Annotated in this window: 54 protein-coding genes, 1 pseudogene and 1 riboswitch (2 of these 56 only partly in view); of the genes and pseudogenes, 25 read left to right on the top strand and 30 right to left on the bottom strand. The window is 73.3% G+C overall.

Going from position 1 to position 54,719, the window contains the following annotated elements:
* The 3 genes in view from ACLQ2R_RS27085 to ACLQ2R_RS27075 are tightly spaced (each overlapping or abutting the next) and all read right to left on the bottom strand, a layout consistent with a single transcriptional unit that may run on beyond the window.
* A protein-coding gene (locus ACLQ2R_RS27085; RefSeq protein ID WP_425963471.1) for a hypothetical protein crosses the window boundary here: on the bottom strand, window positions 1-1,226 show its 5' portion. The gene continues 136 nt to the left of window position 1, outside the view; only the first 1,226 of its 1,362 coding nucleotides appear in the window; the start codon lies at window positions 1,224-1,226; the stop codon falls past the left edge of the window.
* Window positions 1,223-1,885, bottom strand: coding sequence for an ABC transporter ATP-binding protein (locus tag ACLQ2R_RS27080; RefSeq protein ID WP_425963470.1), 663 nt, complete (start codon window positions 1,883-1,885; stop codon window positions 1,223-1,225). Before ACLQ2R_RS27080 ends, ACLQ2R_RS27085 begins: the two co-directional genes overlap by 4 nt.
* A complete protein-coding gene (locus ACLQ2R_RS27075) occupies window positions 1,878-2,402 on the bottom strand; it encodes a PadR family transcriptional regulator (RefSeq protein ID WP_425963469.1) in 525 nt (174 codons plus the stop codon). The genes ACLQ2R_RS27080 and ACLQ2R_RS27075 overlap by 8 nt, the downstream gene beginning before the upstream one ends.
* Before the next feature lie 159 nt (window positions 2,403-2,561).
* Here ACLQ2R_RS27075 and ACLQ2R_RS27070 point away from each other — a divergent pair, with 159 nt between their 5' ends.
* The 3 genes and pseudogenes from ACLQ2R_RS27070 to helR form a co-directional block, all read left to right on the top strand.
* Window positions 2,562-3,002, top strand: a complete 441-nt coding sequence (locus ACLQ2R_RS27070) for a helix-turn-helix domain-containing protein (protein WP_425963468.1) — start codon at window positions 2,562-2,564, stop codon at window positions 3,000-3,002.
* The gene (locus tag ACLQ2R_RS27065) at window positions 2,999-3,916 is read left to right on the top strand and encodes an alpha/beta fold hydrolase (protein ID WP_425963467.1); all 918 of its coding nucleotides are present in this window, start codon (window positions 2,999-3,001) and stop codon (window positions 3,914-3,916) included. Before ACLQ2R_RS27070 ends, ACLQ2R_RS27065 begins: the two co-directional genes overlap by 4 nt.
* Before the next feature lie 22 nt (window positions 3,917-3,938).
* A pseudogene (gene helR / locus ACLQ2R_RS27060) lies at window positions 3,939-5,953 on the top strand (RNA polymerase recycling motor ATPase HelR); the annotation flags it as partial.
* Here helR and ACLQ2R_RS27055 read toward each other — a convergent pair.
* Together ACLQ2R_RS27055 and ACLQ2R_RS27050 are read right to left on the bottom strand one after the other, a co-directional pair.
* Window positions 5,940-6,614, bottom strand: coding sequence for a response regulator (locus ACLQ2R_RS27055; protein ID WP_425963465.1), 675 nt, complete (start codon window positions 6,612-6,614; stop codon window positions 5,940-5,942). The pseudogene helR and the gene ACLQ2R_RS27055 overlap by 14 nt on opposite strands.
* Entirely contained in the window at window positions 6,611-7,756 is a 1,146-nt protein-coding gene (locus ACLQ2R_RS27050; RefSeq protein WP_425963464.1) for a sensor histidine kinase, read from the bottom strand. The genes ACLQ2R_RS27055 and ACLQ2R_RS27050 overlap by 4 nt, the downstream gene beginning before the upstream one ends.
* 223 nt (window positions 7,757-7,979) lie before the next feature.
* Between ACLQ2R_RS27050 and ACLQ2R_RS27045 the strand changes: the two genes are divergently transcribed.
* Window positions 7,980-8,465 (top strand): DUF6223 family protein, encoded by a 486-nt coding sequence (locus ACLQ2R_RS27045; RefSeq protein WP_425963463.1) that lies wholly within the window; start codon window positions 7,980-7,982, stop codon window positions 8,463-8,465.
* Between the two features lie 38 nt (window positions 8,466-8,503).
* Here ACLQ2R_RS27045 and ACLQ2R_RS27040 read toward each other — a convergent pair whose 3' ends face one another.
* Entirely contained in the window at window positions 8,504-8,740 is a 237-nt protein-coding gene (locus tag ACLQ2R_RS27040; protein WP_425963462.1) for a hypothetical protein, read from the bottom strand.
* A gap of 800 nt (window positions 8,741-9,540) precedes the next feature.
* On the opposite strand from ACLQ2R_RS27040, the gene ACLQ2R_RS27035 reads away from it, so the two are divergent.
* The gene (locus ACLQ2R_RS27035) at window positions 9,541-10,077 is read left to right on the top strand and encodes a GNAT family N-acetyltransferase (protein ID WP_425963642.1); all 537 of its coding nucleotides are present in this window, start codon (window positions 9,541-9,543) and stop codon (window positions 10,075-10,077) included.
* 17 nt (window positions 10,078-10,094) lie between these two features.
* Here the strand turns inward: ACLQ2R_RS27035 and ACLQ2R_RS27030 are convergent, their stop codons facing one another.
* On the bottom strand, window positions 10,095-10,721 hold the full coding sequence (locus ACLQ2R_RS27030) for a TetR/AcrR family transcriptional regulator (RefSeq protein WP_425963461.1): 627 nt from the start codon (window positions 10,719-10,721) through the stop codon (window positions 10,095-10,097).
* A 95-nt stretch (window positions 10,722-10,816) separates the two neighbouring features.
* On the opposite strand from ACLQ2R_RS27030, the gene ACLQ2R_RS27025 reads away from it, so the two are divergent.
* A complete protein-coding gene (locus ACLQ2R_RS27025) occupies window positions 10,817-11,221 on the top strand; it encodes a RidA family protein (RefSeq protein ID WP_425963460.1) in 405 nt (134 codons plus the stop codon).
* A 46-nt stretch (window positions 11,222-11,267) separates the two neighbouring features.
* On the opposite strand, the gene ACLQ2R_RS27020 is transcribed toward ACLQ2R_RS27025, so the two are convergent.
* From ACLQ2R_RS27020 to ACLQ2R_RS27010, 3 genes are all read right to left on the bottom strand, one after another.
* Window positions 11,268-11,696, bottom strand: a complete 429-nt coding sequence (locus tag ACLQ2R_RS27020; protein ID WP_425963458.1) for an SRPBCC family protein — start codon at window positions 11,694-11,696, stop codon at window positions 11,268-11,270.
* 185 nt (window positions 11,697-11,881) lie between these two features.
* The gene (locus ACLQ2R_RS27015; RefSeq protein WP_425963457.1) at window positions 11,882-12,199 is read right to left on the bottom strand and encodes a hypothetical protein; all 318 of its coding nucleotides are present in this window, start codon (window positions 12,197-12,199) and stop codon (window positions 11,882-11,884) included.
* A gap of 92 nt (window positions 12,200-12,291) precedes the next feature.
* Window positions 12,292-13,332, bottom strand: coding sequence for an NAD(P)-dependent alcohol dehydrogenase (locus ACLQ2R_RS27010; protein WP_425963456.1), 1,041 nt, complete (start codon window positions 13,330-13,332; stop codon window positions 12,292-12,294).
* A 96-nt stretch (window positions 13,333-13,428) separates the two neighbouring features.
* Here ACLQ2R_RS27010 and ACLQ2R_RS27005 point away from each other — a divergent pair, with 96 nt between their 5' ends.
* Window positions 13,429-14,034 carry a TetR family transcriptional regulator gene (locus ACLQ2R_RS27005; protein WP_425963455.1) on the top strand — a complete coding sequence of 202 codons (606 nt, stop codon included), beginning with the start codon at window positions 13,429-13,431 and terminating at the stop codon, window positions 14,032-14,034.
* A gap of 115 nt (window positions 14,035-14,149) precedes the next feature.
* Here the strand turns inward: ACLQ2R_RS27005 and ACLQ2R_RS27000 are convergent, their stop codons facing one another.
* The 3 genes from ACLQ2R_RS27000 to ACLQ2R_RS26990 form a co-directional block, all read right to left on the bottom strand.
* Window positions 14,150-15,352, bottom strand: a complete 1,203-nt coding sequence (locus tag ACLQ2R_RS27000) for an MFS transporter (protein ID WP_425963454.1) — start codon at window positions 15,350-15,352, stop codon at window positions 14,150-14,152.
* 80 nt (window positions 15,353-15,432) lie between these two features.
* On the bottom strand, window positions 15,433-16,206 hold the full coding sequence (locus ACLQ2R_RS26995) for an SDR family NAD(P)-dependent oxidoreductase (protein ID WP_425963453.1): 774 nt from the start codon (window positions 16,204-16,206) through the stop codon (window positions 15,433-15,435).
* A gap of 14 nt (window positions 16,207-16,220) precedes the next feature.
* Window positions 16,221-16,700: a MarR family winged helix-turn-helix transcriptional regulator gene (locus tag ACLQ2R_RS26990; RefSeq protein ID WP_425963452.1), complete on the bottom strand. Its 480-nt coding sequence runs from the start codon at window positions 16,698-16,700 to the stop codon at window positions 16,221-16,223.
* A 114-nt stretch (window positions 16,701-16,814) separates the two neighbouring features.
* On the opposite strand from ACLQ2R_RS26990, the gene ACLQ2R_RS26985 reads away from it, so the two are divergent.
* The 5 genes from ACLQ2R_RS26985 (at window position 16,815) to ACLQ2R_RS26965 (ending at window position 25,903) form a co-directional block, all read left to right on the top strand.
* The gene (locus ACLQ2R_RS26985) at window positions 16,815-20,090 is read left to right on the top strand and encodes an efflux RND transporter permease subunit (RefSeq protein WP_425963451.1); all 3,276 of its coding nucleotides are present in this window, start codon (window positions 16,815-16,817) and stop codon (window positions 20,088-20,090) included.
* Between the two features lie 147 nt (window positions 20,091-20,237).
* Window positions 20,238-21,668 carry an adenylosuccinate lyase gene (purB, locus tag ACLQ2R_RS26980; RefSeq protein WP_425963449.1) on the top strand — a complete coding sequence of 477 codons (1,431 nt, stop codon included), beginning with the start codon at window positions 20,238-20,240 and terminating at the stop codon, window positions 21,666-21,668.
* A gap of 98 nt (window positions 21,669-21,766) precedes the next feature.
* Window positions 21,767-22,483, top strand: a complete 717-nt coding sequence (locus tag ACLQ2R_RS26975; protein ID WP_425963448.1) for a GNAT family N-acetyltransferase — start codon at window positions 21,767-21,769, stop codon at window positions 22,481-22,483.
* An 81-nt stretch (window positions 22,484-22,564) separates the two neighbouring features.
* A complete protein-coding gene (locus ACLQ2R_RS26970) occupies window positions 22,565-23,620 on the top strand; it encodes a DUF4037 domain-containing protein (RefSeq protein ID WP_425963447.1) in 1,056 nt (351 codons plus the stop codon).
* A 312-nt stretch (window positions 23,621-23,932) separates the two neighbouring features.
* The gene (locus ACLQ2R_RS26965; protein WP_425963446.1) at window positions 23,933-25,903 is read left to right on the top strand and encodes an ABC transporter ATP-binding protein; all 1,971 of its coding nucleotides are present in this window, start codon (window positions 23,933-23,935) and stop codon (window positions 25,901-25,903) included.
* 46 nt (window positions 25,904-25,949) lie between these two features.
* Here the strand turns inward: ACLQ2R_RS26965 and ACLQ2R_RS26960 are convergent, their stop codons facing one another.
* Window positions 25,950-27,116: a tyrosine-type recombinase/integrase gene (locus ACLQ2R_RS26960; RefSeq protein WP_425963445.1), complete on the bottom strand. Its 1,167-nt coding sequence runs from the start codon at window positions 27,114-27,116 to the stop codon at window positions 25,950-25,952.
* A 176-nt stretch (window positions 27,117-27,292) separates the two neighbouring features.
* Window positions 27,293-27,862 (bottom strand): HIT family protein, encoded by a 570-nt coding sequence (locus ACLQ2R_RS26955; protein ID WP_425963444.1) that lies wholly within the window; start codon window positions 27,860-27,862, stop codon window positions 27,293-27,295.
* A gap of 251 nt (window positions 27,863-28,113) precedes the next feature.
* Here ACLQ2R_RS26955 and ACLQ2R_RS26950 point away from each other — a divergent pair, with 251 nt between their 5' ends.
* On the top strand, window positions 28,114-28,326 hold the full coding sequence (locus tag ACLQ2R_RS26950) for a hypothetical protein (RefSeq protein ID WP_425963443.1): 213 nt from the start codon (window positions 28,114-28,116) through the stop codon (window positions 28,324-28,326).
* A 916-nt stretch (window positions 28,327-29,242) separates the two neighbouring features.
* Here the strand turns inward: ACLQ2R_RS26950 and ACLQ2R_RS26945 are convergent.
* The 3 genes from ACLQ2R_RS26945 to ACLQ2R_RS26935 form a co-directional block, all read right to left on the bottom strand.
* The gene (locus ACLQ2R_RS26945) at window positions 29,243-29,629 is read right to left on the bottom strand and encodes a hypothetical protein (protein WP_425963442.1); all 387 of its coding nucleotides are present in this window, start codon (window positions 29,627-29,629) and stop codon (window positions 29,243-29,245) included.
* Window positions 29,630-29,803: 174 nt separating this feature from the next.
* Window positions 29,804-30,001, bottom strand: a riboswitch (cobalamin riboswitch).
* Between the two features lie 53 nt (window positions 30,002-30,054).
* A complete protein-coding gene (locus ACLQ2R_RS26940) occupies window positions 30,055-30,321 on the bottom strand; it encodes a hypothetical protein (protein WP_425963441.1) in 267 nt (88 codons plus the stop codon).
* Between the two features lie 74 nt (window positions 30,322-30,395).
* Window positions 30,396-30,731 (bottom strand): DUF952 domain-containing protein, encoded by a 336-nt coding sequence (locus ACLQ2R_RS26935; protein WP_425963440.1) that lies wholly within the window; start codon window positions 30,729-30,731, stop codon window positions 30,396-30,398.
* A 60-nt stretch (window positions 30,732-30,791) separates the two neighbouring features.
* Here ACLQ2R_RS26935 and ACLQ2R_RS26930 point away from each other — a divergent pair, with 60 nt between their 5' ends.
* On the top strand, window positions 30,792-30,941 hold the full coding sequence (locus ACLQ2R_RS26930) for a hypothetical protein (RefSeq protein WP_425963439.1): 150 nt from the start codon (window positions 30,792-30,794) through the stop codon (window positions 30,939-30,941).
* 26 nt (window positions 30,942-30,967) lie between these two features.
* Here the strand turns inward: ACLQ2R_RS26930 and ACLQ2R_RS26925 are convergent, their stop codons facing one another.
* A complete protein-coding gene (locus ACLQ2R_RS26925; RefSeq protein ID WP_425963438.1) occupies window positions 30,968-31,528 on the bottom strand; it encodes a GNAT family N-acetyltransferase in 561 nt (186 codons plus the stop codon).
* A 167-nt stretch (window positions 31,529-31,695) separates the two neighbouring features.
* On the opposite strand from ACLQ2R_RS26925, the gene ACLQ2R_RS26920 reads away from it, so the two are divergent.
* Entirely contained in the window at window positions 31,696-32,658 is a 963-nt protein-coding gene (locus tag ACLQ2R_RS26920) for a radical SAM protein (protein WP_425963436.1), read from the top strand.
* 27 nt (window positions 32,659-32,685) lie between these two features.
* On the opposite strand, the gene ACLQ2R_RS26915 is transcribed toward ACLQ2R_RS26920, so the two are convergent.
* Window positions 32,686-33,927: an Ig-like domain-containing protein gene (locus tag ACLQ2R_RS26915; protein WP_425963434.1), complete on the bottom strand. Its 1,242-nt coding sequence runs from the start codon at window positions 33,925-33,927 to the stop codon at window positions 32,686-32,688.
* Between the two features lie 513 nt (window positions 33,928-34,440).
* Between ACLQ2R_RS26915 and ACLQ2R_RS26910 the strand changes: the two genes are divergently transcribed.
* From ACLQ2R_RS26910 to ACLQ2R_RS26895, 4 genes are read left to right on the top strand one after another with little or no spacing between them, the layout of a single operon-like run.
* Window positions 34,441-36,348 carry a PP2C family protein-serine/threonine phosphatase gene (locus ACLQ2R_RS26910; RefSeq protein ID WP_425963432.1) on the top strand — a complete coding sequence of 636 codons (1,908 nt, stop codon included), beginning with the start codon at window positions 34,441-34,443 and terminating at the stop codon, window positions 36,346-36,348.
* Window positions 36,345-37,448, top strand: coding sequence for a cobalamin B12-binding domain-containing protein (locus tag ACLQ2R_RS26905; RefSeq protein WP_425963430.1), 1,104 nt, complete (start codon window positions 36,345-36,347; stop codon window positions 37,446-37,448). The genes ACLQ2R_RS26910 and ACLQ2R_RS26905 overlap by 4 nt, the downstream gene beginning before the upstream one ends.
* A 6-nt stretch (window positions 37,449-37,454) precedes the next feature.
* A complete protein-coding gene (locus ACLQ2R_RS26900; RefSeq protein WP_425963429.1) occupies window positions 37,455-37,811 on the top strand; it encodes an STAS domain-containing protein in 357 nt (118 codons plus the stop codon).
* A 42-nt stretch (window positions 37,812-37,853) separates the two neighbouring features.
* Window positions 37,854-38,696: an ArsR/SmtB family transcription factor gene (locus ACLQ2R_RS26895; RefSeq protein WP_425963427.1), complete on the top strand. Its 843-nt coding sequence runs from the start codon at window positions 37,854-37,856 to the stop codon at window positions 38,694-38,696.
* Between the two features lie 117 nt (window positions 38,697-38,813).
* Here ACLQ2R_RS26895 and ACLQ2R_RS26890 read toward each other — a convergent pair whose 3' ends face one another.
* Together ACLQ2R_RS26890 and ACLQ2R_RS26885 are read right to left on the bottom strand one after the other, a co-directional pair.
* The gene (locus ACLQ2R_RS26890; RefSeq protein ID WP_425963425.1) at window positions 38,814-39,458 is read right to left on the bottom strand and encodes a response regulator; all 645 of its coding nucleotides are present in this window, start codon (window positions 39,456-39,458) and stop codon (window positions 38,814-38,816) included.
* 13 nt (window positions 39,459-39,471) lie between these two features.
* Window positions 39,472-40,800 (bottom strand): sensor domain-containing protein, encoded by a 1,329-nt coding sequence (locus tag ACLQ2R_RS26885; RefSeq protein ID WP_425963423.1) that lies wholly within the window; start codon window positions 40,798-40,800, stop codon window positions 39,472-39,474.
* 149 nt (window positions 40,801-40,949) lie between these two features.
* Between ACLQ2R_RS26885 and ACLQ2R_RS26880 the strand changes: the two genes are divergently transcribed.
* From ACLQ2R_RS26880 to ACLQ2R_RS26870, 3 genes are all read left to right on the top strand, one after another.
* Window positions 40,950-41,078, top strand: a complete 129-nt coding sequence (locus tag ACLQ2R_RS26880; protein ID WP_425963422.1) for a hypothetical protein — start codon at window positions 40,950-40,952, stop codon at window positions 41,076-41,078.
* 184 nt (window positions 41,079-41,262) lie between these two features.
* Window positions 41,263-41,787: a hypothetical protein gene (locus ACLQ2R_RS26875; protein WP_425963421.1), complete on the top strand. Its 525-nt coding sequence runs from the start codon at window positions 41,263-41,265 to the stop codon at window positions 41,785-41,787.
* 31 nt (window positions 41,788-41,818) lie between these two features.
* Window positions 41,819-42,826, top strand: a complete 1,008-nt coding sequence (locus ACLQ2R_RS26870) for an RNA polymerase subunit sigma-70 (RefSeq protein ID WP_425963420.1) — start codon at window positions 41,819-41,821, stop codon at window positions 42,824-42,826.
* A gap of 45 nt (window positions 42,827-42,871) precedes the next feature.
* Here the strand turns inward: ACLQ2R_RS26870 and ACLQ2R_RS26865 are convergent, their stop codons facing one another.
* The 4 genes from ACLQ2R_RS26865 to ACLQ2R_RS26850 all read right to left on the bottom strand — a co-directional run bounded on the left by ACLQ2R_RS26865 (window position 42,872) and on the right by ACLQ2R_RS26850 (window position 47,624).
* Window positions 42,872-43,456 carry a dihydrofolate reductase family protein gene (locus ACLQ2R_RS26865; RefSeq protein ID WP_425963419.1) on the bottom strand — a complete coding sequence of 195 codons (585 nt, stop codon included), beginning with the start codon at window positions 43,454-43,456 and terminating at the stop codon, window positions 42,872-42,874.
* Between the two features lie 202 nt (window positions 43,457-43,658).
* Entirely contained in the window at window positions 43,659-45,872 is a 2,214-nt protein-coding gene (gene recD2, locus ACLQ2R_RS26860) for an SF1B family DNA helicase RecD2 (protein ID WP_425963418.1), read from the bottom strand.
* Window positions 45,873-46,058: 186 nt separating this feature from the next.
* Complete coding sequence (locus ACLQ2R_RS26855) at window positions 46,059-46,928, bottom strand: SDR family NAD(P)-dependent oxidoreductase (protein WP_425963417.1); 870 nt, start codon at window positions 46,926-46,928, stop codon at window positions 46,059-46,061.
* 495 nt (window positions 46,929-47,423) lie between these two features.
* The gene (locus ACLQ2R_RS26850) at window positions 47,424-47,624 is read right to left on the bottom strand and encodes a hypothetical protein (RefSeq protein ID WP_425963416.1); all 201 of its coding nucleotides are present in this window, start codon (window positions 47,622-47,624) and stop codon (window positions 47,424-47,426) included.
* A 264-nt stretch (window positions 47,625-47,888) separates the two neighbouring features.
* Here ACLQ2R_RS26850 and ACLQ2R_RS26845 point away from each other — a divergent pair, with 264 nt between their 5' ends.
* Window positions 47,889-48,965 carry a DUF4394 domain-containing protein gene (locus ACLQ2R_RS26845; RefSeq protein WP_425963414.1) on the top strand — a complete coding sequence of 359 codons (1,077 nt, stop codon included), beginning with the start codon at window positions 47,889-47,891 and terminating at the stop codon, window positions 48,963-48,965.
* Between the two features lie 295 nt (window positions 48,966-49,260).
* Here ACLQ2R_RS26845 and ACLQ2R_RS26840 read toward each other — a convergent pair whose 3' ends face one another.
* Entirely contained in the window at window positions 49,261-49,935 is a 675-nt protein-coding gene (locus ACLQ2R_RS26840; protein WP_425963413.1) for a hypothetical protein, read from the bottom strand.
* 153 nt (window positions 49,936-50,088) lie between these two features.
* Here ACLQ2R_RS26840 and ACLQ2R_RS26835 point away from each other — a divergent pair, with 153 nt between their 5' ends.
* Both ACLQ2R_RS26835 and ACLQ2R_RS26830 read left to right on the top strand, forming a co-directional pair.
* Window positions 50,089-50,622, top strand: a complete 534-nt coding sequence (locus ACLQ2R_RS26835; protein WP_425963411.1) for a 2'-5' RNA ligase family protein — start codon at window positions 50,089-50,091, stop codon at window positions 50,620-50,622.
* Between the two features lie 394 nt (window positions 50,623-51,016).
* Window positions 51,017-51,796 (top strand): S1 family peptidase, encoded by a 780-nt coding sequence (locus ACLQ2R_RS26830; RefSeq protein WP_425963409.1) that lies wholly within the window; start codon window positions 51,017-51,019, stop codon window positions 51,794-51,796.
* Here the strand turns inward: ACLQ2R_RS26830 and ACLQ2R_RS26825 are convergent.
* The 3 genes from ACLQ2R_RS26825 to ACLQ2R_RS26815 form a co-directional block, all read right to left on the bottom strand.
* Window positions 51,771-52,532: a class I SAM-dependent methyltransferase gene (locus ACLQ2R_RS26825; protein ID WP_425963407.1), complete on the bottom strand. Its 762-nt coding sequence runs from the start codon at window positions 52,530-52,532 to the stop codon at window positions 51,771-51,773. The genes ACLQ2R_RS26830 and ACLQ2R_RS26825 overlap by 26 nt on opposite strands.
* A 293-nt stretch (window positions 52,533-52,825) precedes the next feature.
* Entirely contained in the window at window positions 52,826-53,836 is a 1,011-nt protein-coding gene (locus ACLQ2R_RS26820) for a LacI family DNA-binding transcriptional regulator (protein ID WP_425963405.1), read from the bottom strand.
* A gap of 278 nt (window positions 53,837-54,114) precedes the next feature.
* Window positions 54,115-54,719, bottom strand: partial view of an SDR family oxidoreductase gene (locus ACLQ2R_RS26815; RefSeq protein WP_425963403.1) — the 3' portion only. The gene runs 280 nt beyond the window's last position; only the last 605 of its 885 coding nucleotides appear in the window; the start codon falls outside the window, past its right edge; the stop codon is at window positions 54,115-54,117.

The raw sequence follows: 54,719 nt of genomic DNA, 5'->3' as shown, positions 1-54,719 counted from the left end.
GGTGCCTGGCCGTAGAGGTCCGCCAGCGTCAGGACGACGACCCCCACCCCGGCGACGGCGGCCACGGCGCACACCGGCAGCGCCGCGATGAGCGCCTGGCGGGTGAGGACCCGGCCCAGCGCGGGGACGGGCGTCCCGGAGGCGGCCAGGGCCGCGAACGAGTGCCGATGATCCAGCAGGTCCTCCGCCTGGCGCACCACGAGGGCGGCGGCCGAGGTGACCAGCGCGACCAGCAGGGCGAGGTCCACGAGCAGATAGGCGTGGAGGGAGTGGGGGAGACCTCCCCGCAGGATGGCGAGCCCCTGATTGGCGCCGACGGCGGAGCCGAAGAACACCGTCAGTCCCACCACCGACAGCGCGCGGGCCCACCCGCGGGGATCGGCCTCGATCATCCGGGCGGCCAGCAGGGTCTCCGCCGCCCCGCTGCGGTCGCCGACCCGCCGGGCGGCCGCCCTGATCAGCCAGGAGGCGCCGAGGACCAGGCCGAACAGCAGGAGCACCAGGCCCGCCGTCACGGACAGCGCCATGGCGTAGATCCCGCCGGGGAATCTGCCCCTGGCGGTGAATCCGGCGAGGACCATCCCGGCGCCCACCGCGACCAGCACCGCGTCGAGCGCCCTGGGACCGGCCGGTCGTGCCCGCCGGACCACACCCAGCGGGGAGGTCACCACGTGCCGTCCCGCCGTCAGCCCGGACAACGTCCCGCCGAGCGTCACCGCGGCGAGGATCACCAGCACCCACACCGGCGGGACGAGGGGTACCGCGCCTCCCAGCGACCACGACAGCGCCCGGTTGACCACCAGGTACAGCACGACGCCGGACGATCCGCCCCACAGTGCCCGCCGGCCGCTCTCGTAGGCCCCGAGCAGGCGCACCTCGCGTGGCGTGGCCCCGGCCAGCCGGAGCGCGGCCAGCCGCCGCTCCCTCGTCGCGGTGGCCAGGCGGCTCACCTGGTGGGCGAAGACCGTCACGGGCACGACCAGCAGCGCCAGTGTCAGCGCGCCGAGCAGCCGTGCCTCCTGCCGGGAGAAGACGCCCAGGTGGTCGAGCGGTACCTCGACCATGAACATCGGATCTTCGCGCCGCATGACACGCCCGAACACCAGCAGGTTCACCGCCACGCACAGCAGGAACGTCGCGAGCGCCGCCCCCGTGACCATCAGGCGCCCTCGCACCCGCTCGCGCCGCGACCTGTCCCCGGAGAGCATCCGCATCACGGTGATCACACGCTCACCCCGGCCGGCGTGCCGTCGCGCAGCGGGATCTCGCGGTCGGCGTAGGCGGCCACCCGGTTGTCGTGGGTGACGATCACCAGCGTGGTCCCGGTCGCGCGCGCCGTGCCGACGAGCTCGCCCATCACCCGTTCCCCGGCCAGGGAGTCGAGCGCGCCGGTCGGTTCGTCGGCGAAGACCACGCGGGGTCCGGTCACCAGCGCGCGGGCCACGGCGACCCGCTGTGACTGGCCGCCGGACAGCTCGCCGGGCCGCCGGCCGGCGCAGTCGGCCACGTCCAGCCGCTCCAGCCAGGTCCGGGCGGCCAGCAGCGACTCCCCTCTGCCGTGCCGGTTGAACAGCAGCGGCAGCGCGACGTTCTCCTCCGCGGTCAGTTCCGGGACCAGCCGGCCGGACTGGAAGACGACGCCGAAGTTCTCCCTGCGCAGTTTCGTCCGATCGGTCTCGTCGAGGGTGTCGACGCGCCGCCCGTCGAGGCGGACCTCCCCCGACTCGGGGCGGATGATCCCGGCCAGGCAGTGCAGCAGGGTGGACTTGCCCGATCCGCTCGCGCCGGTGATCGCGACGATCTCCCCGTCGCCGATCTCCGCGGTCACGCCGTCCAGTGCGACGGTCCGGCCGTAGCTCTTGCGCAGCGCACGTGCCTCAAGCACCGATCTCCTCCTTGAGTTCAGTGAGTCGTTTCATGGTCGTCTCGATCCAGCGCAGGTCGGCGTCGAGGTGCTGGAGCGCGTAGTCGGCGGCCAGCGCCTGCGCGGGTGAGCCCGACGACCTCTGCGCGGTGAGTTCGCGCATCCGCGCCAGATGGGCGGCGCGCTGCCTGAGCAGGTAGTCGCCGGCCGCGCCACCGGCCATGGTCGCGACCACCACGTGTGAGACGAGCGTGCTGGAGACGTGCGGCGCGGGTGCCTCCACCTGTTCCAGCCATCGGGTCAGCTCGGCCCGCCCCCCCTCGGTGATCGCGTAGACCGTGCGTTCGGGGCCGCCCTCCCGGACGGTCTCGGCCACCTCGGCGAACCCGTCCCGTTGCAGGCGCTGCAGTGTCGCGTACACCTGCCCGTAGGCCAGGGGTCTGGCGCCCGGCAGGTGGAGGTCGTGTTCGCGTTTGAGCTCGTATCCGTGCTTGGGCCGCTCCGCGAGGAGTCCCAGCACGACATGCCCGGTTGACATGATCACGACTATACACTCAATGCATACATTGAGAGAATAGATGTGCCCGGCATCCCTTCGAGACCGCTGAGTTCCGGCTCGTTCTTCATTTGGAATTCCCTATACTTACCTAAGATTCCTTCAAGGAAGTACGATGAGGAATCATAGGGAAGGAGGGTGATGTCTCAGCAGCCCTACTCGGTCGAGCAGGTGGCGCATCTGCTGGGCCTGCACGTCAAGACGGTGCGCGGCTACGTACGCGACGGGCGGCTGAAGGCCACCCGTATCGGCAAGCAGTACCGCATCGCGCGCCAGGACCTGGAGGTCTTCACCGGCCGTCCGGCGACACCGCCGGCCGACGGGACGGCCCGGCCCCGCCGGCACGCCGAGGTGTCGGCCATCGTGCAGGTCGACGCGATCGGGACCGAGGAGATGAGCCGGTTGAGCAACCTGCTGATGGCGCTGGCCGCCGGGGGGGCTCCCGGCGGCGGACGGCTGCGCGTCGAGACCGTCCACGACGAGGAGAGAGCCAGTATGAAGATCATCGTGCTGGGCGGCCTGGAGGACACCGCGGAGCTGCTGAGGATCGTCGGCACGCTCGTCGCAGAGGAGGGATCGTGACGGACCTCTACACCGGCGCCGGCGGCGCCCACGCCGTGCAGCGCGGCTACCGCGAGCTGCTGGACGCCTGGCCGGTGCCGGCCGAGCGGCTGCGGGTGCCCACCGGCCAGGGCGAGACGTTCGTGCTGGCCTGCGGGCCGCCGCAGGCGCCCCCGGTGCTGCTGCTGCACGGTTCGGGGACCAACAGCGCGATGTGGGCCGGGGAGGTGGCCGACTGGGCGCGGCACTTCCGCCTGTACGCGGTCGACATGATCGGCGAGCCCGGTCTGAGCGCCCCCTCGCGTCCCTCCCTGGCCTCGGGCGCCTACGCGGACTGGCTGGACGACGTGCTGGCCGGGCTCGGCGTGCGCGACCCCCACCTGGTGGGGGTCTCACTCGGCGGGTGGCTGGCGCTGGAGCACGCCACGCGCCGCCCCGGGCGCACCGGCGCGCTGGCCCTGCTGTGCCCCGGCGGCATCGGCCGGCAGAGGTACGCGGTGCTGGTGGCCGCGCTGCTGCTGATGCCCTTCGGCCGGTGGGGCAGACGCACCACGATGGGACTCGTCCTGGGTCCCGGCGCCGCACCCGGGCCCGCGCCCACCCCCGAGGAGGCGGCGCGGGAGCGCGCCTTCGGCGAGCACGCGATGCTGATCCACGAGCACTTCCGGCCGCGGCGCGAGAAGCTGCCGGTGTTCACCGACGAGGCCCTGCGGGGCCTGCGCCGGCCCCTGATGGTGACGGTCGGCGGGCGGGACGCGCTACTGGACTCCCACGACACCGCCCGGCGCCTGCGGGAGACGGTGCCGCACGCCACGGTGCGGCTCCTGCCCGAGGCCGGGCACCTGATCCGCGACCAGCGGCGGCCGATCCTGGAGTTCCTGCTGTCGGCCCGGCAGGACGGCACGGCCACCGATCCGGAGGCGGCGTCGCGATGAGGGCGGGGCCCGTGCCGGCGTGCTGACCACGCGCCTGCGCACGCTGCGCCGCTTCGGCCTGGACCTGTGCCTGGGCACATGATCGGCGCGGACGACCCCGAGCCCGTGTACGTCGGGCGGCTCGGCCTCACCGACGGCGCGGGCCGGCGGCTGCTGATCGACTGGCGCTCCGCGGCGGCCGAGCCGTTCTTCGGAGCCACCCACGCCAACCCGATGGGGCTGGCGAGCCGCCGCAGGTACCGCTGGGACCGCGGCCGGATCAGCGACTACTGGGACGAGGTGTTCGCCCCGGACGGGTTCGAGGGGCACGCCGCGCTCGACGACCAGTCCGCCTTCATCGCCGGCCTGGGCGCCGACCGCTCACCCCGGATGCGCGACGTGCTCGCCACCGTCCAGGCCGACCAGGACGCCGTCATCCGCGCGGGATCGCGCGGCGCCCTCGTCGTCGACGGCGGGCCGGGCACGGGCAAGACCGTGGTGGCCCTGCACCGCTCGGCCTACCTGCTCTACTCCGACCCCCGCCTGGGTCACGACCGGGGCGGCGTGCTGTTCGTGGGCCCGCACCGGCCCTACCTGGCCTACGTCGCCGACGTCCTTCCCAGCCTCGGGGAGGAGGGGGTGCAGACCTGCACCCTGCGCGACCTCGTCGCCGAGGGGGGCACGGCGGGGGCCGAGACCGATCCGCGGGTGGCCCGGCTGAAGGCGTCGGCGAACCTGGTCGAGGCGATCGAGCCGGCCGTCGGGTTCTACGAGAACCCGCCCACCACGGGGATGACGGTCACGACCCCGTGGTCCGACATCCGGCTGAGCGCCGAGGACTGGGCCGAGGCGTTCGAGGCGGCCGAACCGGGCATCCCGCACAACGAGGCGCGCGACCGGATCTGGGAGGAACTGCTCAGGATCCTGACGGACAAGCACAACGACGGCGACGACGGCGACGGCGACGGCGACGGCGATTACGGCGGCGCCGGCGGTGGCGGGGTCTCGGCCGCACTGCTGCGCAAGGCGCTGCTGCGGGACACGGAGCTGCTCACGACCTTCAACCGCGCGTGGCCGCTGCTGGAGGCGTCCGACCTCGTCGCGGACCTGTGGACGGTACCGGCCTACCTGCGACTGTGCGCTCCCTGGCTCACGCCCGGCGAGGTCAGGGCGCTGCGGCGCGAGGAGCCCCTGGCCTGGACGGTGTCGGACCTGCCGCTGCTGGACGTGGCACGCCGCAGGCTCGGCGATCCCGGGGCGTCACGGCGCAGGCGCCGCCACGAGGCCGCCGTCGCCGCCGAACACGAGCGCATGGCCACGGTCGTCGAGGCCCTGCTGGAGGCCGACGACGACGGTGAGGGCGCGGTGACGATGCTGCGCGGGCAGGACCTGAAAGACGCCCTGGTCGACGAGAGCGCGCTGCCCGGCGCCGACCCCGACCCGCTCGCCGGCCCGTTCGCGCACATCGTCGTGGACGAGGCCCAGGAACTGACCGACGCCGAATGGCGCATGCTGCTGTCGCGCTGCCCGTCGCGGAGCTTCACCGTCGTCGGGGACCGCGCCCAGGCCAGGCGCGGGTTCGCGGAGTCGTGGCGGGAACGGCTGGAGCGGGTCGGGTTCGACCGGATCACCCTGGCCGCCCTGAGCGTCAACTACCGGACGCCGCGGGAGATCATGGCCGAGGCCGAGCCGGTCATCCGGGCCGCGCTCCCCGACGCCAACGTGCCGGTCTCCATCCGCGGCGTCGGCGTCGGCGGTGGCGGTGGCGATGGCGGCGGTGGCGGTGTCGTGCACGGGCGGGTCGCGGAGCTGGGCCCTATCCTCGGCGCCTGGCTCGCCGGGAACGCCGGGGGGACCGCCTGTGTCATCGGCGACCCCGCCTTCCGGGAGACGCCGCGCGTCCGGTCGCTGACCCCGGAGCTGGCCAAGGGACTGGAGTTCGACCTGGTCGTCCTGGTCGACCCCGGCTCCTTCGGCGAGGGCCTCGAGGGAGCCGTCGACCGCTATGTCGCGATGACCCGCGCGACCCGGCGGCTGGTCGTCCTCACGAGCCACTGAGGAGGGTGCGCGGGGTCACCAGGCCGGACTCGTAGGCGAGGATCACGAGCTGGGCGCGGTCGCGGGCACCGAGCTTGGTCATGGCCCGGTTGACATGGGTCTTCGCGGTCAGCGAGCTGATCGTCATGTGGCCGGCGATCTGGTCGTTGGACAGGCCCCGCGCGACCAGGGCGACGGCCTCGCGCTCACGGTTGGTCAGCTCCCTCAGCGCCGTACCGGTGTCGGGGCGGGGCGGCTGGCTGACGTAGCGGTCGATCAGCCTGCGGGTGATCGACGGGGCGAGCAGGACGTCGCCGCGCGCGGCGACGCGGACGGCGTGCAGGAGGTCCTCGGGCACGATGTCCTTGACGAGGAATCCGGCCGCGCCGGCGCGCAGCGCGTCCAGGACGTGCTCGTCCAGGCCGTAGTTGGTCAGGATGACGACGCGCACCCCGGCCAGGGCCGGGTCGGCGGCGATGCGCCGGGTCGTCTCGATGCCGTCGAGGACCGGCATCGAGATGTCGACGAGCGCCACGTCGGGCAGGTGCCGCCCGGCCAGGGCCAGCGCGCGCATCCCGTCGCCGGCCTCGGCCACCACCTCGATGTCGTCCTCGAGGTCGAGGAGCGCGCGAAAACCGCTGCGGATGAGGGGCTGGTCGTCGACCAGCAGGACACGGATCACGACGCCGGCTCCACGGGAAGTTCGGCGTGGACGCTGAAGCCGCCCTCGCCGCGCGGCTCCGCCCGCAGCCGGCCGCCCAGGGCGGTGACCCGTTCGCGCATCCCCAGCAGCCCGACGCCGGGAGCCGGCGCGGCCTGCGGCGTGGCCGTGCCGTCGTCGTCGACCCGTACGACCAGGGCGCCGGGACGATAGTCGATCCGGACCGACGCCGTCGCGGCGGCGGCGTGACGGGTGACGTTGGTCAGTGACTCCTGGACGATCCGGTAGACGGTCCGGTCCACCGCGGCCGGTACGTCGGGCCGCTGTCCCCGGACCGTCAGCGTCGCGTCCAGGCCGCCCGTGCGCGCCCGCCGCACCAGCTCCCCGACGTGGTCGAGGCCACGCGCCGGGGCCGTGTCGTCGTCGCGCAACGCCTCCAGGGTCGCGCGCAGCTCCCGGGTCGCCTCACGACCGGCCTGCCGGATCGCCAGCAGGGCCTCCGGTACCGGCTCGCCACGCCTGCGGGCCACGTGGACGGCCACCTCGGCCTGCACCGTGATGACCGAGATCTGGTGGGTGAGCGAGTCGTGCAGTTCCCGGGCGATGTGCAGCCGCTCCTCGTCGGCGCGGCGCCGCGCGGTCTCCTCGCGCGTGCGCTCGGCCTCCTCCGCCCGCCGCTCGGCCTGCCGCAGCGCCTCACCCGCCGCGCCGGCCGCGATCAGCCAGGCCAGCTCCAGGGCGCCCCGGGCCTGCGCGAACGCCTCCGCGGTGTCGTGCGGGCCCGAGACCAGGGCCGCGAGGGGGAGCGCGGCCAGCATGACCACGCTCGCCACCACCGTGACGGTGCGGTGCCCCGCCCGCACGGCCGCGTACACCGCGACCAGGTACGCGACCGCGGGCACGTCGAACCCGGCGGCCTGGTACCCCACCGCGCACAGTCCGGTGACGGCCAGGACGGCGACCGGCGCGCGGCGGCGCGCCGCCAGCGCCAGGCCGCCGGCCGCCGGCAGCACGTGGCCGAGCAGGGCGACGGCGGTGGGCGGGGGGTGCTGGGACAGGCCGGTGACCAGCAGCGCCGCCGCCACGCCGGCGGCGACCGCCCAGTCGGTGACACGGGACCGGATCCTCGCCGTCCTCGCCGTCCTCGCCCGTCCTGTGCTCATGGGCGCACCCTAACCGGATGCCGGCGCGAGCGAATCCTGCGCGCGGACGACCGGCGCCTACCGCGGCCGCGGTAGGCGCCGCGGTGCCTGCGGCGCGCGCGGTGCCCGGGTGCGCCGCCCGCGGCAGCGCGAAGTGCCCGCGTGCGCGGGACGACCGGCGGCGGGTCCGGCGGACATGATCGGGTCACGCCCGGCCGCGGGCGTCATAGGAGAAGGAGCGCCCATGCCCGCCCGCCCGTCCAGCCGTACGCCCGCCCGCATGCCCGTCCGCGGGTTCGCCCGCCGCCCGCTCGCCACCGCCGCGGCCGCCCTGCGCGGGGGGATGACGCTCGCCGCGCCGGGGGCCGCGCACGTCGTGCTCCAGGTGGCCGTGCCCGATCCCGTGGGCGCCTCCGCCCTGAGCGCCGGGCGCCTGTGGTCCCTGGTGGCCGCGCTGCTGGGGCTGGCCGGTGTGATCGCCGGAGTCCTGGCCCTGACCCGCTCCGCGGGCCGTGCCGGGAGGAGGGGAGCTGTCCCTGCCCTGGCCGCCCTGGTGGCGGGGGCCGCCGGTGCCGCCGTCGGCGCCCTGGTCGTGGCCGCCGCGAAGGGAGGTCCCGGCACCGGCTACGGAATCGTCGGGGGGTACGCGGCCCTGGCGGTGGGGGCGGCCGCCGTCGCCCTCGGCCTCCTGGCCCTGAACCGCTCCCGCCGCTCCCGGCGAGCCGGCTGATCGGCGGGCCCGCTCGCCGGGAATCGCGGTCACGGCCCTCACCCCGCGCGGAGCCGCTCCAGGTGGTAGTCGAGCAGCGCCGTGACCTGATCGGGCGTGTAGTGCCCGACCAGGGTGGCGTTCACGATGCCCTGCGCGAAGGCGTAGCACGAACCGTACGCGCGGCTGGTGACCGATGCGGGCCTGGAGCACCTGCCGCTTCCCGGAAACCCGGTCCTCGCGCTGACCGGCGGCTTCTCCGTCGGCGCGTTCAGGGAGTACGGCGAGCAGCTCATGGACGGCCTGACCCGGATCGCCGAGCAGGAGGCGGACCTGCTCCTGCTCGGCGTGGCGGGCGCGATGGGCTGTCACGTCGCCGAGGCGATGGGTGTGCCGAGCATGGGGCGTCGACCCCACGGGGGACTTCCCGCCGGTCCTGAGCCTGTTGCGACGGTCGCTCGGACGGTGGGGGAACCGCAGGGCGGCCCGGCTCGCGTTCGAGTCGCCCGCCGCCGGCCCGATGCTCGCCGGGATGAGCGTGAGGATGCGGGCCCGGCTCGGGCTGCCCCCGATGACCCCGCGCGCCCTCTACCGGCGCCGGGAGAGCACGCGCTGGCCGGTCTTCCACGGGGTCAGCCCGCTGGTGCTGCCCCGCCCGGCCGACTGGCGGCCGGGACTGGAGGTCACGGGTTACTGGTGGCCGCTCCCGCCACGGGACCTGGGGCCGGATCCGGTGCTGCGCGACTTCCTGGCGTCGGGGCCCCCTCCGGTCTTCGTCGGCTTCGGCAGCCTGGCGGGCGCACGGGCCGAGCGGTACACGGAACTGGCCGTGGGGGCGCTGCGGCGAGCCGGACTGCGCGGGGTGCTGCAGACCGGTGCGCGGGGACTCGTCTCGGACGACGTGCTGGCGGTCGGCGACGTACCGCACGACTGGCTGTTCCCCCGTACGGCCGCCGTCGCCCACCACTGCGGCAGCGGCACCACCGGGGCCGGGGTGCGGGCGGGCGTGCGCGCCGTCGGCCGGGGTATCTTCCCTTCTGCTCCTCCTGGCCTCTCCCGGTTCTTCGCCGGCACGGAAGGGAAACCGCGCACGGTCATGACCACCACCCCGGGCGCCGCCCCGAACACGGCCTGGATCACCCGCGCCGAGACCGGCGCCGACCTGGCCGCGATCCGCGCGGTGAACCTCGCCGCCTTTCCCACCCCCGAGGAGGCCGACCTGGTCGAGGCCCTGCGGGCCGATTCGTCGGCCTGGATTCCCGGCCTGTCCTGGCTGGCCCTGACCCCCGGCGGGACCGCCGCCGGATTCGCGCTGCTCACCCGGTGCCACGTCGGCGACGTCCCCGCTCTGACGCTGGGCCCGTGCGCGGTCCTGCCGGACCACCAGAGGCGGGGCGCCGGGTCGGCGGCCGTCCGCGCCGCCCTGCACGCCGCCCGCGAACAGGGGGAGAGCCTCGTGCTCGTCCTCGGCCACGCCGCGTACTACCCCCGCTTCGGGTTCGTCCCGGCCTCCGGTCACGGTATCCGGCCACCGTTCGACGTCTCCGACGAGCACATGATGGCGCTCGTCCTCGACGCCGCGCGGCCCGTACCCTCCGGGGTCATCCGCTACCCGGCCGCGTTCGGCGTCTGACCGCACCCGGACGGCCGTCAGGTGGTGTCGGCGGGGTAGGGCCAGTGCCAGCCGAGCTCGACCGACCGCCGGCACCTGACCGGGTCGTCCCCGGCACCGACGAACAACCCGGTCAGCAGGGGGACGGCCTGGGCGAGCATGGAGGGGGGCAGCGGGCCGGTGGCCACGAGGGAGGCCAGTCCGTGGCCGATGATCCAGCTCTGTGCCGCCAGCTCCGGCGGGTCGACGTCGTCGCGGAAGCGGCCGGCGCTCCGGGCGCGTTCGGCGGCGCGGACCAGGTGGTGCAGGCTCTCGTCGCCGGCCCGGGAGTCCTCCAGGTCGAAGCTCGCGTCGAACATGACCCGGTACAGGTCGGGGTTGTCCAGGGCGTTGGACAGGTAGGCCGAGCCCAGACAGGCCAGATCCCGCACCGGGTCCGGGGACGTCGTGACCGTGGCGAGCCTGACCGCCAGGCGGGCGAAGCCCTCCTGGCGCACCGCCCTCCACAGTCCGTCCATGCCCCCGAAGTAGGTGTAGACGGCCATCGTCGACACGCCGGTCCCGGCCACCAGGGAGCGCAAGGTGACGGGCTCGCGGGCCCGCAGCATCTGCGCGGCGCGATCGATGAGCAGCGAGCGGGCCGCGGGGTTCCTCGTTCTCGCCATGACACCACAATACATAACATCGCTATGGTTTCTCATGTATAGCAGTGTTATGGTTTGGGAAACGCACCACTTCCCCCGAGGACGAAGGAGCAGTGATGGCCGTCACCCTGGTCAACCCCGATGGACTTCCCAAGCCAGAGATGTACCGGCAGATGGCGGTCGCCACCGGGTCGAAGCTGGTGTTCCTCGCCGGCCAGGTCGCCCGCGACGCCGACGGGAACAGGGTCGGCGAGGGCGATCTCGCCGCCCAGGTCGAGCAGGCCTACCTCAACATCGCCACCGCGCTGGCCGCGATCGGCGCCTCCTTCGACGACGTGGCGAAGCTGACCGTCTACGTCGTCGACTGGAGCGCCGACAAGCTGCCCCTGCTGGGGGAGGGGGTCGCCCGTGCGGCGGCGAGACTGGGGGTGGACCCGGTCAAGCCGATCACGCTGCTGGGGGTCGCCGCGCTGGGGGAGCCCGACCTGCTGGTCGAGGTCGAGGCCACCGCGGTCGTCTAGCTCCGGCGGCGGGCCGGGGCCGGCCGCGACACGGGTTTTCAGGGGGCTACCCGGGCGGGTGGCTCGCGGGTGCCGCGGCCTCGATCGCCTGCTTCATCTCCCGCGCGCCGTGTTCGACGCGAACGCGGACGTCGGCGGCTCGCGTGTGGGGCAGCACGTTGGTGGTCCAGATCAGCCGGCCCGCTCCGTCGCCCTCCGGGCGGACCTCGAACGAGGCGTGGTGGTGCTCCAGCGGGGGTCTCGCGCCTTCGACGACGGAATAGGTCAGGCAGCGGGAGTCGTCGTCGATCGTGACGATCAGCTCGCGGACGACGTGTCCGTCGGGAAAGGTCAGGAACCGCTGGTCGCCCTCCAGCCGGGTGCCGACGACACGGCCCGGCAGCAGGCGCTCGTGCACGGCTCCGACGTCGCGCAGCACATCCCAGATGTGCTCGGGGGAGGCGTCGATGACGATCTCGTGGCGGATGGAGGCCATGGCGCCGGGAACTCCTTGTCGGGATAGGGGGCGGCTGCCCGGTCCGGCGCAGATGGCCGGCGAGGTGATGCCGGCCGCAGGCACGGGCCGCGCAGGACGACCAGCCCAGGGATCGACAAGAGCCGTGTCTCCGACGAGGCCGTCCGCGTTGATCTACATTGTAAAGGATGTGGATGATTTCATCATCATTCACAGGCACCACGCCAAACCACGGACCGACGGCTTGGGGCGGACCTCGTTCCACCCCCGCGGGGGCCGGCGGCCAGGCCGGTGAACTCGCGGACCTCCTGCGGCGCGTCCGGGGTCTGAGAGTCGACCACGTACACGGCGTCGGCGCCGTCCAGGGCCGGCCTCCAGGTCGAGCGGTCGCGCCAGTCGAAGCGGACCGGGCCTCGGCGCGAGGCCACGGCGGGGCCGGCGTTGCGGTGGCGCAGCGCGGCGGCGACGCGGCGGCCGGTCTTGCCGGTCCCGCCCAGGACGAGGACACGGGGGGAATCGTTCATGACAGGCCTCACTTCGTCGGCGTGGGTCATGCCCGTGAGGGCGGGAGACCGTCCGGTCGTGCGCGGACGGGGTGGGGTTCACCGGTCGGGTGTCACTCCAGGTCGGACAGGTCGAGCACGAAGCGGTAGCGGACGTCGTTGCGGCCGAGGCGTTCGAGCGCCGTGTGCACCTGTGAGGAGGGGAGCACCTCGACGTCGGCGGCGATGCCGTTGTCGGCGCAGAACCGCAGCATCCCGGCGGTCGCGGGGCGGCCCGCGCTGCCCGAGGAGCTGAGCCTCTTGCGGCCCACGAGCAGGTCCATGGCCTCGACGGTGACCGGGCCCAGGTAGCCCAGGAGGCTGAGGGTGCCGTCCATCGCCACCGTCCTCAGGTAGGGGGCGAGGTCGTGGGACGCGGAGACGGTGTCGACGACGACGTCGAAGGTGTCGCGTGCCGCGTCCATCTGCCGGGTGTCGGTGGAGACGACGAGGTCGTGGGCGCCGAGCCGCTGGGCGTCCTCGCGCTTGCCGGGGGTGCGGCTGATGACGGTCGTGGTGGCGCCGAGCGCCACGGCCATCTTGACCGCGAGGTGGCCCAGGCCGCCGAGCCCGGCCACGGCGACGCGGCTGCCGGGGCCGACGCCCAGGGAGCGCAGGGGCTCCCACACGGTGACGCCGGCACACAGCAGGGGGGCGGCGGCGGCCGGGTCGAGGCCGGGGGGGAGGGGGTAGGCGAAGGCGTCGCGCACGACGTACTCGCGACAGTAGCCGCCCAGGGTGGTCGACCCGTCCTGGCGGTCGGTGCCGCCGTAGGTCAGGGTGGGGAAGGAGTGGCAGAAGTTCTCCTGCCCGGCCTCGCACATGGCGCACGCGCCGCAGGAGTCGACGATGTTGCCCACCGCGACGGGGTCGCCGACCGAGAAGGCGGTCACCTGGGGGCCGGTCTCGGTCACCACGCCGGTGAACTCGTGGCCGGGCACCAGGGGTGTCTTCGCGTGCCGGTCGTACCCGCGCAGGGCGTGCAGGTCGGTGTGGCACACGCCGCAGTGGTCGACCCGTACCGCGATGTCGTCCGGGCGCAGGTCGCGGCGCTGCAGTGTCGTGCGCCGTAGTTCCGCCGGGCCGGTGGCCCGCCATCCGGTGGTCGTTCGCACAGCCGAGCTCCTTAAACAGACTGTTCGGTCTGTTGGAGGCTACGCGCGGCCGTACGACAAAGCAAACCAACTGGTCTGTTTTGATAGGGTGTGCCCATGCCGGAACACCCCCAGACCGCGCGAGGCGCCGCGACCTACCGGCGCATCCTGGACGCCGCCACCGAGGAGTTCGCCCGGCACGGCATCGCCGGGGCGCGCATCGAGCGCATCGTGACGGCGGCGCGCACCAACAAGGCGCAGCTCTACGCCTACTTCGGCGACAAGGAACGGCTCTTCGACGCGATCTTCCTCGGCTCGCTGGAGCGCATCACCGACGTCGTCCCCATCGACGCCGACGACCTCGCGGGCTGGGCGGTGCGTCTCTACGACGAGTACCTGCGCCGCCCCGACCTCATCCGGCTGGCGACCTGGACACGGCTGGAGCGCCGGCCGGCCGGGCACCTCGTCGAGACCCACGGGCACTACGAGGACCGCAAGCTCACGGCCATCGCCGGGGCCCAGGCCGCCGGACGGGTCCGTGCGGGTGACCCCTTCGACATCATGGCCATGGTCATCGCCATGTCCATGGCCTGGTCGCCGGTCAGCAACGTGTACGCGGCCGACGACCGGGAGCCCGGGGAGGTGCACGACCGGCGCCGTGCCCTGCTGCGCGACTGTGTCCGCAGGGCCACCGCGGCCGACGGCGGCGACGCGTCCCCCTGACGGCCGGGAACCCCTCTTGAAGGGAGCAGCTTTATTGATCTACATCGTAAAGGCGGTCCAGAGGTTCAAGATCATTTACAGTGGACTGAAGACTCAACAACCAAAGAGAGCCCGGTCATGAGGGTGCCGGAGAGCGCAGGGCTCCCGCCGAGGCGGCCATGAACAGGGCGAGCAGCGCCGGGATGGCGAGGGCGGCCGGCAGGCCGACGAGTTCGGCGGCCGCGCCGATGATGGCGGGCCCGGCCAGGAGTCCGGCGTAGCCGACGGTGGCGACCTGGGCGATGGCCTGGCCGGCGCGGGCGGGGTCGTGGTTTCCGGCGGCGGAGAAGACCTGGGGGACGATGGGGGCCAGGCCGAGGCCGAACAGGGCGAAGCCGGCGAAGGCGACGGGGATCTGGGCGAAGAGCAGTGCGGCGCCGAGGCCGAGGGCGGCGACGAGGCCGGAGTAGCGGACCAGGCGGGTGGGGCCGAGGCGCTGGGCGAGGTGGTCTCCGGCGAAGCGGCCGATGGTCATGGTGGTGGCGAAGACGGCGAAGGCGGCGGCGGCGACGGATTCGGAGGCGTGGAGGTTCTGGAAGAGGTAGACGGCCGTCCAGTCGTTGGCGGCGCCTTCGCCGACGAGTCCGGCGAAGGAGACGACTCCCATGAGGACGATCCATCTGCTCCACGGGGCGCGGCGGGTGGTGGTGGCGGGGGAGCCGGGGCCGGTTTCGGGACCGGTTTCGTGGGTGGGGGTGGGGGTGGGGGGCAGGAGGTGGCGGCGTACGTGGAGGGTGGTCAGGGCGAGGGGGATGCCGACGGCGGTGAGGGTGGCGGCGGCGTCGAGGTCGAGCCAGGCGAACAGGCCGCCGGCGGCGGCGCCGGCGAGGACGCCGAGGCTGAACATGCCGTGGAAGGAGGACATCAGGGGGCGGCCGTAGGCGCGTTCGACGTCGACGCCGTGGGCGTTCATGGAGACGTCGAGGCTCGCGCTGATGAGGCCGAACAGGAAGAGGGCGGCGATGAGGGCGGGCAGGGTGGGGGCGTAGCCGGGGAGGGTGATGACGAGTGCGGTGGCGATGGCGGCGGGTGGCAGGAGGCGGGCGCTGCCGAGGCGGTCGCTGAGGTGTCCGGCGAAGCGCATGCCGAGGACGAGGCCGAGGGCGGAGGCGAGGAGGGCGTAGCTGATCTGGCCGTCGGTGAGGTGGAGGGTGTGTTTGACGTCGGGGATGCGGGCGGCCCAGGCTCCTGAGACGGCGCCCAGGAGGATGAAGAAGTAGCAGACGGCGCGGCGGGCGTTGGTGTGTTCGCGGGTGGGGGTGGTGGAGGTGGTGGTCACGGGTGTGGGTCGTCTCTGCTGTGGTGGGGGCGGTGTGGGGGCGTGCACGGCAGGGGCGGGGCTGGGGGTGGGGGCGCGGGTCAGTGGACGGAGAGGCCTCCGTCGACGCAGATGGCCTGGCCGGTGATGTAGGCGGCGGCGTCGCCGGCGAGGAGGACGGCGATGCCGGCGAAGTCGGCGGGGAGGGCGTTGCGGCCGATCATGGTGCGGGCGGCGAGGGCTTCGACGCGTCCGGGGATGGCCTGGACGGGTTCGGTGAGGGGGGTGAGGACGAAGCCGGGGATGATGGTGTTGGCGCAGACGCCGTGGGGGGACCAGGCTTCGGCCTGGGAGCGGGTGAGGCCGGCGAGGGCGGCTTTGGAGACGCCGTAGGCGCCGCTGTTGCCGAAGGCTCTGTGGCTTTGCTGGGAGCCGATGTTGATGATGCGTCCCCAGCCGCGTCGGGCCATGCGGGGGCCGAAGTGCTGGCCGAGGAGGTAGGGGGTGGTGAGGTTGAGGTTGATGGTCTGTTCGTAGTCGTGGGGGGTGAGGTCGTTCATGTGGGGGCGGATGTTGTTGGCGGCGTTGTTGACGAGGATGTCGATGTCGCCGAAGGGGGTGGGGGCTTGTTCGATGACGCGGGTGAGGTCGTCGGGGTCGGCGAGGTCGGCGGTGATGGAGGCGGCCTGGATGCCGTGGTGGTGGAGTTCGGCGACGGTGTCGGCCAGGGGGGTGGGGCGGCGGGCGGTGATGACGATGCGGGCGCCGGCGTGGCCGAGGGCGTGGGCGATGGCGTGTCCGATGCCGGAGCTGCCGCCGGTGACGAGGGCGGTGCGTCCGGTGAGGGAGAAGGGGTCGGTGGAGGGTGTGCTCACAGCCGCGGAACCTATCATCCCATGTTTGGGTGGGGGGTGGTTTGGTGCAGGGCGAGGGCTGCGCTTTGGAGTTTGTCCATGACGGTGGACAGGTCGCGCAGGGTGGGGGTGTCGAGGTGGCTCAGGACGCGGCGGAACTCGTTGAGGCCTGCGTCGGCGATCTGCTCGATGAGGGTGCGTCCGGCGGGGGTGAGTTCGATGCGGCGGATGCGCCGGTCGTGGGGGTCTTCGTAGCGGGCGACGAGGCCGTGGGCGACGAGGCGGTCGACGATGCCGGTGACGGTGCCGAGGCCGACGTCGAGGTGGTGGGCGAGTTCCTGGCCGGAGGCCGAGTGGCGTAGCGACAGCAGCATGATGACGTTGAGCTGGCGCATGGTGAGGTTGGAGTCGAACAGGGGGGAGGAGGGGCGTTGTTGGGCGAACAGTCGTCCCAGGTCGCGTTGGATGGCGCCGATCTGGTGGATCAGTTGTTCGCGGTCGTCGTTCACGCTCACCTCTCGCTTCCTGAGAAGGTTATCAGGATGGTTTGCTTCGTTAAATATTCGTATCAGGCGAAGTGTTAGTCTGGGGCAAATCTTGTCGTGACATCCCTTTAGGAGTCCGCCCCCATGACCTCCCTGGCCAGGTTGAGCCTCGCCAACCGCAGCCTCGTCATAATGATCGCGTTGGTGTTGAGCGTGTTCGGCATCTTCGCGATCCCGTCGCTGAAACAGCAGCTGCTGCCGTCGCTGTCGTTTCCGGGGGCGTTCGTGATCGCTCCTTACAGCGGCGCCTCTCCCGAGATCGTCGAGGAGCAGGTGACCGAGCCGATCGAGAACAGCTTCCAGGGGCTGGAGGGCATGGCGGAGATGACCTCGACGTCCCGGGAGGGGATGTCGCAGGTCCAGGTGTCGTTCGAGTTCGGCACCGACATCGACGCGTCGGTGTCGGACATGCAGCAGGCGTTGTCGCGGATCGAGGCGCAGCTTCCGGCGGGGGTGGATCCGCAGGTCCTGACCGGCGGGACCGACGACATCCCGGTGATGCAGCTGGCGGTGGGCGACGGCGGTGACCAGCGGGTGATGGCCGAGCGGCTGGAGCGGCTGATGGTGCCGCAGCTGCAGGCCGTCGAGGGGGTGCGTGAGGTCTCGGTGACGGGGGTGCGCGAGGAGGTCGTGACGATCACCCCGGACCCCAAGAGGCTGGCGATCGTGGGATTGCCGCCGACGGCGGTGGTGGACGCGTTGCGCGCCAACGGCCAGCCGGTGCCGGCGGGCAGCCTGACCGAGGACAAGGTGTCGCTGACGGTTCAGGTGGGGGAGCGGGTCACGAAGCTGGAGGAGCTGAAGAAGCTGTACCTGACGCCTGCGGCGCCGGCGCAGCTTCCCCAGCAGGCCCAGCAGCCGCAGCCGGGCCAGCAGGGCCGCCAGGGGGCCCAGCAGGGGCCTTCGCAGGCGCAGGCCCCGCAGGTGCGGCAGCAGGCGCCGCCCGCTCTGAGGCCGGTGCGGATCCAGGACGTGGCGACGGTGGAGCGTGAGCTCGCCGAGGCCACGTCGCTGACGCGTACCAACGGGCAGCCGAGCCTGGGGGTGTCGGTGACGATGTCGCCGGGCGGCAACGCGGTGGCGATCTCGCACGAGGTGCGCGAGAAGCTGCCGGAGCTGGTGCGGGCGATCGGTGACTCCTCGGAGGTGACGATCGTCTTCGACCAGGCGCCGTACGTGGAGCGTTCGATCGAGGACCTGACGACGGAGGGATTGCTGGGCCTGGCGTTCGCGGTGCTGGTCATCTTGGTGTTCCTGCTGTCGGTGCGCTCGACGCTGGTGACGGCCGCGTCGATCCCGCTGTCGGTGGTGATCGCGCTGATCGCCCTGTGGGTGGGGGACTACTCGCTGAACCTGCTGACCCTGGGGGCGCTGACGATCGCGGTGGGCCGGGTGGTCGACGACTCGATCGTGGTGCTGGAGAACATCAAGCGCCACCTGGAGTACGGCGAGGCCAAGCGCAAGGCGGTGCTGGCGGGAGTGCGGGAGGTCAGCGGCGCGGTGACGGCCTCGACGCTGACGACGGTGGCGGTGTTCCTGCCGATCGCGGTGGTGGGCGGCCTGGTGGGGCAGCTGTTCGCGCCGTTCGCGATCACGGTGACGGTGGCGCTGATGGCGTCGCTGCTGGTGTCGCTGACGGTGGTGCCGGTGCTGGCGTACTGGTTCCTGAGGGCTCCGGTGCTGTCGGCCGAGCAGGCGCGCGCGGCGCGGGAGAAGGCCGAGGCCAAGGAGCTGCGCAGCCCGCTGCAGCGGGCCTACCTGCCGGTGCTGCGGTTCGCCACCCGGCGGCGCCTGGTGACGCTTTTGGTGGGTGTGGTGGTGTTCGTCGCGACGATGGGCCTGGCGGGACGGCTGGAGACGAACTTCATCGACTCCTCCGGTCAGGACACGGTCTCGCTGAGCCAGAAGATGCCCCCGGGCACGGATCTGGCGACGACGGACGCGGCGGCCAAGAAGGTCGAGGAGGTGCTGGCCTCCCTCAAGGGGGTGCGGGACTACCAGGTGAACGTCGGCGGGGGCGGCGGGTTCCTGGGGGGTCTCGGCGGCGGCGCCGGCGACCGGGCCTCGTACTCGGTGGCGATCGAGGAGGAGAGCGACGCCGCGGCGCTGCAGGACACGCTGCGCGCGCGGCTGAAGGAGCTGAGCGGGGTCGGGGAGGTGACCGTGGGCGGCGGCCAGGGCGGGCCGACCGGTGGCGCGACCGACCAGCTGCAGGTGATCGTGCAGGCGCCGGACGTGGCCACGCTGCGCACGGCGGCCGAGTCGGTGCGCTCGACGATGGCGAACCTGGGGGGGCTGCGTGACGTCGCCTCGAACCTGCAGGACGGCGCCGAGCGCGTCGAGGTGCGGGTGGACCGCCGCAAGGCCGCGGCCCGGGGCCTGACCGAGGTGCAGATCGGCCAGCTGGTGGCCCAGCGTTTCCGCGGGGTGCCGATGGGCGACATGACGCTGGACGGCCGCAGCGGCGCGGTGGTGCTGAGCGGCGGGGAGGCGCCCGAGACGGTCAAGGAGGTAGGGGCGCTGCAGTTGCCGACGGCCACGGGCCTGGTGAAACTGTCGCAGGTGGCCGAGGTGTCGAAGGCGCGGGGCCCGGCGCAGATCACCCGTATCGACGGGGAGCGCAGCGCGACGGTGTCGGGCACGGCGACCGGCAGCGACCTGGGCGCCACGACGACGACGCTGACGCAGAAGCTGGACGCGCTGGCGTTGCCCGCGGGCGCGACGTTCGCGATCGGCGGGGTCAGCGCCGACCAGGCGGAGGCCTTCGGGCAGCTGGGGCTGGCGATGCTGGCGGCGATCGCGATCGTCTTCATGATCATGGTGGCGACGTTCCGGAGCTTCGTGCAGCCGGTGATCCTGCTGGTGTCGGTGCCGTTCGCGGCGACCGGCGCGATCGGGCTGCTGCTGGCCACGGGCACGCCGATGGGCGTGCCGGCGTTGATCGGCATGCTGATGCTGATCGGCATCGTGGTGACGAACGCGATCGTGCTGATCGACCTGATCAACCAGTACCGGGCCCAGGGGATGGGCATCGTGGAGGCGGTGATCGAGGGAGGCAGGCGCCGGCTGCGGCCGATCCTGATGACCGCGGTCGCGACGATCTTCGCGTTGATCCCGATGGCGCTGGGCCTGACCGGCTCGGGAGGGTTCATCTCGCAGCCGCTGGCGATCGTGGTGATCGGCGGGCTGCTGTCGTCGACGCTGCTGACGCTGGTGCTGGTGCCGACCCTGTACGTGATGGTGGAGCGGCTCAAGGAGCGGCTGCGGCGCACCCCCAGGAACCGGGAGCGCGGCGGGGAGTCGCTGCCGGAGCCGAAGGTCTACGACAGGGACGACCTGAGGCCTGCCCCGGCGCCCTGAGCGGGCATCGCAGAAGGTCCCCCGTGACCGGCCGGCACGTCCGGCCGGTCACGGCCCGTTCCCGGGCAACCCCCGGCCACCCGCGCCCCGCTTCGATCGCCGCCCCCCGGCCGGGCCGCGACCGGCGGCGGAATATACTGACGCAACGTGACTGCCAAGCCGCGTATCTCCAATGTCCTCGCCTCCCGTTACGCCTCCGCGGAGCTGACCCGCCTGTGGTCGGCGGAGTACAAGGTGGTGGCCGAACGGCGCCTGTGGCTGGCGGTGCTGGCCGCGCAGCAACGCCTGGGAGTGGCGGTGCCGGAGCAGGCACCGGCCGACTACGAGAAGGTCGTCGACCAGGTGGACCTGGAGTCGATCGCCGCACGCGAGCGCGTCACCCGCCACGACGTCAAGGCCCGCATCGAGGAGTTCAACGCCCTGGCCGGGCACGAGCACGTCCACAAGGGCATGACCTCACGCGACCTGACCGAGAACGTCGAGCAGCTGCAGATCCGCGACAGCCTCCTGCTGGTGCGCGACCGGTGCGTGGCACTGCTGGAGCGCCTGGCGGGCCTGGCGGCCGAACACGCGCAGCTGGTGGTGGCGGGCCGGTCGCACAACGTCGCCGCCCAGGCCACGACGCTGGGCAAGCGGTTCGCCTCGGCCGCCGACGAGCTGCTCGCGGGCTTCGCCCGCCTGGAGGACCTCATCGCCCGCTACCCGCTGCGCGGGATCAAGGGCCCGGTCGGCACCGCCCAGGACATGCTGGACCTGCTGGGCGGCGACGAGGCCGCCCTGGCGCGGCTGGAGGACGAGGTCGCCTCCCACCTGGGGTTCGCCCACCGCCTGACCAGCGTCGGGCAGGTCTACCCGCGCTCACTGGACTACGAGGTCCTCACCTGCCTGGTGCAGCTGTCGGCCGCGCCCTCCTCGCTGGCCAAGACCATCCGCCTGATGGCCGGCCACGAGCTGGTCACCGAGGGCTTCGCCCCCGGCCAGGTCGGCTCCTCGGCCATGCCGCACAAGATGAACACCCGCTCCTGCGAGCGCGTCAACGGCCTGGCGGTGGTGGTGCGGGGGTATGCGTCCATGGCCGGGGAACTGGCGGGCGACCAGTGGAACGAGGGCGACGTCTCGTGCTCGGTGGTGCGGCGGGTGGCGCTGCCGGACGCGTTCTTCGCCTTCGACGGGCTCATCGAGACGATGCTGACGGTGCTGGAGGAGTTCGGCGCCTTCCCGGCCGTCGTCGCCGCCGAGCTGGAGCGCTACCTGCCCTTCCTGGCCACGACGAAGATGCTCATGGCCGCCGTGCGGGCCGGGGTGGGCCGCGAGAGCGCCCACGAGATCATCAAGGAACACGCGGTGGCCTCGGCACTGGCCATGCGCGAGCAGGGCACGGGCAACGAGCTGCTGGCACGCCTGGCCGCCGACGAGCGCTTCCCGCTGGAGGAGGCCGGGCTGCGGGCCCTGCTCGCCGACCGGGTGTCCTTCACCGGCGCCGCCGCCTCACAGGTCGAGGCGATCGTGGCCCGCGTGGCGGAGATCACCGGACGTCACCCGCAGGCGGCCGCCTACCGTCCCGGAGCGATCCTCTGAACCCCGTACCGGCCGAGCTGAAGGACACGCCCGCCCTGGAGGAGGCCTGCGAGCACGACGCGCTGCTGCTGTGGGCGGCCCAGGGCATGGGAGCGCGGGTGCGGGCCTGGGCGCTGGGGGAGGCGGTCGCGGTCGCCTGCCCCGACCTCAACCGCCGCGACCGCCTCGCCGTGCGCGGCCCGGCCGGGCAGGTGGGGCCGCTGGTGCGGTACGCGCTGGAGCACCTGGGCCCCTCCTACCGGGTGGTCGGCTCACGCGCCCTCGTCGAGGAGGTCGTGGCCGCCTCGCCGTGGCTGCGGGTCCTGGGGACGTTCGAATGGATGGACACCCGCAACCCGCCGCCCCCGCCCGCCCGCACCACGACCGGGCACATGGAGCGGCCGGGCTGGCTGCCGGGCTCGCGCGAGCAGGAGGTCACCGCGCTGCTCGCCGGCGCGGCCCCCTCCTCCTGGGCGGTCCCGGGCCTGGCGGGAGTGCGCCGATGGGCCGGAACAGGCCGGAGCCCGGACGGCACCGCGAACCCCCTCACCGGCCTCACCGGCGAGGGGAACGGTGAGCTGATCGCGGTGGCCGCCGACGCCTGGTCGAGCCCGCAGGTGGGCTTCGTCGCCGGAGTGGCCACCTCCCCGCGATGGCGGGGCCGGGGCCACGGCGAGGCGGTGTGCCGGTTCGCACTCGGCGAACTGGTGGCCGCGCACGGCCGCGCCGCACTGATGGTCGACACCGGCAACCACGCCGCTATCGCCCTGTACGAGCGGCTCGGGCTGCGGCTGCGCCCCCTGGCCGCCGCCGCCCCCGCCACCGAACAGGCCTGACCCCCCTGCCCCTTTCCCGGGCGGGGCGGGCGGGGGGAAAACCGGGTGCGAGAGGGCGCCACGGCAGGCAGAGTGGGCGAAATGATGTCCAGTTTCATACCTGGCCTGGAGCTTTCCCGCACGTTCTACGACCAGGCCGTACGGCCGATCGTGGCCGGGGTGACGCACAGCGCCGCACTCATCGGCGCCGGGTCGGAGGTGCTGGCCTTCGACACCGAACGCTCCACCGACGCCGACTGGGGCCCGCGCGTGGTGCTGTTCGTGCCGCCGGAGCGCACCGAGCGGGTACGGGACGCCCTGAGCCAGGGCCTGCCGGAGGTCTTCTGCGGCTACCGCACCGGCCTGGGGGAGCCGCAGGGGCACCGGGTGCAGGTCGTCCAGGCCGCCCCCTGGTTCACCGAACGCCTCGGGTTCGACCCGCTGCGCGGCGTGGGCGTGCTGGACTGGCTGTCGACCCCCTGGCAGCGCCTGGCCGAGGTCACCGGCGGCGAGGTCTTCCACGACGGCCTGGACGTCCTGGAACCCGTCCGGGCCGCGCTGCGCTGGTACCCGCCCGACCTGGAACGCTACGTCCTGGCCGGGCAGTGGCGGCGCCTGGCCCGCCAGGAGGCCTTCCCCGGCCGCTGCGGAGAGGTGGGCGACGAACTGGGCTCGGCCCTGGTCACCGCCGACCTGGCCCGCGACCTGATGTGCCTGCTGCTGCTGACCCGGCGCCGCTACCCCCCGTACGCCAAATGGCTCGGCAGTGCCTTCGCCCGCCTGCCCGGCACCGCCGAGGCGGCCGAGGAACTGGCGGCGGCGCTGTCGGCGGGGGTGAGGGCCGGCGGATGGCGCGAACGCAACCGGGCGCTGGGAGCGGTCTACCGGCGGGCGGCGGCACTGCACGACCGCATGGGCCGGGCCGCACCCCCGCAACGGGCCGCACCCCCGCAGGAGGGTCTGCGCGAGCACCACCGGCGGCCCCTTCCGCTCCTGCAGGCCGGGCGCTTCGCCGACGACCTGCAGCGGGCCATCACCGACGACCGGGTGCGGTCACTGCCGCACGTGGGGTCGATCGACCAGTTCGCGCACAGCAGCGACCTGCTGTGCGACCCGCGCCGCTGCCGGGCGGCCACCCGCGCCGTCCTGGACCTGTGACACGGGCCGCGGCCGTCACCGGCGAGCCCGGCGAGCCCGGCGAGGGGGCGGGGAACGGCAACCGGTGAAACGACCGGCGGGGGAGCGGCCCCTCCGGGAGGAACCACCCGCGAGAACCCGCACCGCGGGACCGGCGTCCGCGGAGACAGGCGACCCCCACCCCTTGACCTCACGTTAACTTGAGCTTTTAAGATCGTGTCACGGCCGACCCGCATCCGCTCCCACAGCGCGGACCCGCGCACGGCCACCGCCGGGAACCCCTCACCCCGGCCCCCTCCCTCCACGACACACAGGAGACACGGTGATACGGCGATGAGCATGGAAATGACCGCCTGGCACTCGCTCTACAACGCGATGCACGCCCAGGACCGGCGGCCGTTGTCGAAGGCCACCCTGCGGCGCATCGCCGCCTTCGCCCGCCCCCACCGCACCCTGCTGGTGTGGTTCCTGCTGCTGAGCGTGCTCTCCTCCGCCCTGGCGGTCGCCACCCCGCTCCTGGCCGGACAGGTCGTCAACGCCATCGTCGGCGGCGGCGCCACCAGCCTGGTGATCGGCCTGGCCACATGGATCGCGGTCATCGCACTGGCCGAGGCCGCCCTGGGCCTGACCACCCGATGGCTGTCGGCCAGCATCGGCGAAGGACTCATCCTGCGCCTGCGCGGCACCGTCTTCGACCACGTACAACGCATGCCCATCGCCTTCTTCACCCGCACCCGCACCGGAGCGCTGGTCAGCCGCCTCAACAACGACGTCATCGGCGCCCAGCGCGCCTTCAGCGACACCCTCTCAGGCGTGGCCGGCAACCTCGTCACCCTCACCCTGACCCTGGCGGTCATGCTCGGCATCTCCTGGCAGCTCACCCTGCTGGCCCTGGCACTGCTGCCGGTGTTCGTCCTGCCCGCACGACGCGTCGGCACCCGCCTGGCCCGCATGGAACGCCAGGCCGCCGACCACAACGCCGCGATGAGCACCCAGATGACCGAACGCTTCTCCGCCCCCGGCGCCACCCTCGTCAAACTCTTCGGCCGCCCCGCCCAGGAATCGGCCGAGTTCTTCGACCGCGCCCGCCGCGTGCGCGACATCGGGGTACGCACCGCCATGGTGCAGTCGGTGTTCGTCACCGCCCTGACCGGCGTCTCCGCCCTGGCCCTGGCCCTGGTCTACGGGCTCGGCGGCGTCTTCGCCCTGAACGGCACCCTCGACCCGGGCGCGGTCGTGGCCATGGCACTGCTGCTGACCCGCCTGTACGCACCCCTGACCGCCCTGGCCGGCGCCCGCGTGGAGGTGATGAGCGCCCTGGTCAGCTTCGAGCGCGTCTTCGAGATCCTCGACCTCAAGCCACTCATCGTCGACCGGCCCGACGCGCGCACGGTACCCGAAGGAGGCGTCACCCTGGAGTTCGACCGGGTCGGCTTCGCCTACCCCTCCGCCGAGAAGGTGTCACTGGCCTCCCTGGAGGACGTCGCCACCCTCGACACCCGCGGCGGCACACAGGTACTGCACGAGGTGTCCTTCCGCGCCGAGGCCGGGCAGATGGTCGCCCTGGTCGGCTCCTCCGGAGCCGGCAAGTCCACGATCGCGCAACTGGCCGCACGCCTCTACGACACCGACAGCGGCAGCGTACGCCTGGCGGGAGCCGACGTACGCGAACTGTCGGCCACCTCGATCCAGCAGACCCTCGGCGTGGTCACCCAGGACGGCCACCTGTTCCACGACACCATCCGCGCCAACCTGCTGCTGGCCCGCCCGCAGGCCGGCACCGAGGAACTGTGGGAGGTCCTGGACCGGGCCCGGCTGGCCGATCTCGTCCGGTCACTGCCCGACGGCCTCGACACCGTCGTCGGCGAGCGCGGCTACCGCCTCTCGGGCGGTGAACGCCAGCGCCTGACCATCGCCCGCCTGCTGCTGGCCCGGCCACGGCTGGTGGTACTGGACGAGGCGACCGCGCACCTGGACTCCACCTCCGAGGCGGCCGTCCAGGAAGCCCTCGCAGAGGCACTGGCCGGGCGCACCGCACTGGTCATCGCCCACCGGCTGTCGACCATCCGCGCCGCCGACCTGATCCTCGTCGTCGAGGACGGGCGGATCGCCGAACGCGGCACCCACAGCGCCCTGCTGGCCGCCGACGGCCGCTACGCGCAGCTGTACCGCACCCAGTTCGACCGCACCGGCACCACCACCGGCAGCGGCATCGGTGAGGCAGCCGGACGGGCCACGGCCACCCAGTCCGGCACCGGCGGGCAGGACGAGGAGCTCACCGGCGAGGCCATGGCCACCCGCTGAGAGGAACCCACCGGGGGAGGAGGGGTGAGGGGGCAGACGCGCTCCCTCACCCCTTGCCGGGTCCCCGCAGCAACGGATGCGACCGCATCGCCACCTCCAGCTCCCCGGGCAGCTCGTCGCGATAACGCCCCAGCGTCGCCAGATCGCTGTGCCCCAGCACCCGGCGGACCGCGTCCATGTCCACCGCGTCCGCCAGCAGATGCGTGGCCGTGGTGTGCCGCAACCCGTGCGGCGTCACCGAACGACGCCGATCGGCCTCCACCCCCCGCTGCACCCGGTCGATCACCGCCTGCACGTCCCCCCGCGCCAGCCGCCTGCCCCGCCACGACAGCAGCAACGCCTTCTCCGGCGAGGCCGTCCGCCCCCGCACCAGATACGCCTCCAACGCCACCGCCACGACGTCGGGCAACGGCACATCGCGCGTCTTGCCGCCCTTGCCGAAGATCCGCCAGTACCTCACCCCGTCGTTGGTGTAGAAATCCTCCACGTTCGCCCGCACCAGCTCCGACACCCGCGGACCCATCGTCGACAACATCAGCACGATCAGCCCGTCACGCAACTCGGTGTGCTGATCACGACGCCGACCCCGCCGCCCGCTCCCACCACCCTCACCACCGGCGCCAGTGCCGGCGCCGACGGAACCGTCACCGGAGCCGGAGCCCCCCTCGGCATCACCGGCCCCCACCTCGCCCAGCTCACGCGCGGCACCGATCAACCCCCGCGCCTGCTCCCGCGTCAACGCCCGCCGCTGCGGACGCAACCCCCCGCGCTCCCTGGCCGTCACCGTCGCCGTCGCCATCGGATTGACCTGCACCCACCCCACCAGCACCGCGTGCTTGAACAACGCCGACACCGACCGCCGAAACCGCGCCTGCGAAGAGGCCGACTGCAGCGCCCCGGGCATCACCCCCGACGTCCCCGACGCCGGGTTCCCCGCGCCGCCCCCCGGGTCCGCCCCACCGGCGGGCCCCGCACGCCTGCGCCCGTCGGGCTTACGCGCGAACGCCAGCAACACCGCGTCCACGTCCTCACCCGTCAGATCGTCCAGGACGACCTCCTCACCCACCAGCTGCACGAACGTCGCCACATCACGCCCGTACACCTCCGCCGTCGACACCGACAACGCCCCCGTCAACGTCCTGGCCCGCACCAACTCCACATACCGATCGGCGCACTCACCCACACTGAGACGATTCAGATCAGCCGGCCGCATGACTCCAGCGACACCCCTTCTCCTGCATCCAGACCGCACACCCGCCGCGACACGACGACCCCGGCCGTCCCACGCTAACCCGACACCCCACGCCCATGCCCCCGAGCGGCCGTCCCCTCACCTGCCACCGGCCGTCACGGCGGTACGCCAGAAGGCCGGTTCCCCGCACGCCCACCTCAGCCCCCCTCACGCCCGTCGATCCCCGCCAGTGCCGCACGAAGACGCCCGGCCAGCTCGACGGCCTGCTCCCGCGACCAGGGGATCACCCCGTTCTCGGTCATCAGCGCGTGGTACTGCTGCCGCTCATACGGCGTTCCCGGTGGCAGGGGAGCGATGTGCCAGTGCAGGTGGGCGTTACCCTGCCGGCTCCCCAGCGACAGCACGTAGGTGCGCTCGGAGGCGACGACCGCCTCGACCGCCAGCGCCACCCGCCGGACCGTCCGCATCAACCGCAGGTAGCCCTCCTCGTCGAGGTCACGGACCACATGCTCGACGTGCGCCCTGGGAGCCACCAGGACCTTGCCCGGCACGGTGGGGTAGCGGTCCAGGAACGCGACATGGTGCTCGTCCTCGAAGACGATCTGTTCAAGGTCGTAACCGGGAGCACCCGCCAGGATCGCGCAGACGAAACAGGGACCGCTCCTGGCGCGCCGGACGTAGCCCGCGACGTCGAAACTCTCCCTGCGCGCCGAAGACGCCGAAGACGCCGTGTCGTCGCGGCCGGGACCGGTGGGGGACACGCTCATGCCTGCCACCATCGCACAGGACGGACCGACCGATCGAACGGCCGGCGAAGCCCGGGGGAGTGGCCCACCGATTCGGCCACGGCGAGACTCGATGACCGCGGAGACACTCTCGAATACGGTCACGTATCCGACCCGGGACGTCACCGTACGGCAACGGGTCTTTGCCGGTTCTCGCCGGCGTGAGAGAAGCGCAAGGGCCGGGACAGTGTCGTCGAGGTCGGTCATGCGTTCACGGTGGTGAGACAGTCCCCGTGAACGGGCTGAGCGGCATCGAGCTGCCGGATCTGTCGCTCGGCGGTCGCAAGGGGCATTACCGCATCCGTGTCCATTTTGGCTGGTTTCCCTGGAAGGGGGAGAAATACGGCACCCAGCGGCTGCTGATCATGGCGTACCCGGGGATCATGGCGTACCCGGGGCCGGGCGACAGGGTCGTCACCTGTCGCAGGCCGCCGAAGCGGCAGTGACGAACACCCTGTCGCGATTGCGGGCAGAACGGGCATGGCGCCTCGAAAGAGGGTAATTCTATACCATACAGAATTACCCTTCTGTACGGTTAAAGATGTTCTGTGCTGGTAGGGGCTGTATGGCGTGTTGCGTGGGTCTTCGTTCGCCGGACGGCTTGTCACGGGTGTTCCGTTCCGGCCGGCCCGCTCGAACCTGGTCCGGCTCGCTGTTCGTCCCGCGCGACCTGCCCCCTGAAGACCGCTTCCGGGGTGTGGAGGGGTGTGGATCGGATCTTGTGTCTGACGCGGCCCGCTCCGCGATCATGTTCGTCTCGAAGATCATGTTCGTCTCGAACGATCCACTCCGCCGGTCGGATTGGTCTCATCCGGTCGATCTGCTGGCTCGGGTGTTCTCGCTCGGGCGTTTGTGTTGTCACGGTGAATATCGTTGTGGCGAACACGGCGGACGCATTGACGTGCGTCTTTGTCTCGATCGGTCTGGCGTGCGGGGCCACTCCCCCACGTTATTTAAGATGAAATATCCATTTTAGTGGACAAATCGGTCATAGCTTTGACGGTTCCCGGCTCCCCCGGCCGGTGGCCGCGCCCGTTCCGGGGTCAGGGAGTCGGCGGAGAGCCGTACGCGTTCGGGGTGGGATGCTCGCGGGTCCCGGGCGGCAGCTTATTGCGGAAGCTAGGTTATTGCGTATAGGTTGCAATTAGTTGCGGTGCCCGTCGCCCGTCCTTCCTTGGTGAATGGTCCAACCGGATCGGCGGGCGCCGCCTCTCCCCCGCCCCAAGTGACGCGGTATGTCGCCGATGAGGCGACAGGTGGGGGCCGAGCGGTCTTGGCCGGGGGTGTTCGCCGGTGGGAGACGGCCGTGCCTGTTCGCGGCCTGTTCGCGGCCTGTTCGCGGTCGTGGTCGGCGGGTAGGCATCACCTGGGTGCGGGGCCGGGGGTGTTCGCCGCCGGAGGGTCGCCGTCGCGGGGGCGGCTGCGGCGGGGTGGGGTGAAGCGGTGCAGTTCGAGGATCGGTGGCAGCGGGGCCAGGCCGGGGCCGCCGGCGCGGATCCACGCGGCGACGTCGGCCGTGGCGTTCTCGTCGTTGACGAGGGCGAGCCACACCGGGCGGCCGCCGGCCGCGCGTGCTCGCGGTGTCGGCTGCACGACCAGGACGTTGGCCTGGTCGCACACGTCGAGGCAGTCGCTCACGCGGATGTGGGCGACCTCGGCCAGTTGGCGGATCTGCTCGTCGTGGTCGAGGGTGGGCACCTTGCGGGTGCTGCCGCAGCAGCAGTCGCGGCACACCGTGATTCTTTTCACGCGTTCCCTCCGCGGGCGGGCCGGTGGCGCGCCGCGCGGTCATCGCCCGCGCGCCTGCCGTCCGCCGTGAGGCCGGTCTCGACGGCGTGGTGATGTCTCGTCGCGGCCGACGCGTGTGTACGCGGGCAGGCAGGCACAGGGCGCCCGTCCTCTCTCGGGGAGATCCGCCCCGGCTGGTGAGGAGGCGACCGCGTGAGTCTCCTGGCTCTCGGGTCGATGCTCGTCCCGGCCTTCCCGCCCGTTGCCGGGCAGTGGCCTGTTCGGGATTCGCTCGCCGATCACAGTGGCGGGACCGCGCCGGATTCGCACCGGCTTCCTCGTTCCGCGCTCGCCTACGCCGACCATGCTCGCACACCACTCATCAACGACAAAGCGCGCACCACCTATCAAATCCGGCGCGGGGGTGCGGTCGTCGACGTGGGGGCTCAGGCGGCGGGGGGTTTGAGTCTTCTGACGAAGCGGGCGGCGGCGCGGTGACTCATGCCGGTCTCGCCGCGGACGAGGAAGACGGCCTGGTCGAACTGGCCGGAGGCCTTCAGCTCCAGGATCCGCTCGACGAGTTCGGGGCCGACCCCTCCGCCGACCAGTGCGTTGCGGGGGCGTTGCGCCGCCCGTACGGCGAAGACGATCAGGGCGATGGCCGCCGCCAGGACGACCACCGTCAGCAGGAGGATGACGACCGGGTTGGGCATGCGCAGAGCGTACCGCTACATGGTCATCACGGGGGAGATCGGGATCATCGGGATCATCGGGGCGAAGGGGGTCGTCACGGCCGGGTGCCAGGCGCGGGCGGCGGGAAGGGCAGGGCCGAGGTGACGGCGGTGACCGGCAGCGCCTCGTACAGGTGGGGAAAGGTCTCCTGGGCGTCCGGCGGTACCTCCATGCGCACGTCGAGCCCGGAGGGGTCGATGCTGAGCACCACCAGGGGGTCGGTGACGTCGCGGTAGAAGCGCTCCACGACGCCGCGAAGCTGTTCGGGGCCGGTGCAGGCGTGGATGAAGCCGACGTCGTCGAGGGTGAGGCCGAGGGTGGAGACGCGGTACTCCCCCGTCTCGCGGGCGGCCTCCCAGTCGCGGGCCAGGGCCAGGTGCAGGATGGTCACCGCAACCATGGTGCCCGGCGCGTGCGGGCCTGTCGACATGGCAGTGTCCGGGAGACCGGGGTGGGTCGGGGGGCGACGGGTGGTGGGCCGTACGGCGGCAGGGCCGTGACCGGTGGTGGCCGGTGGTGGTCGGTGGTGGCCGGTGGTGGTCGGTACTGGCCGGTGCTGGTCGGGCCGGTGGTGGCCGGGTGGGCCGCACCCGGCCGGTGAATCCCGGTGAGGACACGTGAGGTGGCTCAGCCGGTGGCGTGCCATTCGTGTCGCAGGATCGCGTAGATCAGCTCGCTGGTCCACTCCCCCTTGACGAACTCGTTGTCGACCAGGTGTGCCTCGCGGCGCATGCCGATCTTTTCCAGGACGCGGGCCGAGGGGTGGTTGCGGGCGTCCAGGCGTCCGATGACGCGGTGCAGGTCCAGGCCCTCGAAGCCCAGTCTCACCAGGGCCTGGGCGAGTTCGGTGGCGTACCCGTGGCCGTGGTGGTCGGGGTGCAGGACGTAGCCGATCTCCCCGCCGCGGTGCAGGCTGCTGGTCCAGTTGAGCATTCCGTCACCCAGCAGCTCGCCGGTGGCGGCGAGTTCGACGGCGACGGTCAGGGTCTGCCCCTCCTCCGTCAGGAGGGTCTGGGTCATCTTCGTGGTGAGGGATTCCTGGCTCTGCTCGCGGGTGCGAGGGTCCCAGTACAGGTAGCGGGTGACCTGCGGCAGGGACTGGATCGCGCACAGGGCGTCGAGGTCGGCCGGGGTGTAGGGACGCAGGAGCAGGCGTTCGGTACGGATGGGGTAGGTGGGCTTCAGCACCGGGTCAGGGTAGAGGAGGGGGGCGGCCGGCGGCGAGCGGGTTTTCGCCGGTCCCCCGGTCACTTGTTCGGTCGCGGGTCGGTATGGTGTCGGGCCGGTGCGGGCCGGTGCGGGCCTCGACCTGCTCCACTTGCGAGTGGAGTCGAAAGCGTGTTCCACTGAGCCGTATGCCATGGGATGCGCCCGCTCTGTTGTCCGCGCCGCCTGACGCCAGGCCGCGGATCGAGCGTTCGGCGCTGACCAGGGTTCACGGGGCGCTGACCTGCTACGAGGTGCAGGCGCGCACCGCGCTGGACAGCACGCCGCAGGGGTGGGCCGTCAGCCCCTACCGGGGGTGCGCGCATGGGTGCCGGTACTGTTCGGCCCGCCGGGGTCACCGGTATCTGGGCCTGGACGCCGGCGGTGACTTCGACTCGCGCATCGTGGTGCGTACCAACATCGTGGGTCGCCTGCGGGCCGAGCTGGGCTTGCGCTGGGACGGCGAGCACGTGAGCGTGGGTGTGGGCGGTGACTGCTACCAGGGCGCGGAGGACATCTACCGGCTGATGCCCGGGGTGGTGGCGGCGTTGCGTGAGGCGGGGGCGCCGTTCACGGTGCACACCAAGAGCCGGTTGATCCTGCGGGACGCCGATCTGCTGGCGGCGGCTCCGGGGGCGGGGGTGGTGGTGTCCATCGCGTTCGTCGACGAGCGGATCCGCCGTACCGTGGAGCCGGGCGCGCCGGGGCCGCAGAAGCGGCTGGAGCTGGTGGCCGAGCTGAACGAGCGGGGTGTGGCGTGCGGGGTGGCGATGGCGCCGGTGCTGCCGTTGCTGACCGACTCCCCCGACCAGCTGGCGGCCACCGTGCGCCGGGTGGCCGGCGCGGGGGCGGTCAGCCTGGTGCCGCGGGTGCTGCGTCTGCCGCCGGGGGCGCGGGAGTGGTACCTGGGGTGGCTGGGTGAGCACCATCCGGCGCTGGTGGCGCGCTACGGCGAGTTGTACGGGCGTGGCCCCGACGCCGAGGAGGGGTACGTGCGCGCGGTCACCGGTCAGGTGCTGCAGCTGGCCGCCCGTTACGGGATGGGCCCGGAGCGTCCCGAGCAGCCGCTGCCGCTCGCGCTGCCGCACCAGGCCCAGCTCTCCCTGCTGTGATGCGCTTCCCGGTCCGAGGGCCGGGGGTCAGCCGGCGGTGGCCGCAGAGGTCAGGGCGCTGCCCTTCTTCCACTCCTTGAAGGGCATCTGCCAGAAGCCCCAGCCGTTGTTCCACTCCATCTCGCGGTTGGTGCCCTTGATGGTGATCACGTCGCCGCGCTGGACCTGGTTGTAGTACCACTTGGCCTGGTCGGGGCGGGAGTTGATGCATCCGTGGCTGACGTTGCGGCGGCCCTGGGCCCAGACGTTGTTGAGGGCGTGGACGTACTCGCCGCTGTTGGAGAAGCGGACCGCGTGGTTGATCATCAGGTCGTAGTAGCCGGGGTCGCCCTTCTTGCGGCCCGGGGAGATCATGCGCTCGGGGTTGGCCTTGCCCATCGCGAGGTGGACGCCGCTGGTGGTGGTGTACTCGCGGGTGCTGGCGTTGCCCGCGCTGATGAGCATGGTCTGCACGACCTTGCCGTCGCGCTTGACGATCATCTTGTGCTTGCGGGCGTCGATGGTGGCGATCTGGGCGGCGCCGATGCGCAGGACCTTGGTGGTGTTCTTGACGCCGTACATGGCCTTGCCGCCCTGGACGCCCTTGAGGCGGGCGGTGAAGGTCACCTTCTGGTGGGGCTGCCAGAACTTGGCGGTCCGGTAGATCACGGTGGTGTCGTTGACCCAGCGCCAGGCGCCCTGGGCGGGCTTTTCGGCCTTGACCTCCAGGGCCTTCTCCACGGAGGCCTTGGCGGCCTTGGAGATGATCTGCTGGTTGAACGTGACGATGATGGGGGCGCCCACGCCGACCTTCTCGCCCTTGACGACCGGGGTGACGTCGGCCACCTCGAGTTCGTGTTCGGGCTTGAGGGTGCGGAAGGAGCTGGTGGCGGTGGTGCCGTCGACGGCGCGTGCCGAGACGGTGTAGTCGCTGGCGGGGATCATCGGGGTGCTGGAGACCCACCGGGTGCGTTCGGCGTCGAAGTCGCCCTCCAGCGCCTGGGTGCCGCTTTTGACGACGACCTCTTCCAGGGCGCCGCCCGAGGCGATGACCACGACCTTCTTGTCGGGGCGTACGGCCTTGCCGCCGTCGGCGGGGCTGATCTTTATGACGGGCGCGGCGGGCGCGGGCGTGCTGGAGGCGGCGGGCGCCTCGGTGCTGGCGCCGGTCGTGGCTCCGGAGTCCTTCGTAGCGGCCCCCCCGGAGCAGGCGGTGGCCAGCACCGCCGCGGTCGCCAGGGCCAGACCGGCCAGCGGCGTCCTGAGGTGTCGGCTTTCTACGATCAGCACAATTTCTCTCCCCAACTACAGCAAACTGCACTTAAAACACTAATAGGAGATGCGTGGTGTCTGAGCCTGGTTGCGCCCACTTCGGTAACGTTTCGGTCTCTTCGTAAGGCGGGAAAGACGCCGACCGCGAGTCAGGGGACGAGAGGATGAACGGCCGCCGACCGGCCGGGGCCGCCCCGGGGCCGCCCCGGGGCCGTGTGCGGCGCGCGGGTGAGGTGCACGCGGGAGGCGCCGCGGTGGCCGGGCAGGGCCGGGACGTACCGGAGGCGGAACGGGGGCAGGACGAGGCGCAGGACGAGGCGCAGGGCCCAGGCGTCGCCGGGCAGGGGGCGCCGTTTCGCCGTGACGGGGCGCGCATCAAGGGCGCCACGGCGGGCAAGGAAGACGCGCACGAGTCTTACCGCCGCCCGCTTGCCCGCCCGCTCCCTCCTCCGCCCGGCCGAGGCGGGTCCACTTGCGGGCGGTGAGAAAGATAATCTGGTCTGCCCCTCCGCGAACGGAAAGCCCCGGGTGATGACAGGACCTCCCTCCATCGATGGCCTCGCCGGCCGTGCCGGCGCAACTGGCACGCCGGGCACCCCGGGCACCCCGGGCGACACCGCGGGCGCCCGGGGCGAGCGGCGGCGCGGCGGTGATCACGGCTCCGCTCCGGGCCCGCTCGCCGGGCGTGAGCCGGACGAGCGGCTGCTGCGCGCCATCGTCGAGGAGTGCGGCGAGGGGATCGTCGTGTGCGACGCCGCCGGCGTGGTCGTGATGCGCAACGCCGTCGCGGCCGAGCTGGCGCCGGAGATCGTCCCGGGGTGCACGCCGGGCCCGGGAGCGGCCGCGGCGCTGCTGGCCGAGGACGGTCCCGAGGGCCACGGCCGCCAGCTCGATCACCATGGCCGGCGGTTGCTGGTGCGCCGGGAGGGTTTCGGGCTGGCCCACCGGGCCTGGTACCTGCGTGACATCAGCGCCGAGTCGGCCAGGACCGACGCGTTGCTGGCCGAGCGCGCCCGCGCCACGTTCCTGGTCGAGGCCGGGCGCAGGTTGTCGGCCTCGCTGAACGTGCGCCGCTGCGCCCGTACCGCGATCGAGCTGGCCGTTCCCTTCCTGGCCGACGCCGCGATGGTCGTGCTGCCGCCCACCGGCCGCCGTCAGGCCGACTGGCTGCGCCTGAGCGTGCAGGCCCGGCGCCTTCAGGAGGGTGCCATCGCGCTGACCTCCGCCGGGCGGGTGCCGGGCCTGGCCGAGGCGCTGGCGGGGTTCCCGCCGGTGCCCAGCCGCTGGCTGGACCCGGGACAGGTGCCCGGCTGGGTGCTGCCCGAGGACTTCGGCCCGGCCGGGCACCTGATCGTCACCCCGCTTCCGGGCAACGGGGTTCCCGCCGGGGCGCTGGTGCTGGCCCGTCGTCCGGGCGGGCCGGCCTTCGACGAGGACGCCGAGACGCTGGTGCGCCTGTTCGCGGCCCGTGCCGGGGCCGCGATCTCGGTCGCCGCCCTCTACCAGGAGCAGAGCACCACCAACGCCATCCTCAGTGACGCCCTGCTGCCGCCGTCGCTGCCGGAGCTGGAGGGGGTGGAGCTGGCCGGGTCCCTGCGGGCCGCCCGCCAGGCCGGTCTCATCGGCGGTGACTTCTACGACGTCTACCTGCCCGAGAGCCCCGTCCTGCCCGTGGTCGCGGCGCTGCCCGTCGTCCCCGCCCGTCCGGTCTCCCCCGCCGCGGCCGGCCGGGCCGATCCCGCCGGCTCCCCCGCAGGCTCCGGCGATCTCGCCGTCGCCGGCTCCCCCGCAGGCTCATCCGCCGGTGACCGGCCGGCCGTCGCCCCGGTCGTCGCGGGCTCGGCGCGGGGGGTGATGGTGGTGCTGGGCGACGTCTGCGGCAAGGGGCCGCGCGCCGCCGTACTGGCCGGGCAGGTCCGCAACTGCCTGCGCAGCCTGCTGCTGGTGGAGCACCGGCCCGAGCGGTTGCTGCCGCTGCTCAACCGCTCCCTGCTGGGCTCGCCCACCCCCAGCCCCTACGTCACCCTGGTGCTGGCCACCTTGCGGCCCGCGCCCGAGGGACACCTGCGCGTCGGCCTGGCGGTGGCCGGTCATCCGCCGCCGCTGATCCTGCGCCGCGACGGCACCGTGCACGAGTGCCCGGCGCGCGGCTCCATGCTGGGCGCGCTCAAACAGCCCCTGCTGGCACCGGCGGAGGTCGACCTGGCCCCCGGCGAGCTGTGCCTGCTCTACAGCGACGGCATCACCGAGGCGTTCGGCGGCCCCACCGGCCGGCAGATGTACGGCGAGGAGCGCCTCAGGAACGCGCTGGCCGGTTGCGCGGGCATGCCCGCCGCGGCGGTGGTCGAGCGGCTGGAGCAGATCAGCACCGACTGGCTGGGCGGCGAGGTCCAGGACGACCGGGCGCTGCTCGTGGTGCGCGCCAGGCCGGTGCGATGAAGGCCACCACGAGGCCCACCACGAGGGCCACCACAAGGGTCACCACGACGGCGGGCCCCGATCCGGCGCGTGCCGGTGAGGACTACCTCGAGTGCGTCGGGCGCGCCGACGAGTTCGCCGCCGTCGACCTGGTCCTGCGGCTGCTGCGGGAGGGCGCCGATGCCGAGCGGTTGCTGCTGGAGCTCATCGCGCCCGCCCAGCGGCGCATCGGCGAGCTGTGGGCGGCAGGCGAGTGGTCGGTCGCCCGCGAGCACGGCGCCACCGCCGTCAGCGAACGCGCCGTCGCCGCGATCATCGCGCAGGTACGGCCCCGGCCCACCCGCGGGCGTGTCACGGTCGCCTGCACCGACGGCGAGTACCACGCGCTGCCCACCCGCCTGCTGGCCGAGGTGTTGCGCCTGCGGGGCTGGCGGATCGAGTTCCTGGGCGCCAGCGTTCCCGGCCCGCACCTGATCACCCACCTGCACCAGAGCGGCCCCGACGTGGTGGCGCTGGGGTGCGCGCTGGCCACGCGCCTGCCGCGCGCGCACGCCACCATCACCGCCTGCCAGGCCGTGGGCGTGCCCGTGATGGCCGGCGGCGGCGGGTTCGGCCCCGACGGCCGGTACGCGCGGCTGCTGGGCGCCGACGCCTGGGCGCCCACCGCCGACGCCGCCGCCGACCACCTCGAGCGCGAGGGCCTGGAGGGCCTGCCCGCCCTGCCGGCGACGCCGGGCGCGCTGGCCCACCTGGGCGATGAGGAGTACACCCATCTGCGGCGCCGCCGTGCCGAGCTGCTGGAGCGGGCGATGGCGACCCTGGCGCGCGTGTACCCGCCGATGGCGCGTTACGGGCCCGAGCAGGTGGAGGCCACCGCCGAGGACCTGGGCCACCTGGTCGACTTCCTGGCCGCGGCGCTGTACGTCGACGACGCGCCGGTGTTCACCGGTTTCGTCGGCTGGGCCGGCTCGGTGCTGGGCGCCCGCGGGATCCCGGCCGAGGCGCTGCGGGTGGGACTGCGTGTTTTCCACGACGAACTGCGAGACTTCCCCCGGGCCCGCCACATGCTGGCCCGGGGGATCGAGACGGCGCACGTCACCGGCGCCGATCAGGAGAGCTGACGACAGATGCTCGAAAAGACCCCGTTCCGTACTCAGGTGCGCTCCGTCGACCCCGACACCACGTTGCTCGTGCTGACCGGTGACCTGGACTACGACACCGCGCCCGAGCTGTTCGTCTTCGTGGGGGAGCTGTTCTCCGGGCAGGTGCGCAGGCTCGACCTGGACCTGTCGGGGCTGGACTTCGTCGACTCCTCGGGCGTGGCGGCGTTGATCAACGTCTACAACAGCGCCAACGAGTGTCAGGCCGAGATGCGGATCGTCGCGCTGACCCCCTACCTGCGTCATCTGTTCCGGGTGACCGCCCTGGACCAGGTTTTCCGGCTGCCCGCCGAGCCCGCCGAGCCCGCCGAGCCCGCCGAGTGAGCCCCCCTCCCCTGCCGCTCTCGCCGGGCCGGTGACGGGCCGGTGAGCTCCGCCGCCCCGGTGCCGCTGGCGGCGCTGGCCGCGCTGCTGGCCGACGACACCCGTGCCCGGTTCTGCCTGGCGCTGCTGGACGGGCGCGCCTGGAGCGCCGGCCGGCTGGCCGCGCACGCGGGGGTGGCGGCCTCGACCGCCAGCGAGCACCTGTCGCGGCTGGTCGGCGGCGGGCTGCTGGCCGAGGAGCGCCGGGGACGCCACCGGTACGTGCGCCTGGCCTCGCCGCAGGTGGCCCAGCTCGTCGAGGACCTGGTCGCCCACGCCTTGGCGGGCGACACCGGCGACACCGGTGGCACCGTCGGGGCCGCCGGGGCCGGTCCCGGCGGTGCCGGTGACGTCGGCCGGGCGCGCGGGACCCCGGGGGCCGCCTCCCCCTCCCCGGACGCGGGCGGCGCGGACGGGGGTGCCCGGCCGGGGACGTTGCGCGCCGCGAGCGCGGCGCGGGCGATGGCGCGGGCGCGCACCTGCTACGACCATCTGGCCGGCCGACTCGGGGTGGCGGTCACCGACGCGCTCCTCACGCGCGGCCTGTTGCGGCAGGAGGGCGGGCTCGCGCTGAGTGAGGCCGGGCTGGGATGGTTCGCCGACGAGCTGGGCGCGCGGCTGCCGGCAGGCGGGCGCCGCCCGCTGGTGCGCTCCTGCCTGGACTGGACCGAGCGCCGCCCTCACCTGGCCGGAACCGCGGGCGCCGTGCTCTGCGCGACCGCGCTGGAGCGCGGGTGGGTGTCCCCGATCGGCTCCGGGCGTGCCCTGGCCGTCAGCCCCGCCGGGCGGCGGGCCCTGGAGCGCCTGCTGGGCCTGTCACCCGACCACGGCGCCGCGACCGTGTGACCTTCCGGCTCCTCCCCCGCCGCCGGTGGCGGGCCGGGGTGCTCAGGTCCGCAGGCCGCACCTCGTGCGTGCTCGCGGGGTTCTGGCCGGCCGTCGCCGGTGGCGGGTCGGGTGCGCTCAGGTCTGCAGGTAGTGCAGGACGGCGAGCACCCGGCGGTGGTCGTTGTCGGAAGGGGGCAGGCCGAGCTTGGTGAAGATCTGCGTCACGTGCTTCTCCACCGAGCCGTAGGACAGGAACAGCGCCTCGGCGACGGCGCTGTTGGAGCGGCCCTGCGCCATCAGCGCCAGGACCTCGCGCTCCCTGGGGGTGAGCTCCTCCAGGGCCTCGGCGCGCCTGCCGGCGCCCATGATCTGGGTGACGACCTGCGGGTCCAGGACGGTCTCCCCCGCCGCGATCCGCTCCAGGGCGGTGAGGAAGTCCCCGACGTCGGCGACGCGTTCCTTCAGGAGGTATCCCACCCCCTGGGCGCCGTCGGCCAGCAGCCGGGCGGCGTAGTGGGTCTCGATGTACTGGGAGAACACCAGCATGCCCAGGCCGGGGTGGGTGCGGCGGATCTCGATGGCGGCGCGCAGGCCCTCGTCGGTGTGGGAGGGCGGCATGCGCACGTCGATCACCGCGAGGTCGGGACGGTGCTCGTCCACCGCCTGCCGCAGCGCTTCGCCGTCGCCCACGGCGGCGACCACCTCGTGGCCGCGGGAGGTCAGCAGCAGGCACAGGCCGTCCCTGAGCATCGCGGCGTCCTCGGCGATCACGATGCGCATGCGGCTTTTCCGTTCAGATGTGCAGGGGCAGTTCGACGGTGACCACCGTAGGCCCTCCGGGCGGGCTGTGGACGGTGAGCCTGCCGTCCACCACGCCGATCCGGTCGGCCAGGCCGCTCAGCCCGCTCCCGCCGCCCGTCACGGCGCCGCCGGTGCCGTCGTCGCGTACCAGCAGGCGCAGCAGGCCCTGCCGTTCCCTCACCTCGACGCCGGCGCGTCGGGCGCCGCTGTGCTTGACGACGTTGGCGAGCAGTTCCGCGGTGCAGAAGAAGACGATGCTCTCGACGGCGGGTGAGGGCCGGCTCGGCAGGTCGGTCTCCAGCGTGACGGGCAGAGGGTGGCGCGCGGCCAGGGTGGCCAGGGCGACCTCCAGGCCCTTGTCCAGGGCGGCCGGGTGGATGCCGTGGATCAGTTCCCGCAGCTCGGTCAGGGTGTCCTTGGCGTTGCGGTGCGCGCCGTCGACGAGCGCGCGGACGCGCTCGAGTGCCTCGTGCCCGTCGTGCTGGTCGGTGGGGAGTGCGCGGGCCGCGCGGGCCGCGTGGGCGAGGTCCTCCTGGGCCATGCCCAGCGTCATCGCCAGCGTCACCAGCCGGGCCGCCGTGCCGTCGTGCAGGTCGCGTTCGATGCGGCGCAGCTCGGCGGCCGCGTCGTCCACGGCCCGCGTGCGCGTCTCCTCCAGCGCGCGTATCCGCAGGGCGGCGCGGGTGGGGCCCAGCAGGGTCCGCGCGATCCACCGCTCGGGGGCCAGCGCCAGGTGAAGCCCCCGGGGTGCCGCCACCAGCAGTGCCGCCCCGGCCACGCCCATGAGCAGCGCGCCCGGCCAGGTGCCGGGCGTCAGGTCCCGCAGCGCGGCGGGAAGGGCCGCGGGGAAGGCGCTGCTCTGCCACCACAGCGGGCACGACAGCAGCACCAGGCCGAGCCCCCACAGTCCGGCGGCGGCCGCGAGGGCCAGGATCGCCGCCGGCACGCGGGCCACGGCGTGGACGACGGCGCGCCATCCGGTGACGTCGCCGAGCGCGGCCGCGAGCCGGTCGAGCAGGCCCGGTCCCGAGCGCAGGACGGGCGCAGGGGGGATCGTCACTCCCGCCAGCACGCCGGCCAGAGCGCGGTTGGCCCTGCCCAGGCCCCTGGCGCCCAGCACGCACAGCGCCAGCAGCGGCACCCCGATGACGCTGGTGGTCATCAGGGCGCTCAGCGCCACGACGAGCAGGTAGAGCGGTCCGGCCAGGGCCATCGGCGCCATCGCCAGCGCGTACGCCAGCTCGCGCCACGCCCGTCCCCGCGGCGGGGCGCCGATCGCCGCCCGCCGGGGCGGCACGCCGAGGCCCGCACGTGCGTCCATGCCCTTCTCCCTCATGCCTACAGCGTGGCCGATCCCGGCGGGGCTCGGCCAGCCGGTGGGCCCCACCGGGACATCCCCCCGCCGATACGGCGGATGTCCCGGTGGTGGTGCCCGCCGGGCCCGGCGAAGGTGAGGGAAGTGAGCGGGACGTGCGCGCAACAGGTGCGCGGCGCGGCGAGGGATCGCCGTGGGGGCGAAGGAGGAGCCGGATGCTCGACGTGAGCAGATCGCTGGTCGCCGGTCTGACGATGGCGGCGCTGACCGGGACGGCGGGGTGACCTCGGCCGCCTATGCCCGGTTGTTCCCGCGGCGCGTCCGGGCCGTGTACCTCGACGGGGTCATCAACCAGACCCGTGGTTTTCCCGACCAGACGCGGCCGCGCCGGCCTGCGCGCTGCACGGCCGGGACGCCGGGGCCCTGTGGCGCGAGCTGATCGCGGACGCCGACCGCGAGCCGATCCCGGTGCCCTCCGCGCAGTTCGGGAAGGGGGAGCTGACCGGGGCGCATCTGCGTTTCTACGGGTTCAACCCCGATCCGGGGCCCGGCCACTCCGGCTGGCTGGCGTTCGCCGGTGCGGTGGAGCGGGCCCGGCGCGGTGACGCGTCCGGTTTCGCGGAGACGGCCATCGGCAACGCGCGGGTGTGGGCCATGCCGGGGGTGCTCGCGATGACGTGCGCCGACGGGCGCGGGTACACCGGATACGCCCAGATGCGCCGGGTCGGGCACCGGGCGCGGAAGGAGGCGCCGAACCTCGGGGAGGTCTTCTTCGACGGGCTGGGCTGTACGGGGTGGCCGCTGCCGGTGGTCAATCCTCCTCGCCCGCTGCGGGCGGCCTGGCCGTCACCCGGTGCGGCGCGGGGGGCGGCGCGGGGGGCGGCGCGGGGGGCGGCGCGGGGGTGCGGGCCCGGCTCGTCCGGCCTGGCGAACGGCCCGGTGGCGGGGGCGTCACCGATCAGAAATCCTCCGCCACGTCGTCAATCCTGGTAGCCCCTCGCCACCTGCGGAAGGATCGACGACCATGACCGATGTCAGACCGCTCGGCGACGACGAGGCCGCGTTCCTCGCGGCGGCCCGCTCGGGCGACGCGGCGCGGTTCGCGCTCGTCACGGAGCGCCACCGGCGTGAGCTGCAGGTGCACTGCTACCGGATGCTCGCGAACTACGAGGATGCCCAGGACCTGACGCAGGAGACGTTCCTGCGGGCGTGGAGCAAGCGGGAGTCGTTCAGGGGCCACGCCGCGCTGCGGACCTGGTTGTACCGGATCGCGACGAACGCCTGCCTCGACTTCCTGGACAGGCGCAACGATCGCACACCCGTGCCGTTCGAGCTGCCGGAGACCGGCTCGGAGGTGCTGTACCTGCAGCCCTACCCCGACCGGATGCTTCCGCAGGACCCTCAGGAGTCGGTGGTGGCGCGGGAGACGATCGAGCTGGCGTTCATCGTCGCCGTCCAGCACCTGCCGCCGCGGCAGCGGGCGGTGTTCATCGTGCGCGACGTCCTGGGCTGGCCGGCGTCGAAGGCCGCCGACACCCTCGAGCTGACCGTCGCGTCGGTGACCAGCGCGCTGCAGCGGGCGCGGGTGACGGTGCGCGAGCGGCTGCCCGGCCGCCGCCTCGACTGGCGCAGCCCTGCCACGTACGAGCTGTCGGATGACGAGCGGGGCGTGGTGAGGTCGTACATGCGCGCCCATGAGCGCAACGACCTGGAGGGGCTGACGGCTCTGCTGCGCGACGACCTGCGCTTCGTGATGCTGCCCGAGCGGGGGACCTCGGTCGTCACGGCCAGGGACGCGGTGGAGGGCTGGGTCTGCGGCGGGCTCTTCCGGCGCGGTCACGACGACTGGCGCTGCGTCGCCACGACGGTCAACCTCATGCCCGCCGCCGCGCTGTATCTGCGCGCCCCCGGCGACGCGGAGTACCGTTTGTTCACCATCGCGGTCCTGCGCGTCGTCGACGGGAGGATCGCCGAGCTCACCGGGTTCGACGCCGCAGGCAAACCGTGGCTGGGCCTGCCCCCGACCCTGTGATCACAGGGGGTCCCCTCGCCGGCGGGTCCGGCGCGCGGGCCGCGGTCAACTCCTCGTCTCGTACCGGGTCAGTAGCACGCCGCCGGGAAACGTCCGCGTCTGCACCAGGGTCAGGTTCACCCAGCTGTCCAGGGCCGTGAAGAACGGTGTGCCGCCGCCCACCAGGACCGGGTGGGTGACCAGCACGTACTCGTCGATCAGCCCGGCCCGCATGGCCGCTCCGGCGAGCGTGGCGCCGCAGATGTCCATCGGGCCGCCGTCGCCGGCCTTGAGCCGGGTGATCTCGGCGACCGCGTCGCCGGTGACCAGGCGGGTGTTCCCTTCGACCGCGGCGACCGTCGAGGAGAACACCACCTTCGGCATGTCCCGCCAGCGGCGGGCGTACTCGATCTCCGCCGGTGTGGCGCCGGGCCGCTGGTCGGCGGTCGGCCAGTGGGAGCTCATCGCCTCCCACAGCTTGCGCCCGTACAGCGCCAGGCTCGTCGCGTCCACCCGGTCGGACCACCACTGGAACAGCTCCTCGCCCGCTGAGGAGTCCGGTCCCTCTCCCCCGCTCCAGCCGAGGTCGTCGCCGGGTGCGGCGATGTAGCCGTCCAGGGTCAGGTTCATGCCGAAGATCAGTTTCCGCATCGTGTCAGCCTTCCGTGAGTCGATCTCACGTGTACAGACGGGTACGGGGCGGAAACCTGATCGGTGCGTGTTCCGGGTGCGCGGGTGGTCCAGGTGTTGCGGACCCGGCGTGGCCCGGCGTGGGCCGCCGTGGGCCGCCGCGGGCCGCCGCGGGCCGCCGCGGGCCTGGTCCCGGCCGGCCTCGGCCGGGCCGTGTGCGGGCTCAGGGGTGGCGCAACCGGTGGGTGAGGCTGGTGTGGCGGCGTCCGGCGCCGCGGGTGCGTACCGCCTGGGCCAGCGCGCGCCGTGAGCCGACGATGACGACGAGTTTCTTGGCGCGGGTGATGGCGGTGTAGAGCAGGTTGCGCTGCAGCATCATCCAGGCGCTGGTGGCCAGCGGGATGACGACGGCCGGGTACTCGCTGCCCTGGGAGCGGTGGATCGACACCGCGTAGGCGTGGGTGAGCTCGTCGAGCTCGTCGAAGGCGTACTCGACGTTCTCGTCCTCGTCGGTGAGGACGGTCAGCTTGTGCTCGTCGGGCCTGATGTCGACGACCGTTCCCACGGTGCCGTTGAACACCCCGGCCGCGCCCTTCTCGTAGTTGTTGCGCAGCTGGGTGACCTTGTCGCCGACCCGGTAGACGCGTCCTCCGTAGCGGCGTTCGGGCATGTTCTCCCGGGAGGGGGTCAGGGCCTCCTGCAGGGCGTTGTTGAGGTTGCCGGCCCCGGCGGCGCCGCGGTGCATGGGGGCCAGGACCTGTACGTCGCGGCGCGGGTTGAGGCCGAAGCGGCGCGGGATGCGGTTGGCGACGACGTCGACGGTCAGGGCGGCGATCTCCTCGGGTTCCTCGCAGGGGAACAGGAAGAAGTCGCTCATGCCCGTCAGGGCGGGGGGCAGGCCGGTGTTGACGCGGTGGGCGTTGACGACCACTCCCGACTCCTGGGCCTGGCGGAAGATGTGGGTCAGCCGTACCCGGGGGATCTCCTCCTCGGCGGCCAGCAGGTCGCGCAGGACCTCGCCGGCGCCGACGGAGGGAAGCTGGTCGACGTCGCCGACGAACAGAAGGTGGGTGCCCGGGGCGACGGCCTTGACGAGTTTGTTGGCCAGCAGCAGGTCCAGCATGGAGGCCTCGTCGACCACGACGAGGTCGGCGTCCAGGGGGTTGTCGCGGTCGAAGGTGGCCTCCCCGCCCGGGCGCAGCTGCAGCAGCCGGTGGACGGTGGTGGCCTCGTGGCCGGTCAGCTCGGCCAGGCGCTTGGCGGCCCTGCCGGTGGGGGCGGCCAGGATGACCTTGGCCTTCTTGGCGCGGGCCAGGGTGACGATGGAGCGCACGGTGAAGCTCTTGCCGCAGCCGGGGCCGCCGGTCAGGACCGCGACCTTCCGGGTCAGCGCCAGGCGTACCGAGGCGGCCTGCTCCTCGGCCAGGTCGGCGCCGGTCCTGGTGCGCAGCCAGGTCAGGGCCGCCTCCCAGTCGACGCCGGTGAAGGCGCCCAGGCGGTCGTGCTCGCTGGTCAGCAGGGTGCGCAGCGCGCCGGCCAGGGACAGTTCGGCGCGGTGGAAGGGCACCAGGTAGACCGCGGGGACGCTGCCCTCGCCCACGGGGACGTCCTCGCGGACGACGCCCTGTTCGGCGACGAGGTCCTCCAGGCAGCGGGCGGTGAGGTCGGCGGGGACCTCCAGGATCTTGACGGCGTCGCCGACGAGGTTGGGGGCGGGCAGGTAGCAGTGGCCGTCGTCGGCGGCCTGCGACAGGGTGTAGCGCAGGCCGGCCTTGACGCGCTCGGGGCTGTCGTGGGGGATGCCGACGGCCTGGGCGATGGTGTCGGCGGTCTTGAAGCCGATGCCCCACACGTCGTCGGCCAGGTGGTAGGGCTCGCTCCTGACGACGGTGATGGAGCGGTCGCCGTACTGCTTGAAGATGCGCACCGCGATGGAGGTGGACACGCCGACGCCCTGAAGGAAGATCATCACCTCTTTGATGATCTTTTGTTCCTCCCAGGCGACGCCGATCATCTTGGTGCGCTTGGGGCCCAGGCCGGGCACCTCGACGAGCCGCTCGGGGGTGGTCTCGATGACCTCCAGGGTGTCGACGCCGAAGTGGTCGACGATCCGGTCGGCCATCTTGGGGCCGATGCCCTTGATCAGGCCTGAGCCCAGGTAGCGGCGGATGCCCTGCACGGTGGCGGGCAGCACGGTGGTGTAGGACCACACCTCGAACTGCTTGCCGTAGCGGGGGTGGGAGGCCCAGCGGCCGGTCAGGCGCAGCGACTCGCCGGGCTGGGCGCCCAGCAGGGGGCCGACGACGGTCAGCAGGTCGGCGCCGGAGCGGTCGGTGGCCACCCGCGCGATGGTGTAGCCGGTCTCCTCGTTGGCGTAGGTGATGCGCTCCAGGACCGCGTCCAGCGTGGTCGAGACGCCGCGTTCGGCCTGCTGCACGCCACCCCTCCCCTTGCCCGAGTCCGCCTGCGGATGCGCTGGCGCAAGTGTAGGCCAGCGGGCGCCCTCCGCTTCCCCTCCGCCCCCGTCGCGCCGATGATCTCCCCGGTACGGCGGCGTCGCAGGCTTCGGGGACGGGCGCCCGTGTCCGGGCGGTGCGCCGGGGAGCGCGGGACTGCCGGGTTCTCAGAGGTCGCCGGGTTCTCGGGGGTCTCGGAGTCCTCGGAGGTCCTGCCGGGCCTCGGGGTCGTGGCCGAGCACCGAGCGCCCGCCGTCGACCGGGACGGTCGCGCCGGTGATGAAGGCGGCGTCGTCGCCGAGCAGGTGGGCGATCGCGGCCGCCACCTCCTCGGGCCGCGCGATCCGGCCCAGCGGGTGCAGCAGCGCCATCTGCCGCTCGATGCGGGCGGCGTCGCGGGCGGGGCGGGAGGCCAGAAGGCCGGTGTAGCGCTCGGTGTGCACCGAGCCGGGCGCCACGGCGTTGACACGGATGCCGCGCGGCCCGTACTCGACGGCCAGGGCGCGGGTCATCCCCTCCAGCGCCGCCTTGGCCGTGGCGTACGGCAGGCAGCCCGGGACCGCCCGGCGGGCCTGGTGGGAGGAGACGTTGACGATCGCCCCGCCGCCGCCCTGGGCCAGGAAGCGGCGGACCGCGACGGCGCAGCCGACGACGGCGCCCTCGAGGCCGCGCACGATGAGGTCCATCACCCGGTGGGGCGGATCGCGGTCGACGGAGGCGTCCTGGAAGACGGCGGCGTTGTTGACCCAGCCGGCGAGGGTGCCCGCCGCCTGGGCGGCGTCGGCCGCCCGCCCGGCGACGGTCTCGTCCGCGGCGTCACCGGCCACACCGGCCAGGCGCGCCGCCGCGGGATGGCCGCGCAGCCAGGCCAGGGCCTCGGGGTCGCGCTCGACGACGACGACCACACCACCGCCCACACCACCGCCCACACCGCCGCCGTCACCGCCCGCGCCGGTGCCGGTCCGGGTGAGCAGGCGCTCGGCGACGGCCCTGCCGATGCCGCGGCCTCCTCCGGTCACCACGTACGAAAGGCTCATGCGTCACATCCCTCCGGCCGGGGCGCCCCGGCCGTCGAAGGACGCCGGGGTCCGGCGCTCCCCTACGGTGCGGGCCGCCGGTCGCCTCACTGCTTTCCGCTTCGGCCCCATGAGACGTCATGGAACGACACGATGTCAAATACTTCTATCGAAGCACTTCGACAGTCGCGGGAAATGCGCAGGACGCGGTCCGGGGATCCGCTCGCGGCCGGGAGGCGCCTCTCCCCGGCCCGCCCGGCGGCCCCGCCCCGGGCGCCCCGGGGGCCCCCCTGCGCCCCGCCGGCCCCGCCCCGCCCCGGCCCGCCCGGTCCGCGACGATGCCCGCGACGGGCCCGCGACGGGCCCGCGACGGGCCCGCGACGGGCCCGCGACGGGCCGGCGTGCACCCTCGTCATCGGTGTGCGCCGTCATCGTGTCCGGCCGGTTCGCCCCGCCCCGTGACCGAGGCGGGCGGGTCCTCGCGGGCCCGCCCGGCCACGGCGCCTTCGACGGCCCTCAGACCGAGGACGGCCTTTCGTAGCCCTCGTCCTGGCCGTGGACGTCGGTGTCGGGATCGTTCTCGGGCTGACCTGCCGGGTCGGTCGGCGAGGGAGCGAACTCGTCGGCGAAGTCGGGTTCGTCGTGAACGTCCTGCTGGTCGGCGCGGCGGTCCGCCAGCGGGACGTCCTCGTCGGAGGCGGGTCCGGAGTTCGGCATTGTTCCTCCCGATATATGACAGCGCCCGTACGGAGAACGGGCGAAAAGGTCCTCCCCGCCCGTCTGCCCAGGTCCGGGCGGCTCAATCGTCGTTCCGGCCGGCACCCCACCCCGGCCGGGAGCCGAGCGGGCCGGGGGCTGGAGGGCTTGGCGCGCTCTTGGCCGGATCGCGACATCGCGTTGCGTGAGGAAGGATCTACGATCCGTGGGAACGCCGTCACCGGTACCTGGGCGACGCGAGCCGCGACCGCGAAGGAGAGGCACATGCGAGGGACCCTCACCGCCACCGTGCTGGCGTTGAGCACGGCGGCCTCCGCTGTACCGGCCTCCGTACCGGCGCAGGCCGGGCCCGGCCGTCAGGGCCCGGCCGGGAGCGTCGCCGCGACCGCCTCCCACGTCACCTCCCACGTCACCGCCGGGAGCGGCGCGGACGAGACCGCGAGGGGCGAGGTGCGCAGCGGCCCGGGCGGCGGGAGGGGCGGGGTGGCGGGGCACGCGGGCCGGGCCAAGGTCGGTATCGGCGTCGTCGGGCTGACCTCCGACCAGCGGCTGGTCGCCTTCGACATCCGCTTTCCCGGACGCGTCCGCGAACTGGGCAGGATCGACGGCCTCCAGGGGGACGCCGCGATCGTCGGCATCGACCACCGCGTACGGGGCGGCGGACTGTACGGCGTCGGGGACCGGGGCGGCGTGTACACCCTCGGGGGGGCGGGCAAGGCCACCAAGGTCTCCCAGCTCACGGTGGCGCTGAACGGCTCCGCCTTCGGCGTGGACGTCGATCCCGCCGCCGACGTGCTGCGTGTGATCGGCGACACCGGGCAGAACCTGCGCCACGACCTCGAGGGGCCCGGCGCCGACGGCGTCCGGCCGGCTCTCACGACCACCGGCCGGACCGTGGCGGACCGGCCGCTGACGACCACGCCCGTCCCCGCGCCCGCCGCGCCCGCCGCGCCCGCCGTGCCCACCGCGCCCGCCCCCGCGCTCGGCGTCTCGGGCATCGGGTACACCAACAACGACCTCAGCGCCGACACCGCCACCGCGCTGTTCGCCGTGGACACCGCCACCGACCGGCTGGCGCTGCAGTCTCCCGCCGACGCCGGCCTGCTGATGCCCACCGGCAGCCTGCGGGTGGCCGTGACCGGTCCCGCGGGCTTCGACGTGCACAGCTCGCTGCGCGGCGGGGTCACCGTCTCCAACAGCGCCTTCGCCACGCTCAAGGTCGCCGGCCGCTACCGTCTCTACGGCCTGAACCTGCTCACCGGCGCCGTCAACTACAACTACGGCGCCTTTCCCGCCGCCCGTCAGGTCGTCGACATCGCCGTCCGGCTCGACCGCGGCTGACCCCCGCCCGTCTTTCGTCTCTTGACCGCCCGGAGCGCACCTCCCGGCCACACCGGCGGGCGCCGGAGCCCGGACGTGGACCACCGGGGCGGCAACCTCGGCAGCGGCGTCGCCGAGGCGAAGGACTCGACGAGGCGGTGTCGTGACCGAGCCCGCTGGAGGCCGCTGGAGGCCGCTGGAGGCTGCTGGAGGCTGTAGGTGCAGACCGACAGGCCGGGCCGGCCGGGCATGTCGAAGGTGTCGAAGGTGAGGTGGAGGTCGCCGCCCTCGGGGTGGTGGTAGATCTTGCGGCCGGTCAGCAGACGCCGGGCAGCGAGCAGACCTTCACCGTCATCTTCCGGGCGTCCTTCAGCTGCCGGCGGAAGTCCGAGGCGTGCACCCCGCTGTACTCCCTGGCTTGCGTGTAGCTCACCAGGGCGCGGCCCTTGCGCACGATGACGCCCCGCTGGCCGCCGATGGCCGGACCCGCGTTTTTGCGGTCGTAGTTCTGGACGATCACCCGGACGGCCTGGTCGCCCAGCTTGATCTTCTCCGTCCGGCCCTTGGCGACCACCTGGCCGCCCTGGTCGACCTCGCATCCGCCGACCCGCCTGCGCAGGTCGGCCATGGCCGTGCGCGCAGCCCGCTCGGAGCGGTAGATCACGACCTGCTCGGCCTGGTGGACCTCCAGCGCCAGGTAGGTGACCGTCCGGGTGCTCACCCGGCCCCGGTCGGTGGAACGGCCCACGTCGCAGGGCGAGAGGTTGAGGCGTTCATGCCGGTCGCTGATCGTCCACTTCTCCTCCTCCGGGTACTTCACCGGCTTGCGGGCCCGGGTCTCGTGGAGCAGGAAGTCGCTCGGCAGTCTCCCACCGGCCTTCCCCTCTCCCGCGTGCTTCTGCGCGGTGGCGGCCGTCCCGGTGGCCGCCGCGGCGGCGCCGCCTCCCGCCAGGACGAGCGCGGTGAGCGCCCCGGCCGCCATCTTCGCCATGCGATTCATCGTCCGCCCCGTACCCGCCATGGTCGCTCCCCCGCGTCCGTTCTCCGGTCTCATGCACGGTACGACGGGCCTTCCGCGCAAAAGGTTCGCGCCCATGGGGAAGAGATCCGCGGCCGGGCGCAGCGCACCCGTTACCGTTGCCGGATGCACACCATCGAGCTGACCTGTGACGACATGCTCGACTCGGCGGTGCGCGCGGCCTGGGACCGGCTGGCGGCCGCAGGGCTTCCCAGCCAGGCCCGGCACCCGCACCCGACCAACCGCCCCCATCTGACGCTGGCGGTCTGCGAACGGCTGCCGCCCTACACGCCGGCCGCGTTCGCCGAGGCCTTCGCCGACCTGCCGGTGCCGGTCAGACTGGGACCGCTGCTGCTGTTCGCCGGCCGGGCACGGGTGCTCGCCTGGGGCGTGGTGCCACAGGCCCGGCTGCTGGCCGTACACGCGGGGGTGTGGCGGGTGCTGGGCGGCTCCTGTGGCGGCAACCCGCTGCACGCGCCGGGACGGTGGCTCCCGCACGTGACGCTCGCCCGCAACCTGGACACCGCGACCCGGGCGCAGGCCGTCACGGTACTCGACGGACTGGCCGAGACCACCGGGACGTTCTCCGGCGCGCGCAGCTACGACGACGCGCTCCGCACGACCCTCCCCTTGACGGGACAGGACCGACGACGAAGATGAACTTTCCGCCGCCGATTCCCGCGCCGATCCTCCCCGGAGGCCGGTCACGCTCACCTGCGGCCGACCGGCGGTGCCGCGGTCCGTCCGGAGGTGTCTCCGGCGGGGGTGTCTCCGGCAGGTGACGGCGTCGATCACGACGACCCTCGGGACACTGCCGCGGCCTTGACCGCGGGGTTCGGGGTCACCACAGGTCAGAAGCCACTTCGTTGGAAATTTCCTCATCGCTGCCGAGACCCCCTCGAAGGCCGCGAAGGCTTCGCCCGCGTGGCGTGCGGCCTTCGCGAGTTCGGCGACGCCGGTTGTTCTAGGGTGGCCTGGCCCGCGTCGTACGATCCGACCAGCGATGCGCGGAAGCTCCCCCCCGCTTTGAGAGCCGAGGCCGAGGAGAGCACACATGCCGCGCAACCACACCGCCGTCATGGGCCGTGCCCTGGCGCTCGCCGCGCTGACCGCACTGGCCGGGGCGAGCCTGATCCCCCTGGCGGCGGGTGCCGGCGGGGCAGGGTCGGCCCAGGAGCCGCCGTCCCCGTGGGCGATCCGGGCGCCGGTGGCGCACACCGCGGTACCGCGGCCCGCCCGGACGGCGTCCCCGTCCCCGCGGGTGCCGTGGATACCGCCGGACATGCTGGCCGCGCTCCAGCGCGACCTCGGCCTCACCAGGGAACAGGTCCAGGAGCGACTGCTCAACGAGATCGTGCTGTCCTCGGCCGAGGCGCGGTTGCGTAAGGAACTGGGCGTCCGCTTCGGCGGGTCCTGGTTCGACGGGCTCCTCTCCCGGACGCTGGTGGTGGCCACCACCAGCGCCGCCGACGGCCCCAGGATCACCGCCGCCGGTGCCGTTCCCGCCGTGGTCAGGTGGTCGCTGGCGCAGCTGACCCCGATCCGCAGGAGGATCGACGAGGTCCTGTCCGCCCATCCCGCCGGGATGGGCGTGCGCTACATCGACGTGCGGCTGAACAAGGTCGTGGTGCTCTCCCGGACGCCCGCGGCGGCCGAGCGGATCATCAGGTCCATCGGGGTGAACCCGGCCGCGGTGGTCGTGTTGCCCTCCACCGAGCAGCCCGGTCCCGTTCCCTCACCGGCATCGCCCCCCGAGCGGGTGTCCCCCGGTACCGGCGCCCCGGCCGGCCCGGCGGACGCGTGCCCGGTCAGGTGGGCTTGCGCGCCTCGATGAGGAAACGCGTCGCCCGGGCGGTGAAGGGGCCCTCGTCGCGGATCCGGTCGTGCAGCTCACGCAGCCGGTCGCGGTGGCGGTCGACGGTGAAGCCGGGGACGATCCAGATCACCTTGCGCAAAAAGTAGATCACCGCGCCGACGTCGAGGAACGCCATCGGCAGGGACTCGAAACGCAGGTCGACGACGCTCAGCCCCGCCGCCTCGGCCGCCAGGCGCGCGTCGTCGGGATGACGGTGGCGCAGCTCGCGCGGCGCGGGCGGGCCCAGGAAGTACGCGGCGAGCTCGGCGACGCTGGCATGGCCCACCTGCTGGGACAGGTACGTACCCCCCGGCCGCAGCACCCGGGCGATCTCCTCCCACCAGACGGTCACCGGATGGCGGCTGGTCACCAGGTCGAAGGCCTCGTCGGCGAACGGCAGCGGCGGCTCGTCGGCGTCGGCGACGACGAGCGCGCCCAGGGGGTGCAGCAACCGGGTCGCACGGGCGAGGTTCGGCGCCCAGGACTCGGTGGCCGCCATCACCGGGGGAAGCCGCCCTACCCCGGCGAGGACCTCCCCGCCGCCGGTCTGGATGTCCAGCGCCGCCGTGACCCGGCCCAGCCGCTCGCCCATCAGGCGCTGATATCCCCAGGAGGGGCGCTGCTCCTCGGCCCGGCCCCGCAGCCAGGAGAAGTCCCAGCCCTCCACCGGGGCGGCCTCGGCCTCGGCCACCAGGTCCTCGAAAGTTCGTGACATGCCTCGATGATCCCCGTGACCGGACGCGCGGACCATCGAATATTCCCGCCCGGGCCGGGGACCCGGCGCCCGCCGTCTCGGCGTGGGGGGATGTCCGGCCTGGCCGGACACGGCGCCTCCGGCGACGCCGGCCTCGACGGCCGACGCGACGACCGGACGCGACGGCCGGTGCGGTGGCAGGTCTCCGGCGGCCGGGCTCGGTGGCCGGCTCGGTGCCGTCTTGGTGGCCGGGCGCGCTCGTACCCCCCTTGCCGGCACGGGAGCAGTGCCAGTGCGTCACGAGCGGCGCCCGCTCAGTGGCCGGGCGCGCTCGTGCCCCGGGTGATCAGGTGCAGCTCCAGCGTCACCTGGCGGGCGGTCGCGGGTCGCTCCAGCCGCCGCAGGAGCAGTTCCATCGCGGTGCGGCCGGAGTCCTCCAGGGGCTGGCGCACGGTGGTGAGGTCGAGGGCCTCGGCCAGGTCGCCGTCGTCGAAGCCGGCCACCGCCAGGTCGCCGGGCACGGCGAGACCGAGGTCGCGCGCGGCCCGCAACACCCCGGCGGCGAGGGTGTCGTCGGCGGCGAAGACGGCCGAGGGGCGCTCCGGCCCCGACAGCAGTTCCACGGCGACGGCGCGGGCCGCGGCCAGGTCGTGCGCGCTCAGTCGCACGTCGCCGTCGGCGAGGGGACGCCCGGCCTCGGCCAGGGCGTCACGGTAGCCCGCCAGGCGCCGCTGGGACGGCGAGACGTACAGGCCCGACCTCTGGGCCTCGCCCAGGAATCCGAACCGGCGGTGACCGGCGCCGAGCAGGTGCTCGGCGACCAGCCGGCCGCCCGCCTCGTCGTCGGTGCACACCGAGTCGAAGCCGCGACGGCGGACGTCGAGGAGCACCGTGGGCAGCCGCGCGGCGGCCAGGCGGTCGGCCACCGCCTCCTCCAGGCTGAGGCTGACGACGACGAGCCCGTCCAACCGGCCGGTGATGGGCAGCCCGGCCAGCAGCGGTGAGGAGCTCTGCGCGGCCGACTCCTGGTCGAACAGCACGACCTCCAGGGGCCGGTCGCCGACGGCCCGCAGGATGCCGTTCAGCCGCCGGGCCACCGACGGGTAGGAGGTGAAGGGGGCGATCACCCCGACGCGTCCCACGCCCCGGCGGGCCTTGGCGACCGCGTCCTGCTTGGGGACGAAGCCGAGCGCGTCGGCGGCCTCCAGGACCTTGCGGCGGGTCTCCTGGCTGACCCTGGACGGGGAGTTGAGGGCCAGGGAGACGGTGGAGATGCTGACGCCCGCCGCGCCGGCGACGTCGTAGATGGTCGTGCGGGCCGCCACGTGTCACCCCTGACGAAAAGCGTGCCGGAACGGGCCGGAGAGGCGGTCTCCTCCCGGGCGGGAATCCTACCAAGCGCCTCCGGCGGTCCCGCGGGGATCGCTCCGGCCCGCCGGACACGGCCCCCGCGGCTCCCGCGGCGACAGCGCCCCCTGCCGCCCTGCGCCGGGGACGACCGCCCTGTCCGTACGCCGAACCGGAACGAACCGAGACGCGGCGCGAGGGCGGATCCGGTCGCCGATCCGGAGGGGTGCGGTCCCGGATGCGGCGGGGCGCGGGCTCAGCCGCCCCCGGCCGGGGCGAACGCGGCGGCGTGGTCGCGGACGAAGTCGGCGACGTCGCGCGGCGGGCGGCCCAGAAGGGAGGCGACCGTGTCGGTGGTGAGGTCCCCCCAGCCGGAGGCGTACGCCCGCGCGTACTCCTCCAGCATGTCGACGATCCATCCCGGGACGCCGTACCCCAGCAGCGTCGCGCGCCTGGTGTCGTCGCCGACCGGCAGGTAGGCGACGGGCCGGCCCAGGGCGAGCCCCGCTCGCGCGGCGACCTCGTCGAACGTCAGCGAGCACGGGCCGGTGAGGGTGTAGGTCCGGCCGTGGTGGCGGCCGAGGTCGTCCAGGAGCACGCGGGCGGCGCACTCGGCGATGTCGCGGACGTCGATCATGCCGATCCGCGCCGAGGCCATGTTCAGCGAGAACGTGCCGGTGGCGCGGATGTCGCCGGCCTCGTTCAGCAGGTTCTGCATGAACCAGTGGGGGCGCAGGACGGTCCAGCGCATGCCGCAGCGTTCGGTCTCGCGGTCCGACAGCGCGTGCAGCCTGCCGCTGCGGTTCGGCGCGTCGTGCGCCGCGCCGACGACCGACAGGCGCACGACGCGCTCCACACCGG

It is taken from the genome of Streptosporangium sp. DT93, from assembly GCF_049844535.1.
Classification (GTDB): Bacteria; Actinomycetota; Actinomycetes; order Streptosporangiales; family Streptosporangiaceae; genus Streptosporangium.
Note: the sequence above shows the minus strand (reverse complement) of the source record. Positions and strands in the feature narration are given on the sequence as shown.

Coding starts and splice junctions, on each gene's coding strand:
- ACLQ2R_RS26830 (WP_425963409.1), top strand. CDS start 51,017: ATGCCGCGCAACCACACCGCCGTCATGGGCCGTGCCCTGGCGCTCGCC.
- ACLQ2R_RS26920 (WP_425963436.1), top strand. CDS start 31,696: ATGCCATGGGATGCGCCCGCTCTGTTGTCCGCGCCGCCTGACGCCAGG.
- ACLQ2R_RS26845 (WP_425963414.1), top strand. CDS start 47,889: ATGCGAGGGACCCTCACCGCCACCGTGCTGGCGTTGAGCACGGCGGCC.
- ACLQ2R_RS26900 (WP_425963429.1), top strand. CDS start 37,455: ATGCTCGAAAAGACCCCGTTCCGTACTCAGGTGCGCTCCGTCGACCCC.
- ACLQ2R_RS27035 (WP_425963642.1), top strand. CDS start 9,541: ATGACCACCACCCCGGGCGCCGCCCCGAACACGGCCTGGATCACCCGC.
- ACLQ2R_RS27075 (WP_425963469.1), bottom strand. CDS start 2,402: ATGTCAACCGGGCATGTCGTGCTGGGACTCCTCGCGGAGCGGCCCAAG.
- ACLQ2R_RS26850 (WP_425963416.1), bottom strand. CDS start 47,624: ATGCCGAACTCCGGACCCGCCTCCGACGAGGACGTCCCGCTGGCGGAC.
- ACLQ2R_RS26885 (WP_425963423.1), bottom strand. CDS start 40,800: ATGGACGCACGTGCGGGCCTCGGCGTGCCGCCCCGGCGGGCGGCGATC.
- ACLQ2R_RS26855 (WP_425963417.1), bottom strand. CDS start 46,928: ATGAGCCTTTCGTACGTGGTGACCGGAGGAGGCCGCGGCATCGGCAGG.
- ACLQ2R_RS26840 (WP_425963413.1), bottom strand. CDS start 49,935: ATGGCGAAGATGGCGGCCGGGGCGCTCACCGCGCTCGTCCTGGCGGGA.
- ACLQ2R_RS27045 (WP_425963463.1), top strand. CDS start 7,980: ATGCCCGCCCGCCCGTCCAGCCGTACGCCCGCCCGCATGCCCGTCCGC.
- ACLQ2R_RS27005 (WP_425963455.1), top strand. CDS start 13,429: ATGCCGGAACACCCCCAGACCGCGCGAGGCGCCGCGACCTACCGGCGC.
- ACLQ2R_RS26970 (WP_425963447.1), top strand. CDS start 22,565: ATGATGTCCAGTTTCATACCTGGCCTGGAGCTTTCCCGCACGTTCTAC.
- ACLQ2R_RS26890 (WP_425963425.1), bottom strand. CDS start 39,458: ATGCGCATCGTGATCGCCGAGGACGCCGCGATGCTCAGGGACGGCCTG.
- ACLQ2R_RS26940 (WP_425963441.1), bottom strand. CDS start 30,321: ATGCCCAACCCGGTCGTCATCCTCCTGCTGACGGTGGTCGTCCTGGCG.
- ACLQ2R_RS26960 (WP_425963445.1), bottom strand. CDS start 27,116: ATGCGGCCGGCTGATCTGAATCGTCTCAGTGTGGGTGAGTGCGCCGAT.
- ACLQ2R_RS27030 (WP_425963461.1), bottom strand. CDS start 10,721: ATGGCGAGAACGAGGAACCCCGCGGCCCGCTCGCTGCTCATCGATCGC.
- ACLQ2R_RS26825 (WP_425963407.1), bottom strand. CDS start 52,532: ATGTCACGAACTTTCGAGGACCTGGTGGCCGAGGCCGAGGCCGCCCCG.
- ACLQ2R_RS26955 (WP_425963444.1), bottom strand. CDS start 27,862: ATGAGCGTGTCCCCCACCGGTCCCGGCCGCGACGACACGGCGTCTTCG.
- ACLQ2R_RS26870 (WP_425963420.1), top strand. CDS start 41,819: ATGACCGATGTCAGACCGCTCGGCGACGACGAGGCCGCGTTCCTCGCG.
- ACLQ2R_RS26910 (WP_425963432.1), top strand. CDS start 34,441: ATGACAGGACCTCCCTCCATCGATGGCCTCGCCGGCCGTGCCGGCGCA.
- ACLQ2R_RS27070 (WP_425963468.1), top strand. CDS start 2,562: ATGTCTCAGCAGCCCTACTCGGTCGAGCAGGTGGCGCATCTGCTGGGC.
- ACLQ2R_RS27050 (WP_425963464.1), bottom strand. CDS start 7,756: ATGAGCACAGGACGGGCGAGGACGGCGAGGACGGCGAGGATCCGGTCC.
- ACLQ2R_RS26905 (WP_425963430.1), top strand. CDS start 36,345: ATGAAGGCCACCACGAGGCCCACCACGAGGGCCACCACAAGGGTCACC.
- ACLQ2R_RS26835 (WP_425963411.1), top strand. CDS start 50,089: ATGCACACCATCGAGCTGACCTGTGACGACATGCTCGACTCGGCGGTG.
- ACLQ2R_RS27015 (WP_425963457.1), bottom strand. CDS start 12,199: ATGAACGATTCCCCCCGTGTCCTCGTCCTGGGCGGGACCGGCAAGACC.
- ACLQ2R_RS26965 (WP_425963446.1), top strand. CDS start 23,933: ATGAGCATGGAAATGACCGCCTGGCACTCGCTCTACAACGCGATGCAC.
- ACLQ2R_RS27025 (WP_425963460.1), top strand. CDS start 10,817: ATGGCCGTCACCCTGGTCAACCCCGATGGACTTCCCAAGCCAGAGATG.
- ACLQ2R_RS26985 (WP_425963451.1), top strand. CDS start 16,815: ATGACCTCCCTGGCCAGGTTGAGCCTCGCCAACCGCAGCCTCGTCATA.
- ACLQ2R_RS27020 (WP_425963458.1), bottom strand. CDS start 11,696: ATGGCCTCCATCCGCCACGAGATCGTCATCGACGCCTCCCCCGAGCAC.
- ACLQ2R_RS26865 (WP_425963419.1), bottom strand. CDS start 43,456: ATGCGGAAACTGATCTTCGGCATGAACCTGACCCTGGACGGCTACATC.
- ACLQ2R_RS27040 (WP_425963462.1), bottom strand. CDS start 8,740: ATGAGCTGCTCGCCGTACTCCCTGAACGCGCCGACGGAGAAGCCGCCG.